Genomic DNA, 48,422 nt, shown 5'->3' with positions numbered 1-48,422 from the left:
ACTACTGGCACTACTACTGGCACTACAACGGGCACAACCACTGGAACAACTACTGGAACTACCACAACGACTTCAAATGTGTCAGGTATTATAACTACCGAAGAACTAAATAAAATTACAAGTACTAAACTAAAAATTGATCTTACTTCTACAACTTATGCGAAGCTGAAAACAGTAGGAGGGTATATGGTGGTGAGCAATATCGTTGTGGCCTTATCTAAAGCCAACACATACATAGCAGCTACGGTGACTTGTTCTCATGAACCCAAAAAACAAGTGATATACTACAATAATGAGTGGTATTGTACTGCTCACGGAGCAAGATTTTCGTTGACAGGTGCAGGACTCAATGGTAATGGGAGAGCTGGGCTTACAGTCTATAAAGTAGCAACTGATGGCAAGACCTTGGTTGTTTATTGATAGTTTTGAAAAACCGTTAAACTAAACTGAAAAATGAAATTTTTAAGCATTCTCCTCACATTCTTCTTGTTTGAAGGTGCTCCGCAATGGGGCAATGATTTCGAAAAGGCAAAATCTGATGCCATTCAGAATCATAAATATATTGTGATTAATTTTTCTGGCTCTGATTGGTGTGGACCATGTATCAAACTCAAAAGAGATATCTTGGATTCTCCTGAATTTTTAAATTACGCCACCTCAAATTTAGCTTTGGTTCGTGCCGATTTTCCAAGATTAAAGAAAAATCAATTGGATAAAAAGCAAACGGCTATGAACGAAGCACTCGCCGAAAAGTATAATCAAGAAGGAAAGTTTCCGCTCACGGTTTTGGTAGGAGCAGATGGGAAGGTTTTGAAAGAGTGGGACGGCTACCCAGCAGGTATCACAACCGAAACTTTTATTCAAGAAATTCAGTCGATTATCAATGCTCGCAAGTAAGGTTCATCATAAAACACTTCGTTTAATGGGTAATCGCTTTACTATTACGGTAGTAGATGACGATGCTCAATGGGCCGAACAACAAATTGATGGAGCCATTGCAGAAGTTAGTCGAATCGAAAAATTGCTGACTACCTTCAGCAGTGATAGCCAAACCAACCAAATCAACGAAAATGCAGGTATCAGACCAGTAAGTGTTGATAAAGAGGTATTTGATATAATTCAGCGTTCGCTCCGCATATCGGCTCTCACCGATGGGGCTTTTGATATAACCTACGGCTCAATCGACAAACGTTTTTGGAATTTTGATAAAGAAATGACTTCGCTTCCCGATGCTGAATCAGCCAAAGAGTCGGTGAGATTAATCAATTATCAGAATGTTATTTTAGATGCCCAAAACCAGACAGTTTTCTTGAAAGAAAAAGGTATGAGAATTGGTTTTGGTGGAATCGGGAAAGGATACGCTGCCGAACGAGCCAAACAATTATTGATAAAAAACGGAGTAAAGAGTGGAATAGTAAACGCCGCAGGCGACCTAAGCACTTGGGGGAACCAGCCCAACGGAAAACCTTGGACAATTGCCATTGCCGACCCCGATACTCAAAATAAAGCTTTTTCTTACCTTAATATTAGTGGAGTAGCGGTGGCAACTTCGGGAAATTACGAAAAGTATGTAGTCATTGATGGAAAAAAGTATTCACATACGATTGACCCAAAGACTGGTTTTCCAGTGTCGGGAATTAAAAGTGTAACGATTATTTGTCCCAATGCCGAATTAGCCGATGCAATGGCTACACCCATCACTGTTTTAGGAGTTGACGCAGGTCTGGGCCTTATCAACCAAATGCAGCAGATTGCTTGCATCATCATCGACGACGACAATAATATATATACATCAAACAACATTAATGTTTCATAAAAATGAAATCAATCAAAACAGCCCCTTTCCCTAAATCCCTTTCCCCGATAAAGAAAGGGATTTGCATTGCTTATTTATTGTATTCAATGACTTCGTGTGTAGCGGTGAAAGAGTACCAGAAAAATCGCATCAATGATTCCGAAATGGAACTTGCTGCACGAAAAGCCGAGAAGTTTGAAACAAGCTTTTATCTCTACCGAGAGGGTGCTTCTGGTGCCAATGGTGGGAAAAGTGGTGGTGGTTGCGGTTGTAACTAACACCGTGAAACGAAGTTTTACTTCGTTCAAATGCTTGATAATATAATAGTTGTAAGTGGTTTTTCACTACTTATAATGAGCTAAAAATTAAAATAGTCGAATTCAATTGAATCCTTCTCGGCTATAAAAAAAACTTTTCCTCTATGAAAAAAGTAACATTAGCGATTGGTTTGTACGTGGGCATTTTAAGCGGAGCCTATGGTCAGTATGATGAAACCAAATTTATATTTAAAAATAAAAAGACCGAAACAACCAACAAAAACTCTATGCCCACATCGAGCAAAGAGTATAAATTGAGCTCAAAGCCCGAAGCCGAAAGTGGTTTCCGGACATTGAAACTCGAGGAAGTAAACTTTGTTTCGGCATATTATAACCAAGATGGTAATCACTCAGCTGTAACGGGTGGAGTCGGAACCGAAAAACTAATCGATTTTGCTAATTCAATAGATTTGAAATTATCGTTTACTGATAAAAAAGGTCGCAAGCACTCAATTATTGGCGAAGCAGCCATTGATTATTATTCGTCGGCTTCTTCGGATAAGATTGACCCCCGCTCCGTATCATCAGCTTCGATGTCAGATGTTCACTTTTACCCAACACTATCTTGGAGTAGAAAAGATGATAAAAAACATAATTCGGTGGGTGCGAGTTTTTCGTATTCGACCGAATGGGATTATCAATCTTACGGTGGAAACCTAAGTTTTTCAAAATCATCGAAAGATAATAATACCGAATTGAGCGTAAAACTCGGGGCATTTTTTGATACTTGGTCGGTTATTTTACCTTATGAAGTACGTCCAGATGGCTATGGCTCGGGTGCGGAAGGCGACCAAAATATCGACTATAAACGACGAAATTCATACAATTTATCAATTGGTGTTTCGCAGATTATAGATAAGCGTTTACAAGTGATGGCAGTCGTTGAGCCGTCTTATCAAGAAGGGCTTTTGAGTACACCTTACCACCGAGTTTATTTTACAGACGGCACATTGAAGGTTGAAAAATTGCCTGGAACTCGTGCAAAATTGCCAGTTGGTTTGCGTGCCAGCTATTTCTTGGGTGATAGATTTATTATTCGCTCGTTTTATCGTTATTATCAGGATAACTGGGGCATGAAAGCCCATACCATAAGCGTTGAGGTGCCAGTAAAGATAACTTCGTTTGTGTCGGTTACACCGCACTATCGCTTTAATAGCCAAACTGCTGTTGATTATTTTGCACCAATCAATAGTCATAAACTTACTGAAACTTACTATACCTCTGACTTTGATATTTCAGATTTTAGAAGTGCGTTTTGGGGGGCAGGGGTCAGAATTGCTCCGCCAGATGGTGTTTTAGGTATCAAACACTGGAATACCGCCGAGTTACGTTATGGGCATTATAACCGAAGCAATGGCATGGTTGCTCATATAATTACGCTTAGTGCTAAGTTTAAATAACAATAATGTAAAGAGTAGTGTGTGTATGAATTTAAATAGAGGTTGTTTGCTCATAGTATTATTAATTGGAGTTCATTTTAAAACATTTTCACAGTTAGATTCACAAAAGTCTATTCGGAATTTGGTTTATCTCGAAGCCTTCGGGGCTGGTGGCTACGGTTCATTAAACTATGAGCGAATAATTTTCAAACAAAGAAATCAACTCACACCTAATCTAAAAGTTGGTGTTCGTCTGGGTATTAGCACGTTTCATCTCAAAGATTTTAACAATAAATTTAATCCAGATGTTATCATTCCTGTATCGGTCAACGCCATTTTTGGAAAAACGCATCATCTTGAACTCGGATTTGGGCAGACCTTATCGAATGTGACCCAAACTAATAACATGACGTTTGCCGTTGAACGACAAACAACTCTTGATTCTCATTTTACTGCTGGTTATCGTTATCAGAAATCGGAGCGAGGTATCATTTTTCGCTTAAACTATTCACCTATTATTTCATCTGACAAGTTATATAACTCATGGTTTGGGTTGTCAATAGGTTATGGTTTTTAACGAAATTTTATGAAAAAACTTCTTTTGTTTTCGCTAATAAGTTTGCTTTTCAGTTGTGAGCAAGAATCAGAAATTTTTGATGTTGTCAATCTCAATCGCAACTATATTACGGTTTTGGGGCATGGTGGAATGGGAATTTCGTCGGCCTATCCAATCAATACGTATGAGTCAATTATAAATTGCTTGAATATCGGTACTGATGGGAGCGAGATAGATATACAGTTGACCAAAGATAGCGTTTTGGTGGCGTTTCATGACTCGGATTTGAGCGAAAAAACTAATCTGACAGGTTCGGTCAGCCAATATACATTTGCCGAACTTCAGGAAGGTTATTATGACGAAATGCCCTATAAATCTTATGCGATTATCTCGCTCGACCAACTCTTCTCGAATATCGAAGATTTAACTTCTCATAAATTTACTTTTGATTGTAAACTTTACAATGCAAACAAAAACGATGATGCTTATTTAGGAAGGTTTGCAAATGCCATCGTAAATATTGCTCAGAAATATGGTATTCAGCGAAAACTTCTGATAGAATCGAATGATAAAAACTTTTTGAGTCTTTTGGCTTCAAAAAACGAAAAATTTAAACTTTTTATTTATCCGCAAACTTTTGAAGAAGGTTTGGCTACTGCAACCGAACTGAGTCTGTACGGAATTACGATTGCAAACGACGATATTTCGGCCGCACAACTTGCCGCCGCTCACGATAGAGGTTTTAGAGTAGCCGTTTGGAATGTTCAGACAGAAAACGAAAACATTGAGGCTATCAGAAAGAACCCTGATTTTATTCAGACAGATAAAGTGAAACATTTGGTAGAAACCATGCAAGCCACCGACGAGGCTTTTTACGCTGCAATTCAGCAATGGCAAAGGCCTGATTCGCTTTCACGGAAATGAAATTTTAAGATATAAAGCCACATCAACGCTAATTGATGTGGCTTTATGATTATTTGAAAGCTTCGGGATAGAGTCTTCTTTGTTGATTAGATAGCTTATCTAAAACATCAATTTCAGCTAAATAGCTAATTGTAATTAAAGAAAAAATAATCGGTAGTACAATTGGGTACCAATTTGCCAAATCTGAAAAAGATAAATTGAAAAAGATTTGTAACATTAGTAAGTATGACCCAACAGACGAGCTTAAAATGTAAATATTCTTGAATTGTAGAAGTGGTAACTTAATGCTTCGTTTGATTAAAATTATTTTGCTGATGAGTATTATATTAAAAATAACAATAAGTGCATAGAAAGAGTATATAACCGATGCAAAACTTGTTATTTGAAATGCTTTGTAGCTTACCAAGAAAATCATTAGCAAGAGCAGAATTTTTGGTAGTTTAAAATACTCTACAAAACTTTTTCTGAATAAATTTCTACCTTTAAGTGCTACTTCCATTTCTTTTTGTCCTACCAAGTCGCTGAAACCAAATATTCCAAATTGAGTATAAACTTGTTGCAAAGCAGTTTCAAAATTGACACTACTGGTACTCATTTTCTCTTCAATTGATGTAGCCAAGTGGTCAACCAATTCTGTCTGTACGTCATAATATTCTACATACTTTTTGCGTGTAAAAGCATATAATTCTTCGATTTGAGCTGCGGTTAGTTTCATTGAAATGCAAGTTTAGGATTTAAGATTAGATTAAGGTTTTCGGCAAAAGCACGCAGTTCGGCAATTCTATCAACTGCAATAACATTTCCTTTTGGAGTTATTTTATAGTATTTTCTTACTCGGCCTTCTACCTTTTCAGTTTCTGCTGTTAGTACTTCCTCAGCCTCAAGTTTATGTAAAATCGGATACAATGCTCCCTCAGTTATTTGTATGTCTTCATGGGTTATTTCTTTTACTTTTTGTGTAATTTCATAACCATACATTCGGCCATTGTCGTGTAGTAGTTTTAGAATTATCGTACTAAGGCTACCTTTTATATGTTGATTCATTGCTCATTATTTATTTCGATGAGCAAATATACATAATTTTCTTATACATCAAATTCTTAGGTATTAATTTTTATGCTGCTTCACTCCGTTTTATTAGCTACTGACTCCATTAATACATTCATTCACTCTATTTCGGTAGCGATAGTAGACGATTCGGACGTTATGTATCTGTAAAACTTTTTAGTCAACAACTTTACAAATATCAATCGTTATGAAAAAAATCAAAGCATTATTAGGAGTAACTTTTTTTGTGAGTGCATTATCTTTTGGCGTTATGTCGTGCGATGACAGCGACGAAACACCCGCAGCAAAAGATGTAGTAGATGTGGCCTTAGCCGATAGTCGTTTTTCAACTTTGACCAAACTTTTGACTGATAACGGACTTGTTTCGACGCTTAAAGGTACAGGGCCATTTACGGTTTTTGCTCCAACCAACGATGCGTTTGCAAAAATTGATGCCAGTAAATTAACCAATGCCGAATTGGTAAATATCCTAAAATCTCACGTTGTTAGTGGAAGAGTATTGGCAGCTGATGTGAAATCTGGGGTTGCAACTTCACTTGGTTCGTCGATTTACTTGTCAAAAAATTCTACTGGGGTTTTTATCAATGGCAATAGCCAAGTAACAACTGCCGACGTATCAGCATCAAACGGAGTTATTCACATCATTGATAATGTGATTGTACCACCAACCAAAAACTTAGTAGAAATTGCTCAAGGAAATGCAAATTTCTCTGAATTAGTTTCATTAGTTTTGGCTGCTGACCCTGCCGTGCTTACTGCTTTATCAACCGCTTCGGCAAATGGTTTGACGGTTTTTGCTCCAACAAATGCAGCTTTTACCGAACTTTACAAAACTACACCGAAAGCAACTTTGCTTGCACCAGCCAACAGAGGCTTATTGACAAGTGTATTGTTGTATCACGTAGTACCAGGAAGAGTATTTTCGTCTGATTTACCAAATGTAAGTGGCGAAGTTGGTACTGCTAATACTACTGCAAAACTTACTTTTGATTTAGCAGGTGGAGCGAAAGTAAAAGGAAAAACAAGTGGTAACTCTAACATTACAGCGGTGAATATTCTCGGTACTAACGGAATTATTCACGTAATCGATAAAGTTTTATTACCATAAGAAATAAATAAATAAAAAAGAAGGTCGGAATATTCAATTGAAATATTTCGACCTTCTTTTGCTTTTTATAAAATCAGAGCTTCTGTAAAAACAATTTATCCCGAAATCTGTTATACAACATAGAAACTACCTATTTATTTATTATTACGAAATTGATAAACTGCTTTTTTCTTGAATAAAATAAGTAATAATTAGTCTAAATCTGAGAGACAAATGAGGGGTTTACTATTTGAAGAGAAGGTATCCACAAGCGATAGAATATCGGAGCTTCTGAGAGATTTCAGTGCGGAGATTAAGATACAAAAAGTTGATTCAATCAACGAAAATATAAATTGGCTTAGCTCAATCCAGCCACAGCAAACCGCCAAATCAAATTTCAAAAATCGTTTTTTAGTAAAAACAGGTAATAATATCTTATTTAAAAACATTGATGAGATTGCCTATTTCTTTGCCGAAGATAAAATTGTGTATTTGGTTGCAGTTGATGCCAAACAATATATCATAGATTATCGTTTGGAGCAACTCGAAACGCTGCTGAATCCTCATGTTTTTTATAGAATAAACCGAAAGTTTTTTATTAAAATTGATGCTATTCAGAAAGTTAAACAGCTATCTAATAATCGTTTACAGTTATTTTTGAAGCCAAATTTTGAGCAAGAAATATTTATTAGTAAAGACAAAGCAAAAGAATTTAAGGCTTGGCTCGACCAATGATTAGCTCACTTGTTTTCGCTCAATTAATTCTTTAAAAGTCTTACGGTAAGTATCACTTATTGGAATAAAGCTTTTGCCGATTTGTACTTTTTCTTTGTCGATGGCATCAATGGCATCGAAGGCAATAATGTAAGAATTGTGAATCCTAATGAACTGATTTTGTGGAACGCCACCCGCCGATAATTGGCTTTCTAAACTTTTCATGGTTTGCAGCGTTACTATCTTTTTGAGCGTAGAGTCTTTATCTTTTGTATGAATACAAACATAGTCTTTTAGACCTTCGATATACTGGATTTCGTTGAGGCGAATCTTGACGAGTTTCGTGCCGTCCTTTACAAAGATAAATCCTTGATTATTGTCAGAGCTAACCGTTATTTCCTGCACGATTTTTTCTTGTACAACGGGCTGGCTCGCAGTCAGGCGAATCGTGGCTTTTTCTACGGCTTTCAAGAAGCGTTCTAAGCTAATAGGCTTCAATAAATAATCAAAAACTTCCAATTCATACCCTTCAAGTGCATATTCGGAGTAGGCAGTTGTTAGAATCACCAAAGGTTTTTTTTGCAGGATTTTTAGCAAAGTAATTCCCGTAATTTCAGGCATCTGAATATCCGAAAATAAAATATCTACCGGATTTTCACGCAGAAAATCCAAAGCTGCCAACGAACTCGAAAACGATTTTAGTAAGTTTAGGTGTGGCACTTTCTTTACGTATGCCTCCATGAGGTTTCGAGCCAGAGGTTCGTCTTCGATGATTATACAGGTTAGCATCTGTTGAATGTTTGATGATAAATTGTATCCAGATTTATTGCCGGACACGAGAATTAAGCCAAGTTTAGTTTCAAAACCACGATATAATCTTTGTCGTCTTCGTTTACTACTAACTCATAGTTATTCGGGTAACTAAGTTCCAGACGTCGATTGACGTTCTGTAAGCCAATTCCCGATTTTTCGTTAGTTGTTTCGAGGTTTGGCGGCAATTTACTATTTTCTACACAATATGTGCATTGTTGGCCATTTATATCAATCGAAATATTTACATAAGCATTGTTCATGCTATTGCTTACACCGTGTTTGAAGGCGTTTTCGAGAAACGTAATAAAAATCAGCGGTACAATCTGCACTTCATCGGGGTTTCCCGAAATATCAAATGTAATCGGCACTTGATTATCCAATCGAAGTTTTTCGAGGCTAATATAATTTTTCATATACTCAATTTCCTTGGTCATCGAAACCTTCGGGTGATTTGAATCATAAAGCATATAACGCATCATTTGCGAGAGTTTCTCAATAACCTCGGTCGTATTTGGCGAATTAATCATGGCCAAATAATAAAGATTATTGAGGGTATTGAACAAAAAGTGCGGATTAACCTGAGCTTTCAAGAAGCGTAATTCGGCCGTTAGTTTTTCGTTTTCTATCTCACTTTTCTTGGCTTCTAATTCAAACCAATCTTTTGCAAAACGTAGCATTCCGATAAAAATGGCAATAAAAATTGCTCCAATCGAATGCTGAACTACAAATTTAGTAGAGTACAGAAAACCCTTTGCTTCTTTAATTTCGAGGTAGATAAATCTCTTTAAAAAAATATGACAAGTAATAATTAAGGCGAAGGGAATCAGAAACTCGATTAGGTATTGGCCAAAATTTTTATGAGACAAAAACCGTGGTAAACAAAAAAAGTAATTGATATAGCTGATTAAAGCCATAAAAATTATTTGAGTAGAGGCATCAAAGAATGCTCGTTCATAATTCGGTTCTTCTCCGTGGCGACTAAAGGTGATTTGGTAGAAAAAGAATGAAAAATATAACGCCCAAAAGGATAGGTGTAGTAATAATATTCTGTTGGTCGTTGAACCCCCGATTTTCTTGATGATATGCTGCATTAGTTTCTAATTAAACGATTGCCAAATGTATGTTCGGCTTCATAAATAATATCAAAGTTTGTTTAAAAAGTATATTAAATGCAATAATCAGAGGGCAATTTGGCGTGTTTTCGACTACATTTTCTACAATTCTACTTTCTTAGTCGATGTTTCGGCTCAATTATTCTACACTTCGGCATTGTCGAGTTATCGGCCGAGTTGTCGAGTTGAACGCCGTACTTATCTATTTCTGAAAATTGATTCAAAATTATGTTGTTGATTTGTTGCATAATTCAACAAAGGCACTAAAAACCAAAAACAATTTAGCACCGAAATTCAAAATATTAAATATTACAGCAATGAAAAAGTTATCATCAATATTCACAATAATTATAGCTGCTACCACGCTGGCAACTGCTCAGTTTGGTCCTGGTGGAATGGGCGGAATGGGTGGTGGACAAAGAGGAGATGGCAATGGTCGTCCACAAAATACACAACAAGCCCCTGCTTTTAATTTAGAAGGCAATGCTCCAAAAGGAAATTCAAAAGTTTTTGGTTTTGTGGTAGATGAAAGCGTTTCTACAGCAGTCGAGTTTGCTAACGTAGCTATCTATACAAAAGATACCAAGAAAGTAATCGACGGAACAATTGCCGACGAGAAAGGTAAATTTTCAATGAACCGTGTAGCTGCTGGCGAGTATAACTTAGTGATTACATTTATTGGTTTCAAAGATAAAACCATTGAAATAAAAGTTGAGAAAGGAAAAGATATTGACTTGGGTGTAATTAAACTTGCACAGAGTGTAAAACAATTGGAGGAAGTGACCGTAACGGCCGAGAAATCAATGATTGAAGAGAAAGTTGATAGATTGGTTTATAATGCCGAAAAAGATTTGACATCGAAAGGTGGAGATGCTGCTGATATTTTGCGTAAAGTACCGATGTTATCGGTTGATTTAGATGGTAATGTTTCATTACGTGGCACCTCAAACCTCAGAGTTTTGATTAACAATAAGCCTTCTACAATCGTAGCGAGCAGCATTGCTGACGCTTTGAAGATGATTCCTGCTGATTTGATTAAAACCGTTGAGGTAATTACTTCACCATCAGCCAAATACGATGCCGAAGGCTCGGGTGGTATCATTAATATCATTTTGAAAAAATCTACTCTGCAAGGATTAACTTTGAATATTGATTCGGGTGTGGGTATTCGAGGTTCTAATTTAAGCCTAAACGGTAACTATCGCCAAGGTAAATTAGGTGTAACGTTGGGTGGTTTCGGACGCTTGTTCTACAATAAATCGTTGGTGACATTAGACCAAACTACCGTACAAAATGGTGTTTCGACACTCACCAATCAGAATGTAAATGCTTTTGATAATGGTCTTTTCGGAAGATATAACTTAGGCTTCGATTATGATTTAGCCAAAAATCAGTCGCTTACGGCTTCGGTAGCTTTCGGAACTCGTAATTTTAGTCGTGACCAAGATTTTACCATCAATCAGTTTAAAAACAATGTGGCCTTACCATCTACTTACAGAAGCGTTGATGCCCGTGATTTATCAAATTCGGTAGATATTAACCTCGATTATATCCGAACTTTCAAGCCATCGCAAGAGTTGTCGGTTTCGGGGCAATTTAGCCAAAATAAATTAACTAATAATTTCTTTACTGATTTCTTGAGCGATTCTCAACAACTCGTAAGTCGTCAGCAAAACTTAAATAATAACTTCAATAACGAGATTACGTTACAAACCGATTTCCAGACACCAATCAAACAAAATCAGCAGTTTGAGGTAGGTTTAAAAACTGTGATTCGTCAAGTAGATAGCGATTTTGAGTATTTAGTAGCCAATCCAACGGGTTCGTTTTCGTCGGATGCTCGTAATCCAGCAGGTTTGCTCAATTACAGCCAAAGCATTGCAGCAGGATATGTTTCTTACACTTACTCAACAAAGAATAAATATACATTCAAAGTAGGTACTCGTTATGAATACACTACTATCGAAGCAAACGACCAAAAAAGTGATATCGTGATTCCCGCTTACGGAAATTTAGTGCCAAGCGTAAATATCTCGAAAAGTGTAGGAAAAGCATCAACCTTAAAACTTGCCTACAACAACCGTATTCAACGCCCAGGTTTGCAACAGTTAAATCCGAACCTTAATATTGCAAATCCACAAAGTATTTCGGTTGGAAACCCAACACTGAGACCCGAAGTCTCGAATAACGTTGAGTTGAGTTTAAGTACTAATATCAAGAAAACTTATCTCAATCTATCGGTTTTTGGTCGTCAGACAAACAACTCAATCACACGTATTTCGATGCCATCTGATTCGGTTGTGGGGGCCATTATCACAACTTTTGAAAACATCGGTAAAGAACAAACTTTTGGAACCAACATTTTCGGAAATTTCTTCCTTACTCCAAAATGGACTTTGAATGGTGGTGTTGATATTTACTATAATTACTTGGAAGGTCAGCAAACAGGGTTAGATGGACTCTCATCAAAAATCAGTAATTCGGGTTTTGTAGTGAGTGGTCGTATGCAATCTTCTGTTTCACTTAAAAATGGTTGGGCGATTCAAGCCTTCGGTGGATTCAGAGGAAACCGTGTACAATTACAAGGAAATCAAGGAGGAATGGGAATGTATTCGATTGGTGCAAGAAAAGAATTTGCTAACAAGAAAGGTAGTTTAGGACTTGCCGCTGAAAACTTCTTCGGAATGAGCATGAGAAGTACCCTCACAACACCACAGTTTAATCAAGTAATGTTCAACAAACTTTATAACCAAAACGTAAAATTGACGTTTAGTTATAAAATCGGTAAAATGAAATTTACTCAGACTAAACAATCGAAGGTGAAGAATGATGATGTGAAGTCGGGTGGTGATAATAACAATAATTAATAATAGGGGTAATATAAATAGCAATGGTCTTAGGGAAATGTTCCCTAAGACATTCTCAAAACCCTAAAAGATATTTAAAATTTTTATTTTGATTAGGTTGAAAAATTAGAAGGCTTGTGATTTTCGGCAAGCCCTTTCTTTTTCTCTTATAAAAGTATAATTTAGATTCAACTTTAATGAAGTTTCCAACGTATTCAGTAAAATATTAATATAATTTTTTAAGCAATATATCTTTTGTCTGATTACTCACTTTTCAAAAATTCAACTCTATTAAAACTATGAATCAAGAAATTATCAACCTATTCGACGAGTACACGCACAAACCTCTCACGCGTAGCGATTTTATGGCCCGTTTGGCCAAACTTGCGGGTGGAACTGCCGCGGCAATAGCTATTTTACCTCTTTTGGAAGTAAACTATGCCAACGCCATGACAATAGCCGAAGATGACGAAGATATCACAACCGAGGATATAACTTACGAAGGCGATGGTACAACAATGAAAGCGTATCTGGCTAAACCAAAGAAAATTACTGGTAAAATCGGAGCAGTTTTAGTGATTCACGAAAACCGTGGACTCAACCCACACATCAAAGACGTAACTCGTCGTGTAGCCAAAGCTGGTTATTTGGCTTTGGGTGTTGATGCTCTTTCGCCGTTTGGAGGTACCCCAGCTAATGAAGACGAAGCTCGTGGCTTATTCGCCAAACTTGATGCTCAGAAGAATATCAACAATTTTGTGAAAGGCTTTGATTTCCTACGCTCACTCAAAGAATCAAATGGCAAAACTGCTTGTGTTGGTTTTTGTTGGGGTGGAGCAATGGCCAATCAGATGGCAGTAAATTCTCCGCAGCTTAATGCGGCTGTTGCCTACTATGGTCGTCAGGCCGAAGCTGCCGACGTGCCGAAAATCAAGGCATCGTTGATGCTGCACTACGGTGGACTCGACGAGCGAGTAAATGCCGGTATTCCTGCTTTCGAAGCTGCACTAAAAGCCGAAGGGAAAAAACACGAAATATATATTTACGAGGGGGCTAATCATGCTTTTAATAACGATACAGCACCCACTCGCTACAATGCCGAAGTAGCAAAATTGGCTTGGGAGCGAACACTTCGTTTGTTTAAAGAAACCATTGCCTAATTACGTTTAGTCTATTTCGTTAATAGATTGTTAATGGAGTTAAATTAGTTTGTTAACACATTGTATGTAATTACATTTGTTCTGAGTATTAGTCTAATTATTCATAAGTATTAACCAAAAAAAACACAGTAAAATGAAAAAAATCACAGTACTTGCTTTTGCTTTATTAGCATCGGTTGCATCTTTTGCACAAAAATGGTCACTTGACAAAGCTCACGCTAAAATGACTTTCACTGTTACTCACTTGATGATGTCGGAGGTTGACGGTGTATTTAAAAGTTTCGATGCCACAATCACTTCTTCAAAAGAAGATTTCTCTGATGCAGTATTTGAACTAACGGCTGATATGAAACAAGTATCAACCAACCAAGAAATGCGTGATGGTCACCTTCAAAAAGATGATATGTTTGATACAGCTAAGTTTCCAACATTGACTTTCAAAAGCACAGGAATCACGCCAGCAGGTCCAAAAAAATATAAATTGACTGGAAACCTAACAATGAAAGGAGTTACAAAACCAGTTACTTTAGACCTAACATTGGTAGGTACAGGTACATCGCGTGATGGTAAGAAATTAGTAGGTTTCAAAGCTACTGGTGCAGTAAAACGTACTGACTTCGGTGTTGGTGCAATGCCAAGTGCAGTTGTAGCTGAAGAAGTTGAACTTCGTGCTTCTGGCGAGTTCAAAGCAAACTAATTTAAGGTCTGCACCTTTAATAAAAAAGCATGCTGAGAGTGAATCTCAGTATGCTTTTTTGTTTTTATGATCCTTGTCATATTTTTTGATGAGCCGCTTTCATAGTTTTGCTTATCTAATAAATAAATATGACATCTGTAAACGACCTCATTGATAATTCTAAAATGCTTCAACTGATTACGGAGCGATTAGATACAGCACCCAAGACCAAGAGAATCAATCAATTAGAAATGAATCACGAACTGATTGAGTTAATTTTGGATTTATATAACGATGATGAAAATTTTCCGTTTGAGAAAATGCAGAAGTTTTCGGTGGAAGATATTCTGAATTACTTACAGGCTACTCACCAATATTATTTAAATAAAAAATTACCCGAAATTGAGCAATCGCTTTTGCACATTTTCAGTAAATATGGTCAAAGCCACCAGCTTTTAGCCAGTTTAGCTATTTTCTTTAACGACTATAAAAATAAATTAGTTGACCACATTCGAATGGAGGAAAAACAATTGTTTCCGTATATTCGTCGAATGATTGTAGCGGCCAAAGTGAAACCAGTTTGTGCCGAAAGCCTTGAGATTGATGAGGCATTCTCGATTGAGAAATTTATTGCATCTCACTCGCCAATCGAGGATGAATTGAAAGAAGTCAGCGAAATCATAAAAAAATATTCAGATAATGCAGCCACTCCGCTGCCTTATAAAGTATTCTTGAATCAAGTAGAGTTGTTTGAGCTTGAACTCCGCAAACATGCCATCATCGAAGACCACGTACTCGTGCCAATGGTAGTAGAACTCGAAAAGAAAACCAAACATTCGGCACAGTAAAAAACACATACTGCAAATAAATGCACAAAGCTCGATGATTATTCATCGGGCTTTTTTGTTATCTTTAAACCAGTATTTATGTTTAATCCTTATTTTTTATGAGAACTAAATTTTTTGCTCTGATTGCGTTATTATTATCGGTTTGTCAAACTTTTGCACAACAGACCCCAAAAGGCCTACTTTGGGAAATTTCGGGTAATGGACTTTCTGAACCATCGTATCTTTTCGGAACAATTCATTTGATTTGTCCAGACAAGTTTTTTCTTCCGAAAAACACACAAGAGAAACTTAAAAATACCCAACAGGTTTTTTTAGAAATAGACATGGACGACCCTCAGATGATGATGAAAACACAGAAATTGATGATGTCGAGCGATGGAAAAAAATTGAAAGATATTATGAATGAATCTGATTATAAGGCTTTTAGCGAATATTTCAAGAAGAATGTAGGCATGGATGTGGCGATGTTTGGCACTGCAAAACCGATGCTATATATGAGTCTTGGCCTAATGAAGGCCACTGGTTGCCCAATGCCGAAATCGTACGAAGAATATTTTGTAAAAGAGGCTAAAACTGAAAAAAAAGAAGTGTTAGGCCTCGAAACAATTGAAGACCAAATAGCAATACTCGATAAAGCACCGATTGAGCAACAGGTGGCTTGGTTAATGGAGATGGTTAAAGAAACCGATAATGGCCAAGCAACTTATATGCAAATGATTGATTTATATACTAAACAAGACATTGAAGCATTGACAAAAATGATTTCGGAAAAAATGATCGGAATGAAAGGTGTTGAAGGGGAATTATTGGACAAAAGAAACCAAAACTGGATTCCAGTCATTGAGCAAAATATCAAGCAGAAATCAACTTTTTTTGCAGTAGGAGCGGGACATTTGGGTGGCGAAAAAGGAGTATTGAAACTTTTGCAACAAAAAGGATATACATTGAAGAGTTTGGAGTAAATGATTTTCAAATATCTGAGCAACGAAACAATTACGGCTTATTTATTGCTAATAAGCTACTTAATGCTATATTTGTAAGTATTAAAGCTTTCACAAGTCCTATTTAATTTATAATCAATTGCAATTTAACGAACTTAATCTTCATGATGACGTACTGACGGGAGTGGACGCCATGAATTATTTACAAGTCACTCCGATACAAGAAAAAGCCATTCCGATTATTCTTTCTGGAAAAGATTTGATAGCTTCGGCACAAACAGGCACGGGCAAAACCGCCGCTTATTTGATTCCGATTTTAGATAAAATTAGTCGTGAGCCGAGCGATCACACATCGGCACTTATATTGGTGCCAACCCGTGAGTTGGCCAAACAAATTGATGAACAGATAGAAGGTTTTAGCTATTTTATTCAAGCAACCAGCATAGCAATTTATGGTGGAGGTAAGGGCGAAGACTGGGATCAACAACGCAAGGCCTTGGTAAAAGGAGCAGATATTATTATCGCTACTCCTGGGCGTTTGATGGCACACATGAATTCGGGCGAAGTAAAATTCGATAATCTTAAATGCTTGATTTTAGACGAAGCCGATAAAATGCTCGATATGGGTTTTTCGGAAGATATTCTTTTTGTGTTGAAGCATCTACCGCAAAATCGTCAGAATCTGATGTTTTCGGCTACTATGCCCAAGAAAATAAGAGATTTTGCTGATAAAATACTGAAAAACCCCGAAGAAATCCGTTTGGCAGTTTCAAAACCTGCGGTAGGAATTGACCAACAATTTTATTTAGCTTCCGACGAACAAAAACTTCCTTTATTGATTCATCTGATGAAAAATACGGTAGCCGAATCGGTAATTATATTTACTTCACAGAAAGCTATGATTGATAAGGTTGTGCGAATGTTGAATAGAAATAAATTTGAGGCAAAAGGGATTTCATCGGATAATTCGCAAGAAGACCGTGAAGAATCTTTGCGAGGTTTTAAGAATAAGCAGTTTAAGATTTTGGTTGCTACTGATGTGCTTTCGAGAGGGATTGATATTAATAACTTGAACTTGGTTATAAATATTGATGTACCTCGTGATGCCGAGGATTATATCCACAGGATTGGACGAACAGCCCGAGCCGAAACAACCGGTACAGCTTTTACTTTTATCAATGAAAAAGATCAGTACCGAATTGCTAATATTGAGAAATTGCTTGAAAGAGAGGTAGAAAAACAAAATATCACTGAAAGCTTAGGCTTAGGAAAAGCACCTGAATACAAAGCCGTCCAATCACGGAAACCTTATCGAAAACCAGCTGGGAAAAAGAAATTTTTCAATAAAAAAAATACCAACAAGCAGCCAAATCCACCACAAGGATAATTTTTGGATAGTACAGAAAAATAAAGCGAGCTAATTTTACATTAGCTCGCTTTTATTGTTTAAGGGAATATAAAAATAAAGGTAGTCGGAGACGAAGTTGTCTGCCGACCACATTATTTAATTACACCCCTGTATTTCAGCTTTGAATACAGCTCCCGATTCAAAACCAGGTGTGAGTAAAATACTCTTTCCTGCTTGATAAGTTACATTAGCTGGCGAAGTAACTTTATTACTCGCATTGATTGTGTTCACAGCTTTTCTTGTACTTGTTCCTGTCAAGTTATTAGTTGGATTAACCAGCGAATAACTTAATGGATGAACAGTAACTAAACTCATTGCTGGATTTCCTACAACGACCTGATTCGTAGAGCTTACTCTGATTAGATATTTAGAGCCTTCAACTGTATTTTGTGGAATCAGACAGCTAAGTGTTCCTACTGTATTTGTAGTACCGATCAATACTGGATTTGAGAAACTTCCAGACGAATCTGAGAGCTCGACTTGGAATTGATTCAGACCATTGAAAGTTCCTGTAGTTGTAAAGGTTACATCAACATTACTTCCTGCACAAATCTCTGTTTTTGAAAGTGTAGGTGCGTTGATAGTTGCCAAATCACCAACAACAGTAAACGTAATGATCTTTGGCCCGTAGGTTACACCTCCTCCTTTATTGTCTTGTGCATAACCAGTGACAGTTAATGTATAAACGCCAGGTTTGAAGTTCCTACCCCAAACATCGTTTCCGAAGTTATCAAACAAGGCATACGGAGCAATATTTTGAATAATGTTCCAATTAAGTTCGGGGCCTTGGATATTCATTTCAAAACTTTCGATAGTCACCGTCGGACAAACAGGATTTACAAGTATGGATACTTGATCTGTTCTTTGATTGATAGTCATTCCATTGGTGAGTGGGAACAGTGATTGATATGGATTACCTGCTTTTACATAAGAATAATCAACTATTCTGCTAGGGTCGCATGGGTCAATTCCACTGACAATTACATTAGTAGTTGCAATGGCATTACATCCATTTATTCCTGTTACCGATAAAGTATATACTCCACCATTGACCGATAAAGCATTCGAAATAGTAGGACTACTAAGTGTGCTACTGAAATTATTAGGGCCAGTCCAACTATAACTTCCCGCTCCAGTTCCGATTAAACTTACAGTTTGTCCTACTGTATAAGGCCCTGTATTTGTAGCCGTTATAATTGGTAATGCCTTGATTTCAAGACCACTTACCGTAGTCGAAGCATCGGAAGTACAACCATTTATCGTGCAAGTAGCCGAGATAGCATAAGTGCCGACTGCCGAAAGCGTTAGGCTTGTACCAGTAGAATTATTCGACCAAGTAACCGTACCTGCACAACCGCTCGCAGTAAGCGTAAGTGTAGAAGGCGAACATACCACCAGCGTTGTTGGAGGAGTGATGGTCGGAGGTAAAGTCTGATTAACTGTCACAGCCGTAGTAGCTGAAGCCGAGCATCCATTAGCATTCGTAACCGTGAGCGTATAAGTGCCATTGGCAGCCAATGAAACATTGCTAATACTTGGAGCTTGGATGGATGAACTAAACGAATTTGGTCCAGTCCAATTATAACTACTCATTCCAGCGACCGAGTTGAAAGTTAGGGTAGTACCTATACATTTCGGTGAGTCAGAAGTTGGATTAGGTACTGGCAAAGCATTAATTGTCACTGCCGTGGTAGCCGAAGCCGAACATCCATTGGCATTTGTAACCGTGAGTGTATAAGTGCCACCAGCAGCAGCAGAGACATTGCTAATGCTTGGAGCTTGGATGGATGAACTAAACGAATTAGGTCCAGTCCACATATAGCTATTCATACCAGCAACTGAATTGAAAGATAGGGTAGTACCAACACATTTCGGTGAGTCTGAACTCGGATTAGGTACCGGCAAAGCATTAATTGTTACTGCTGTGGTAGCCGAAGCCGAGCATCCATTCGCATTCGTAACTGTGAGTGTATAAGTACCATTTGCAGCAGCAGTTACATTGCTTATGCTTGGAGCTTGAATAGATGAGCTAAACGAATTTGGTCCAGTCCAATTATAACTATTCATACCAGCAACCGAATTGAAAGATAGGGTAGTACCTACACATTTCGGCGAATCAGAAGTTGGATTCGGTATCGGCAAAGCATTAATTGTCACAGCCGTGGTAGCCGAAGCCGAGCATCCGTTAGCATTCGTAACCGTGAGCGTATAAGTGCCACTAGCAGCAGCAGAGACATTGCTAATGCTTGGAGCTTGGATGGATGAACTAAACGAATTTGGTCCAGTCCAATTATAAGTACTCATTCCAGCGACCGAGTTGAAAGATAGGGTAGTACCTATACATTTCGGTGAGTCAGAGGTTGGATTAGGTACTGGCAAAGCATTAATTGTCACAGCCGTGGTAGCCGAGGCCGAGCATCCGTTAGCATTCGTAACCGTGAGCGTATAAGTGCCACCAGCTGCAGCAGAGACATTGCTAATGCTTGGAGCTTGGATGGATGAATTAAACGAATTAGGTCCAGTCCAATTATAAGTACTCATACCAGCGACTGAATTGAAAGATAGGGTAGTACCTATACATTTCGGTGAATCAGAAGTTGGATTAGGTATCGGCAAGGCATTAATCGTTACTGCCGTCGTAGCTGTAGCCGAGCATCCGTTAGCATTCGTAACTGTGAGCGTATAAGTACCATTAGCAGCAGCAGAGACATTGCTAATGCTTGGAGCTTGAATAGACGAGCTAAACGAATTAGGTCCAGTCCATACGTAACTCGTCATGCCTGCTACTGAATTGAAAATCAACGTTGTACCTACACACTTAGGTGAATCACTCGTTGGGTTTGGCACTGGTAATGGATTGATTGTTACATTCGTCGTTGCACTTGCACTACAACCGTTTGAGTTTGTTACCGTCAAGGTATATATTCCATTCGCTGCCGCTGTAATATTACTGATGCTTGGTGATTGTACTGATGAGCTAAATGAATTTGGCCCGCTCCATGCATAAGTTGTCATTCCTGCTACTGAATTGAAACTCAACGTTGTACCTACACACTTAGGCGAATTACTCGTTGGGTTTGGCACCGGTAATGGATTGATTGTTACATTCGTCGTCGCACTTGCACTACATCCATTTAAGTTTGTTACCGTCAATGTATAAACGCCATTCGCTGCCGCTGTAACATTACTGATACTTGGTGTTTGTACTGACGAACTAAACGAATTTGGTCCAGTCCATGCATAACTCGTCATTTCTGCTACCGAATTAAACGATAAGGTTGTACCCGTACATTTCGGTGAATCATTCGATGGGTTAGGTACTGGTAAGGTGTTTATCGTCACACTCGTTGTTGCACTTGCACTACAGCCGTTTGAATTCACAACCGTCAAGGTATAGACCCCATTCGCGGCTGATGTAACATTACTGATACTTGGTGTTTGTACTGACGAACTAAACGAATTTGGTCCAGTCCATGCATAACTCGTCATTCCTGCTACCGAATTAAACGATAGCGTCGTACCTACACACTTAGGCGAATCACTCGTTGGGTTTGGAACTGGTAGGGCATTTACAATTACATTTGTCGTCGCACTTGCACTACAGCCATTTGAGTTTGTAACTGTAAGGGTATATACTCCATTTGCTGCCGTCGTTACATTACTGATACTTGGATTCTGCTCGGTTGAGCTAAATGAGTTTGGACCCGTCCAAACATAACTCGTTGATTGGGCTGAACTTAAATTTAATGTACTACTTGCACAAATCGGAGTATTATTGGTAGGATTTGCCGATGGTAAAGAATTAACTGTAACTGCTGTTGTTGCTGTTGCAGTACACCCATTGCTATCAGTAATAGTAACCGAGTATGTTCCGCCAGTTGTCACATTCGTTATGATAGGATTTTGAATGGACGAACTAAATCCATTTGGTCCTGTCCATGAGTAATTTGAACCTTCTGAACAACTAAGACTAACTGAATTTCCCGAACAAATTGGTGAATTACTTGATGCTGATACTGTTGGGGTTGGATTTACAGTAATTGTAAATGTTTGTGGAGGACCAGTACAAACTAATGAAGCAGTGTATGTAATGGTTACCGAACCATCTCCAGTATTTACACCAGAAGTAGTTGAAGCAGTTGCTAGGCTACCTAAATAGCTTGAACCACCAGCACCACTCTGCCCTACAAAGTTCCCACTATATGTTCCATTGTTACCCGAAAGTCCACCACCATTAGCCCCAGTTGAAGCATTTGAATTACCAGCTTGGTTAGAAGGTAATTCCGCACCACCATTCCCACCAACTCCCAAAACTCCTAGCCCCCCAAAGTTACCAGGTGCAGCAGTTTCATATGTGGAAACCCCTCCTGCTCCTCCGCTTGTTTGAGTTCCGCCTGTTGGGAGGCTACCTGGGGTCGCTCCTGGCCACGCGGCACCACCGCCACCACCGTAGTAACCACCACCACCACCACCACCGGTTCCTCTTCCACAACCTGACAGTCTATTTCCACCAGCACCGCCACCACCGCCTGCTACAATTACTCTATCAGTCAAGGCAGTACCACCTAATCTAATATCAGATGCACCACCACCATTGCCACCAATTGCACTTGTACAAGTTGAAGATCCTGCTGTACCGCCACCATTATAGCCATTTTGTCCGCCTACATATATATATAAGGTTTGTCCTGGGGTTACAGCTAATTTGCCACTTGCCAGACCTCCTAAGCCACCTAAGATTCCTGCTTGATTTCTACCACCTTGAGCACCCTTTGCTGCAATATCTATCTCAGTTACCCCTGCAGGTACGATAAACGTTTGAAGGTTTCCTGTAAAATTAAATGTTTCTGTAATTGGTTTAGATGCGGATATTGATGTTACTGAAGGCGTTACTTCAATAGTGGAAGTTATAGGAGTATTTGTAGTGTTTGTAGCTACAAATGATGTAATATTTCCTGTACCGCTCGATGCTAAACCTATCGCATTATTTGAATTTGTCCAATTATAAACAGTATTTTGATTGTTCCCAGTAAAATTAATTGCTGCTGTTGTTGCACCGTTGCACAATATTTGGTTTCCTACTGAACTAACTGTTGGCAAGTCAAAAACAGTTATTGCGGTTGTAGCGGTAGCAGTTCCACCACCACTTGTAGTAACAACAACCGTATATACACCATTCAAACTATTTGTTGCATTGGCGAATGACGGATTTTGAGAAGAAGAACTAAATGAATTTGGTCCAGTCCAGAAATAACTTACACCTCCTGATGCACTTAAATTTAGTGAACTTCCACTACAAACCGGTGAGTTGTTGCTCGCAGAGGCCTCACTTACTTCTACCAGAGTGGTAGCCGTTGCCGAACAACCATTATTTGTAACAGTTACTGAATATACGCCCGAGGCAGCTGTCGTAACACTAATAACACTCGGATTTTGGAGTGATGATGTAAATGAATTGGGACCTACCCAAGTGTAAGTTCCGCCACCCGAACTACTGAGGTTGAGTGTGCCCCCTACATTCACCGGCGAATTACTACTCGGATTCGGCACAGGCAAGGCATTTATCGTCACATTCGTCGTTGCACTTGCACTACAACCATTTGAGTTCACAACAGTCAAGGTATATACTCCATTTTCGGCCGCTGTAACATTACTAATGCTTGGCGTTTGTATGCTTGAACTAAACGAATTTGGCCCACTCCATGCATAGGTCGCCATTCCAGATACCGAATTAAACGATACGGTCGTACCTGCACATTTCGGTGAATCATTCAACGGATTAGGTACTGGTAAGGTGTTTATCGTCACACTCGTTGTTGCACTTGCACTACAGCCGTTTGAATTCACAACCGTCAAGGTGTAAACTCCATTCTCGGTCGCTGTAACATCAATGATGCTTGGTGCTTGTATGCTTGAGCTAAACGAATTTGGCCCGCTCCATGAATAACTCGACATATCCGATGCCGCATTGAAACTCAATGTTGTTCCAACACAAATTGGTGAATTACTCGTTGGGTTTGGCACAGGTAAGGCATTTATTGTCACGTTTGTCGTCGCACTTGCACTACAACTGTTTGAGTTAACAACCGTCAAGGTATAAACTCCATTTGCAGCTGTGGTTACATTACTGATACTTGGCGATTGCATACTTGAACTAAACGAATTTGGTCCACTCCATGCGTAACTCGTCATGCCTGATACTGCATTGAAACTCAACGTTGTTCCTACGCACTTAGGAGAATTCGAACTCGGATTTGGAATGGGTAATGTATTAACAGTTACAGAAGTTGTGGCAGTTGCCGTTCCTCCTCCACTGGCCGTTATGGTTACGGTATAAACTCCATTCAGCGAGGGAGTTGCATTTGTAAATGATGGATTTTGCAAAGTTGAGGTAAACGAATTTGGACCTGTCCAAGAGTAGCTTACTCCACCAGTTCCCGTCAAATTCAATGTTGCTCCCGCACAAATCGGTGAATTACTATTGGCTGCTGCCTCATTGACCACCACTGCTGTCGTTGCTGTTGCCGAACAACCATTATTAGTAACTGTTACTACATAGGTGCCTGTGGCGGCAATCGTTATACTACCTATACTCGGATTTTGCTGGGTCGAACTGAATGCATTTGGCCCCGACCAAAGATATGTACTTCCGCCAGTACTACTTAGATTTAGAGTAGAATTTACAGATACAGGAGAATTACTACTCGCAGTTGCCGAAGGAAGTGCATTTATAGTAACAGACGTTGTTGCTGAAGCCGTACATCCAAAACTGTTTGTCTGGGTAATCGTATAAATTCCACCTGCATTGCTTGTTACATTACTAATACTTGGATTTTGAGCAGATGATGTAAAGCTATTAGGTCCTGCCCATAAATAGCTTGTATTTGCTGCCGAGGATAGATTAAGCGTTCTTCCTACACAAACAGGTGAATTACTCGATGGAGCAGGAATTGGTACCGGATTTACCGTAATCAATCCAGAATTTGTTCTGGTACTTTCACATCCACCAACCTTACAAGCTGCTTGATAAGTTGTATTTCCTGTCGGAAATTGTGTAAATGTTCCGAGCGAGGCGGAAGTTCCTAGGAGAGTACCTGTTGCAGCGGCATTGTACCATTGTACCGTACCCGATGAGCAAGTTGCTACTAAACCAATACTATTTCCATTACAAATTTGAGTGGCTGTGGTCACGCCAGTTGGTGGCGGAACAATCAGATTGGTAGTAAGTGGATTTGGTGTTGTGATTACATTTGAAAAATTACTACCGCTTACGGTTGCTACGTTCGTAATTGCACAAGTACTTGGTGTTGCCGAAACCGTAGCACTAAATGTAATCGTTGTACTTTTGCCTGCTGGTAAAGAAAAGCCAGAACCTGAGCCATTTACCGTAATGGTTTCACCTGCAAGTAATCTTGCAGAAGAATTTTCTGCTTTCGGAGTTGGTGATGTTTCGTTTTTTAAGAATTCTTCCTTAATAACTACTGGTTCTTCAATATTTTCTTCTTCTGCAATAGCATTGGTAGCTAATGAACTATCTTGTGGAACTAATGCTGGCTCGTTTCTGACATACTCTGGAGCTGCAATACGAGCAGGAGCAGCGTTGGCTGGTGTAAGACACGTACCCGCAGCTCTAAAAATTTTATTTCCTGTACCACCAAATCCTGCATCTCTTACGCGTGTTGGCCCCGCCGTCGTAACTCCCGTTGGAATATTTGAATTATTATTCCAATAATTTACTAAACTTGTTTCGGCTGTTCCATTAGTTCCATCCAACCAAATTACATTTGGTCCACCGCCTGCATTTGGGCCATTGGTGAAGAATCTTATAAGCCCCAAACCACCAGGGTCACGTGGGGTGATGCTATTGCCCGAAATTTTAACACAATTGATAATCGTTGAAAAACTAGCATCACTTGGCCCACCTGAAAGTACATCAATACCATAGTTTGATAATAATTCTTCGATTATGTTATTCGTAACAGTAGCATCTAATCTTGGGGTTTCGGTCGTTGAATTAGGTGTATTTTCTACGGCTTGTAAGCTGAGACTTCCTTTGGTAATTGTATTACCATTTACTTGAACTACCATATTACTCCTTCCTTTCACCAAAATATTTACCCCTGTACCTGTATCGCTTGAGTGTCGAGTAAGCGTATTTCCATTAAATTTACCTTCCATTCCTCGGCCCGATGCAGGTGTGAAATCTGTTCCATCAAAGGTGGTAGAAAAAAATTCGATAGGGAAGCCTCCTTTGGTAAGTATCGAAGTATTATTTAGGATATTAAAGGTAGTTTTAGCAGTTCTTAAGTTATATAAACGGAAAGCACCACCCACGAAGCCAGTACCGCCATCATAATTAACTGAACTATTTTGAATACCCACATCCGTGATGGCTGCACCAGTGGAAGTTGTATAAACTGCATAGTTGTTGAATCTATTAAAGGTAGAATTTTTGATATTCAACGTTCCAACCGTACTACTGGTAGCAGAAGTTGTAGTTTCGTATGCAAGACCATGATTGTCGTTCGGGCTGGTTGTCAGTTGTCCTGTAAATGTTGAATTATTTACATTGAGCGTCATGGCTACATTTTCGTTTAGAATATGTACACAACGACGGTCATACGAAGTAGTAGTCGGTGTAGTTGGTACACTTAATGCACCTGCTCCGAGTGTAAACGAACAATCATTGATTGCACACGTACCTGATAAATTGTTGGCATAAAAACAACTCTTACTGGTATTCGTGATGTTCATACGATTTAAACTAACATTCGCAGCGGTATTTAGATAAACACCATTACCAGTTGTATTTTGAATGGTTCCACCGCTACCAGCACTACCTGTGCCAGCAACCTGTAAACTCCCCGTATTATTATTTAATGAAATTCCGTTTGTACCACCACTTGCTGAAACGCTCGTAAATATCACATCTAATGCACCATTTGAAAAATTAATAGCCTGTCCATTGGTATTATTCAGTGAAACATCTCTTATTTTCATTGAGGTGAAACCAAAAGCCGACATCGTTACTCCTGTAGAGCCAGTAACATTTATACCATAAACTTCATTTTGAGATTGTAGATTGATGGCAGGATTTGCGGAAGAACTCCATTCTGGACGAGTTCCATTAATACTTGGTAATGCGTTTGAAAAAGTAGGCACTGTAATTCCGGCGACACTTGCCAATGAAGTACCCACTGCCCCTTGTCCAATGATTTTTTGCTGACCTAAAAGAAGCGTTGTTCCGCTTACTGAATAATTACCTGTGTAGATAAAAATATAATCACCTGGCAAGTCGAGGCTTGTGGCATTAAAGTTATTAACAGAGTTCCATGGTGAGCTTAAAGTTCCATTTCCTCCACTTGCTGCCGATGCGTTGAGGAACCAAATTGGGTTTGATACCGTAATCGTAACGGTTCCAGTACCTGTAAGGTTACTTGACGAGCCAGTAAGGGTGTAAGCAAATGTAGTTGTTCCTCTAAAACCTGCATTTGGTGTAAAAGTAAAGCTACCATCTGGGTTAAATGTTACACTGCCAGAAGTTCCAGTGGTATTCACCGCCGTAACTGTAATTGCCTCATTCGTAGGACTATTATCATTAACTAAAAGTCCACTTGCTGCAGGTACAGTAATACCTACGTTTCCTATGCTCGAATAAGCATCATCCCCTGCTATGGGAGTAGCTTTTACCGAACCAGTCACCAATGTCAAATCATTTACCAATTGGTCGGTTACTACAACACCTGTGGCATTATTGGCTGAGCCAGAAGCTGTATTGCTGACAGTGATACTATAATTCAGCACTCCACCAGGTGTAGCATTGCCGCCGCCTTGCACCGTAACTGATTTTGAAGCCGTAATTGCAGGAGCGAGAAAAGTCTCCGATAGCCAATTTTGAGAGTTAGTAGTCAGATTCAATTCTTTCGTTTCTGGTTTCAAAACCATTGGGCGATATTTTTTTTGTGGATTTACTCGCTTTATTGGCTCAACTATTTTTCTCTTCGAGTAAGTCGTAGAGTCCATCTCACTCATCTCTATTTTGGATAAACCCAAAATGGAGAGTGCGAAGCTCATACTTGCAATAAGTAGATAAATGTTTTTCATTGGATTTGTTATTTATGCGTATTAAAATTTGGGCGTTCAATCGGTCCTTTTACGAAAAAATAATTTCATATTTCATGCCCTCAGTATCAAGACCAATGGGTACTATAAAAACAGAAATATCTCCTTTCGTAGGATGTTCGATTGTATAAATAGCTTGTGGAAAATACTCGTTTTTTTGTTCGGTTCGCAGTACAAACGAAAACGGCTCAGTGTGTGATTGGGAAAAGTTTTTTAAGCTTGATACCTCAATTACTTCTGCCGATAGTCTATAGCTGTCCGAAAATCGTATCATTAATTTTTGATTTAGTAAAGGCTTAATATCATCTATTTGTAATGTCACGAAATTTTCATTATTCATGGTACTTATCTATTTTATTCTTTTAGGTTTGGTTAATCTAAAATTATCTTTTAGTTTTCTCGGGGAAGCCACTCCATCTTTAAATAAATTTCACCATTTTCGATGGCTTTAAATCCAAGTCTATCGTAAAGCCTTTTGGCAGGATTCGTGGCTTCTACGTATATTTCTACTCGCTTATCAATCTTTTTTGCATAAGCCAAAATATCATCTAACAAGCTTTTTCCGATACCATTTCCTCTGTATGTAGGAAATAGTGCAATATCAATAACACTTATGGTGTTATTTTCGTCAAAAAAGTTTATGTAAAGTCTTCCGATTGGTGTGGTATTATCTTTTACGATTACCCCAAAGAAGGATTGACCGAAATGTTCTTGGTAGTAATTATGTTGTGCGTAAAACTGTTGGCGGAGAAAAACCTTTTTTTGTTCGTCAGTCCAGAAATGAATTAATTTAAGTTCTTCTTCACGGGTACTTGCATAAATATCAAACAGCAACCCCTCGTCCGATTTTTCTATCGGACGAAGGTTTATTGTTTGATTACTCACTACGAATGGTATCATCTCTTTTTAATTTCTTGCTGGAAAAACACCTTGCATTGCAATAATGAAATTGAGTGTAAGGTAAGGTTGCATATTATTATGAGGCGATGACCCACCCGCAGGTGCAAGTGATAATGGCGACATTTGTACGGTTGGTGGCCCTGGATTGTAAGTAGAAATATTAGCAATACCGATATTACTCGACCCTGGTATGCCCGAACTCGTAGCAAGGTCAGCAACCACTTGTACGTTGTGGTTGTGGACTGGCATTTCAGATGTTAAGAGCGTAACATTTGAAATACCATCAACCTCTCCTTGCACGTAACTACTTAATCCTGGTCCTTGCCCAAAATACATTGGAGCCGAACCTTGTAGGTTAGGAAGGCCAAATGTGCTTCGACCATCTCCGCCATACGTCGTGCCTAACAAGGAGAATAGAGCCGTATTTTGAGAAATAGGTAGGAGTTGTCCGTTACAATATGCCCAGCCTCTTGGTGGAAAATTGAAACCAGCCATTCTAATTTCTGATATAAATGGAGTTGACATAATTTATATTTTTAGAGCTTTACGTTAGAGTAAAACTTTGGTTATCAAATGTTTAATAGGAGTGATTTAGTTTGGACTTGGAAAAACTCCAAATAATGCAATTACAAAATTGACTGTCAATGACGGCATACGGTTTTCATGAGGCTGATTTCCACCACTTTGTGCAATACTGTTGGGATTCATACTATCGCTTATAACATCTCGTATGTATAAATTAGCAGTGGCGTTACCAATTGTAGTATTCGCTGGGCTACTGGCATTAGCCGCTGTAGCAGCTAACAAAAGTGTATGAGTATGCTGAGGTATCTGACTATTGGTAAGTGTAACGCTCTCCGTTCCAAAGGATTGCCCAATTACCCGAGTTGATAGTCCTGGACCAGTTCCTTGATGGATAGGTAAACGCCCTCTCAGGTCTGGTACGGCAAAGGTGGTTTGTCCATCTCCGCCGTATGTTGTGCCAATCAAAGCGAAAAGTGTATCGTATTCACTTATAGGTAATAAACTGCCATCACATCGTGCCCACCCAGCTGGTGGAAAATTATTGGCCATCATTCTTATTTCGCCTATATATGGAGTTGCCATTTTGTGTTCTGTTTAAGGGTTGAAAAAATTAGTTTCGACTTGGGAAAATGCCCACCAATGCTACAATCATATTCAACACAAGGCTTGGTTGCATATTGTTATGAGGCTGACTACCACCAGTAACCGTAATGGTAGTTGGTTGGAAGGTTGCCGAAGGAGAACCCCCACTATATATTTGTGGTGGAGCCGAATTAGAAAAATAATTATTTACAGGACTCGCCACATTTCCTGCGGTAGTATTGGCTGCATTAATGTTGTGCGTGTGCGTAGGCAATTGAGTTATATTCAGTGTTGTACTTTCTTGGCCTGCTGCTTCACCTTGGGTAAAGCCATTACCAAAGTGAATAGGCACTCTTCCTTGTAGGTTAGGCAACGCAAAATTGGTTTGGCCATTACCGCCATACGTTGTACCAAATAATGAAAATAATGCTTGATTTTGATTGATAGGGAGTAATTGTCCATTACACAATGCCCAACCTTTAGGGGCATAATTGAATGACACAATCCTTATCTCTCCCATAAAAGGAGTTGACATAATGATAATAAGTTTAGAAGGTAAGAAAAAATTTATCAAATAATAATTATTCTATAACTTGATACTTTGTAAGTGTTTAGTAATCTGTGTTTTATCAGCTTAACGAATGCTCAGAATCGTGTTTCCCATTCCAAACTATCTCATTATTGATAGTGATTTCAACATTAACAACGGCTTTGTTATCGGTAATTCGGGTATCAAAATACACATGACCTTTCGGAGTTTTATATCCTTTGATTGTAAATTCTGGTGTACTCTGAGTTGGTAATATACAATTAGCTACATCTTCAACATCAGCTGAAAAGGTATTTAATGATTTTACTAATGCTTCAATATTAAATCCTGAGAGAGACTTTACGCTTTTCCATTCATTGCTTTCCTTTTTTTCAAAAACTAAAACTGCAAAATCTATTTGCCCGAGTGTAGTATGTTGCAATTCAATCGGGAAAAGAGCTAACTCTCCATCACGACACAAGAAATAGTTTTCGCCTAGTGCCTGATAACCGCTCAAAGACCACTCATCTCTGATGGCTTCGTAAGTGTTTTTTAATTTCTTATCCGTGAGAAAATATCGTTTTCTCTGTTTGGCATTTGTTACTTTCAACAATTGACTAAACCATTTACTTATGTTTGGTATAGTCGATTCTACCGGAGTTGATGCCAATAATTGATTTGCACTCAATGCTCCCAGTATCGTGGTTGAGATAAAGTTTCTTCTTTTCATTTTAGTGGTTATAGAAATAGTGAACAATGGGTAAATCATGATGATTTTACCATTGTTTTGATATAAGCAAGGGACAACTCAAATTCTTGTGTGGAAGAAAGATTTTCTAATAGAAAAATGTATTCATCTAAGTATTACTACTTAGCATTGAATAGTGAGTGCAGCAAAAGTTTTCATGGTTATAAACTCAAGCAATGAATTGGAGTAAGTCAGTGCTTGTGATGCAAAAGCGGTGAGATAAAAGTAGTAAAATTTTTTTTCTATTCTCTCAAAATTTTATTGAGTGGTAATTACCATCTGATGGATAGAAAAAACGAAGTACTCTGTTGTCCAGTTTTTTGCCTTAATTTAATGGATAAATACTATTTCTATACCTGCAAAAGCCAAAATGTCAATAAAACTTTTCTAAGAAAAAAGATTAACTCAGACTCTGCAAATATAGAAATCGACCTTGGTCAATTTACAGGTAAAAATACCTGTTTATTCATTTTCGTACCCAAAACGACATCTTCGGAAAAACGAGTTGGTCTGATTTTAAAATTGATTTTTTTTCATTCGTCATACCCAACCATTGAAGAATCGGCACACCAAAATAATGCCCTTCGTCAAAATTTTTAATGATACTTTCGGCAGTTCCCTTATAGCCTTCATTGTGTATTACTATTGCTGTTGGAATCGGAATTGCCTTGCAAGCAGCGTAAGTCCACGCAATTACTGCCATTTCTGTACCTTCGGGTTCGGGTTGGTTTTCTAACGAACCAGATAAATCATTGCGAATTTCGGGAGGCAATAAGGCAATGTGTCCAGCCTCGTGCAAAATATCGCCTACATATTTTAGCTTATTTTCATCAATTAGTAGCTCACCTTTATCAATTTTCAACCCAGGTAGAAAAGTATCTTCATTAATTGCTGTAAATCTGTATTTTATTCCAATCTCATCGAGGAAGTTAGTTATTTTTAGAAGAAGATTTTCACGACTTAAATCATTCATATTTTCGCAATTGGTTGAATATTTTAGTAAATGTATGTAAAATGAAATAAAAAAAATTACATTTGAGAAAATTTTAATTTCCACTATTTAGCCATGAAAAATGATTTTATAAAATTCGATTTAATGTTTGACCATAAAAGATTAATCGAAGATTTGGAAACTTGTAAACAGTACGAGTGGGTGCTACATTTCAATAAAAACGATTATACTGGCACTTGGAAAACAATCTCGCTTCGCTCGGTTTCGGGGCATGAAACAGATAATTTTCCAACCCCCAACGAAGCCTTTCAGGATACGCCATTATTGGCCAATTGCCCCTATTTCAACGAGGTTATTCAGTTTTTTCAATGCCCCAAAGAGGCAGTTCGCCTACTTGCTTTGTCGCCTCAAAGTTATATTAAAGAGCATACCGACCATCGTGCAGGGTACGAGAATAGGAATTTTAGGATTCATGTTCCTTTACAGAGTAATGAAAAAGTAGAATTTGTTGTGAATAATCAACAACTCCCGATGAAAATAGGAGAGTGCTGGTATGCCAATTTTAACCTACCACATAGTGTGCGAAATGACGGTGAAAACGAACGAATACATTTGGTTATTGATTGTTTGAGCAATGAGTGGTCGGATAAATTCTTTGCTGATGCTGGGTATGATTTCAACGAAAAAACAGTTTTAGTAGGCCCTACTTTTTCGGATAATTATACCTACGACCGCAGCGTGAAGCTGCAAATGATTGAGCAACTTTCGCAAATGGACACCGATGCCGCAAGAAATATCATTTCACAATTAAAAACCGAATTAGCCATCGAAGACCATGAATGAAGCAATTAAAAACTGGATTCCTGTAAAATTACAATTTGATTCAGATACAGTTTTGGTTCATTGGCAATACTTCGATGATATATTATTCGATGAGCCTTTCTTTGAATCAACGATTCAGAAAAGCCTTATTTTATCAGAAAACGCTCATGGTTTTCAGCCAGTTACATCGCTCGAAACCTTATCGGAGGCGGCTCAAAGTGTCGATTCTGTACCACCAACGGCATTTATTTTTCATGTTTCTCGCTGCGGCTCAACGCTCATGACTCAAATGTTGGCTCTTAATAAAGATAATATCGTTGTGTCGGAGGCTCCAATTTTAGATGATGCTTTGCGAGAAATGGCTTTTAAGATAAAAGAGAATTACGAAAAAAGTTTGCAATATTCGCTGAGATTTATCGGAAAAAAAATTGCTACCCATGATTCAGTCCAAAATTGGAGTTTGCAGAGAGACGAACTTGATGAAGAAGTCATAAATCAAACTATTCAGTCGGTGGTTGCATTAATGGGGCAGAAAAGAATCGGAAATGAAAAGAATTACTTTATTAAATTAGATAGTTGGCATATATTTTATTACGAAAAACTCCGAAAATTATATCCCAATACACCATTTATATTTTCGTATCGTCGCCCCGATGAGGTTATCCGCTCACAGATTCAGTTAAACGGTATGCACGCAGTACCAGGATTAATTCAGTTGGAAGTATTTGGCCTTGAATTATTCGAGGTAATGAATCTACAACAAGCAGATTTTGTGGGGAGAGTCTTAGAAAAATATTATGAGAAATTTCTGAAAATTGTTGAATCAGATACCAACGTATTATTTGTGGATTATAAAGATGGCATCATCAACAATATGTCGAAGTTAGGTGAATTCTTGGGTTTGCATTTTGATGATGATTATAAAGAAAAAATGCGGCTGCGTAGCCAATTTCACTCTAAAAATCCAAGTGCCACTTTCAGTGAAAAACCTTTGGAAGAAAATTCGCCTTTAGCTCAAGAAAAGGTTATTAGTTTATACAAAAAACTGTGCGATTCATTGAATTAAGGCTATTTTTCTACCGAATCGATGATAAATTTCAGTATTCTCTGAACCGATGCTTCAATACTTTCTTGATGTGTATGAATAGTCAAGTCTGGGTGTATGGGTACTTCGTATGTATCATTTACACCAGTTAGATTATTGATTTTATCGATATGATTTTTGGGCAAAAAAGCCCTTGCGTACAAACCTTTAGTATCTCTTTTTAAGAGTGTCTGAATTTCGCAATTAACAAAAACTGTTTTCGCCTGATACCTCTCAACCAATTCTTGCCTAACTGATTCGTAAGGGTTTATTGCTGAAATAAGCACAATAATGTTATTTTGAGCTAAAAGATTAGCCACAAAGCCCATTCTACGGATATTTTCGTTGCGGTCTTGTTTCGAGAAACCTAAATCTGGACAGAGGTTTCTCCTGAAAACATCTCCATCTAATACCTCAACTGCATAACCCTTTTCGATGAGTATTGACTTTACATTTGATGCAATTGTAGTTTTTCCAGCACCCGAAAGGCCAGTCATTTGGAAGATTCTCATGGCAATTATATTTCGGAAGCCAAGTAAACAAAAAAAGGTGAATATCTCATTGAGTTATTCACCTTTTTGGAAATATTTTCAGAAAATTATTTCTTAGGTTGTGCTGCAGGTGCTGGAGTAGGTGTTGTCCCTGTTGCTGGCGAACCAGCGGCTGGCGAACCAGTTGCAGGAGCTGCTGCAGGAGTTGCTGCTGGGGCAGTTGGGCGAGCAGTTGCTTTTTCTACGTTCAAGCCGTTGTCGTCAGCTGCGGCTGCACCTGTTTTGTCCATAAAAATTCCGGCAGTCAAAGCACCAACAATAATGAATGCAAAGAAACCCCAAGTAAGTTGTTCAAGAATATCACCAGTGCGTTGTACACCAAACATTTGTGAACCAGCACCACCAAATTCGCTTGAAAGACCACCGCCCTTTGGGTTTTGAATCATAATCACTAATACTAATAAGATGGCAACGATTACCATTAAAACTAAAATTGTAGTGTACATTTTTTCAATGAATGATTAACTTATGAATAATATTTTTATTTTTCTTTTGTGTTAAGAAATCTCAAAAAATATGCCGAAAGTCTTGATAATGAATGAGTTATTTATTTATCAGGATTTTATCTTACAACATTTTCTTTTGTAAGTCTGCTATTTTTTCCGCAAAGTAAGCACTTTTTTCGGGATTTTTAACTAAAAGTTTCTTATAAACTTCAATTGCTTGATCGAAACGGCCCTGACGAGATAAAATCTTTGCATAGCTTTCGGTCAATAATGGCCCTTTTAGGGTTGTGCTTCGCTCACTCAAGTCTTCGACTTCTTCGTTGGCATTACCTTGTCTGATTGGCTGGATACGAGGTTCTTTTTTGATAAATTGCTCTATAATTGCCAATTGTTCGTCTTGTATGTTTCTCAGGGCAGGTTTTGCGATTGATTCTATTAATTCTTCTTCCAATTTCTCACGGTTTAATTCTTCTTCAATAGTACCAGCCGAAAATTTATTTTCAATTGGCAACTCCGACACTCTTTGGGTCGGTACTGAGTTCCAATCCATATCATTTTCGATAACTTTTCTTAGGGCGTTTCTACTTAGGGCGTAGATCGCCGCTTTCCGAACTGCATCTTGTGCAATTTCGGGAGCTTTGGTATAAATTCCTTTGGCAATTAGTGTATAGCCCAATTGAAAATACGGAAATTTTTTGGTCGCATTTTCCAGCAGCATTATATCATTAAGCGATAATGCTTGGGGGCTGTTCATATAATCTATAAAATTGTTCTTATCAAGCATTTTTAGTGAAATTAAGACGGGGTCGCCCCGTGCGATTAAGAATGTAGAATGAAGAATCACAGAGCTGTAAAAATGCTAAATCTTCAATTCATAATTCTTAATTCATCATTCTTGATTGAAACTTACCACTGTGCAGCTGTATCGGTAAAGATATTTAGCACGAGTTGGTCAATGATTTTTGGAACCAAGCTGCCTTCGACTTGAGCAAGTGTCTGTTCTTGTGCAAAATCTTGATAAAACGAAAATTCTTTTTCAAAATTTTCTTCCTCATTTTTAGCATTTACAAAACGAACCTCAACTCTGATGGTTAGTCGGTTTAGTGCTGCTTGATCGCTTGATGTGGCCGATACTGGTGTCAGCTCATAGCCAACAATTGTACTTTCGATCAATAAATCAGCATCGTTAGGTTTTAACTTTAAACTGGTATTTCGCTGATAATATTCTTTCAGTTTTTCTGTAAAAGTTAGTGTCAAATTCGCCGGGCCTCCTGCTGTTCCCATCACTACATTCTGAATCGTAATGGTTTTTAAATCACTAGAAACTTTCGCCGGTGAAAACGAATAAACTTTACAGCCAGTTATTATTGTACAACTGATAATTATCAATAACAAATTGTATATTATTAACTTAGAATATCGCTTTATTGTACCTGATAATTTCGAACTCTGTACCGTGGACTGTGAAATATCGATTGGTTTATTCATCTTCAATATCATATTGTTTGATTTTTCGATAAAGTGTACGTTCTGAAATTCCCAAATCTAAAGCTGCGTATTTACGTTTGAAGTTATTTTTCTTCAAAGCTCGAACAATCATTTCTTTTTCTTGTTTTTCGAGCGAATAAGAATTTTCTTCGGTTTCGTGCGAAATATCCTCAACATTAATTCTATCACCCTGCAAATTATCAATTTTGATAATATTCTGATTATCAATAGGTTGATAGCTTGGGTAGCTTGGCTGTTGGGGTGGTGTATATACCGCTGGAGGTATCAATGCTACCGCATCTTCCTGATGTATATCATCGAATAAGGCCTGATGTTTTTGTAAAAAATCGGCATTTACCGCAGTGTTACTTGCTTGTCCGCCTTGCATGAGCGAAAGAACCAATTTTTTCAAATCAGTCATGTCTTTTCTCATATCAAACAACACTTTGTAAAGTAAATCTCGCTCCGAAAAATTACTATCATTGCCACCATTTAGGCCTTTTAATAGTGTTGGTAGGCCACTTGATTGCTCACGTGGTAGGTATTTTGCCAAAATTTCGGCCGAAACAATACGTTCAAACTCAAGAATTGTGATTTGTTCGGCAATATTTTTCAGCTGTCGAATATTACCCGGAAATCTGAAATTCATAAGTAGCTGTGAGGCACTTTCGGTGAGCTCGATAGGTCGAATATGATTTTTTTCAGCAAAATCAGTTGAGAATTTTCTGAAAAGTAATTCAATGTCGAACCCACGCTCACGCAAAGCTGGCACATGGATCGGTACGGTGTTTAAACGATAATATAAGTCTTCGCGAAAACGCCCACGTTCGATGGCATCAAGTAGATTAACGTTGGTTGCAGCAACTACCCTTACATCAGTTTTTTTTACTTTCGATGAACCCACTGGAATAAACTCGCCGTTTTCGAGTACACGAAGCAATCGAGCTTGTGTGCCGATGGGCATTTCGGCAATTTCATCTAAAAATATTGTTCCCGTGCTGGTTGTTTCAAAATAGCCCTTACGGTCGTCAATTGCACCAGTAAATGAGCCTTTTACATGGCCAAAAAGTTCTGAGTCAATCGTTCCTTCTGGAATTGCTCCACAGTTGATTGCTATGAAAGGCCCGTGTTTGCGAGAGCTAAGTGCATGAATTATCTTTGAAAACGATTCTTTTCCACTACCACTTTCTCCATTAATCAATACAGTCAGGTCAGTAGGGGCTACCTGAATGGCCACACTCAGTGCGTGGTTCAATGCAGGTGCATTCCCGATAATGCCGAAGCGATTCTTGACTGACTGTAATTCTGTGTTGTTGCTCATTTTAATTAGCTTTTAGCTGTTGGCTTTTAGCTATCAGTTTATTTCAAAAATACAATTACCATAGGTGGTAATCCTTATTATGCTACAATGTGCCCAATCAAAGTTGCTGACGAGCATTCTGTTACCAAAACGTTTACATAATCTCCTTTTTGAAAATTCTCTTTTGGGAAAATTATCATTTTGTTTTGGTCGTTTCTGCCCGATAAATGTTCTTGTGAACGCTTCGAGAAACCTTCAACCAAAACTTTGTAGGTTTTTCCGACTGACATTTGGTTGCGTTCTAAAGAGTGTTCTCTTTGTTTGGCAATGATTTCAGCTAATCGACGACCCTTTACATCATCAGGCACATCATCGGTTAATTTCTTTGCCGCTGGTGTGTTTGGTCTTTCTGAGTACGCAAACATATAACCGTAATCATATTTTACGTAGTCCATCAACGAAAGTGTATCTTGGTGGTCTTCTTCGGTTTCTGTGCAGAAACCCGCAATCATATCTTGCGAAATGCCACATTCTTCGCCTAAAATCTCACGAATACGGTCGATTTTGCCCATGTACCACTCACGGTCGTAGGTGCGATTCATCAATTCTAAAATACGACTACTGCCACTTTGAGCAGGCAGGTGAATGTATTTACAGATATTATCGTACTTTTTCATGGTGTAAAGTACTTCGTCGGTAATATCTTTCGGGTGAGAGGTAGAGAAACGCACGCGTAAATCTGGACTTACTTGTGCCACCATTTCAAGCAAATTTGCAAAAGTAACTGTCGAACCATCAGCTGATTGCCATTTGTAGCTATCAACATTTTGTCCTAAAAGTGTAACTTCTTTATAACCTTGATTGAATAAATCAGTCGCTTCTTTTACAATTGAGTGGGCATCACGGCTACGCTCACGCCCACGTGTGTAAGGCACAACGCAGAAACTACACATGTTGTCGCAGCCACGCATGATGCTAATGAAGGCAGTTACGCCATTAGAATCCAGACGAATCGGGGTGATATCGGCGTAGGTTTCTTCACGAGAAAGAAAAACGTTTACGGCCTTGTGGCCTTCTTCCACTTCGTTGATAAGGTTTGGTAAATCACGATAAGCATCGGGGCCAACCACCATGTCAACAATTTTTTCTTCTTCCAATAATTTTGTTTTCAGACGCTCGGCCATGCAGCCCAAAATTCCGATTTTAACATTCTTACGTTTGTTTTTCATCGGCACCAGGTGCTGAAGGCGATGACGCACTTTCTGTTCGGCGTTTTCACGGATGGCACAAGTATTGAGCAAAATAAGTTCAGCTTCTTCGATTTTTGAAGTGGTAGCAAAATCATTTTCTCTCAGAATCGAAGCCACAATCTCGCTATCGGCAAAGTTCATCTGACATCCATAACTTTCAATATAGAGTTTGCGAGAAGCCGTACTCTTTTCGTCTTCGCTGATGCGAGCCACATCAAGGTCTTTCTTATCTTCTTCGTTGAGAATCTTTAATGAGTTTGTAACTAATTCCATGTTATTTTTGAGTGTAAAAGTTCAATTTTGAAAATTGAATTACAAAATTACAACAATACTGACAGATTGTCAGTTTAAAATAACTTAATTTTTTAGTGGAAAGTTTGATGAATGGTATGAATTGTCATTGAAGCGAAGAAATGGATAGATAAAAGGCTAATAATCAAGTTAATAAAACGGGAGACATGATATATTGCCGAATTAAATAAATTTCATTAAAAATGTATATTTTGCACGACAATTCAACCCTTACAAAAAAACAATGCCTCTACTAATCACAATTATCGGCCTTATTGTGTTGATTTTCCTCATTTCGTATTTCAAAATCCATACTTTCTTGGCTTTTCTAATAGTTTCGTTGGGAACAGGATTGGCACTGAATATGAAGCCCGAAGCCATTCTAAAATCAATTCAACAAGGAACAGGTAGCACGCTCGGTTCGATTGTGGCCATCATTGCACTGGGAGCAATGCTCGGAAAATTGGTAGCTCAAAGTGGTGCTGCTCAACGGATCTCTACAAAAATGATGCAACTTATCGGTACGAGTCACGTGCGTTGGGCGTTTATGATTACGGGCTTTATTGTTGGTTTACCGCTGTTCTATTCGGTTGGATTTATGCTACTTGCTCCGTTGGTCATAACGGTAGCTTATCGTTTCAAATTGCCTGCGGTTTATATTGGTTTGCCGATGTTGGCTTCGCTTTCGGTTACACAAGGATATTTGCCGCCGCACCCTGCACCTTTAGCTATTGTTAAGCAATTTAATGCCGATATGGGGCTTACACTTTTCTACGGAATCATCGTGGCTATTCCTGCCATTTTAGTTTCGGGGGCTTTGTTTGGTTCAACTTTGAAGAAATATACAACTTTACCTAATAAAGCCTTCATTGCTCCCGACCTTGCTGATGCAGAAATGCCTTCAACTCTTAGCAGTATGTTTTGCGTTTTGTTACCAATTATTCTTATCAGTTTTGCCACAGTTGCTGCTTCTTATCTTCCCGAAAATTCTTTTTTGAGTGAAAGCCTCAACTTCATCGGTGACCCAGTTGTGAGTATGTTTATTTCGGTTTTGGTCGGAATTTATTTGCTCGGAATCAAGCAAAACAAATCAATGTCCGAAATTTCCAATCTTTTGGGCGATTCGATAAAAGATGTGGCAATGCTATTTCTAATTTTTGGTGGGGCGGGTGCTTTAAAGCAAGTGCTTACCGACGGAGGCGTAAGCCAGTCAATTGCCGATATGATGGCTCATTCATCGCTTCATCCTTTGATTTTAGGATGGGGAATGGCTGCCATCATTCGAGTAGCGGTTGGTTCTTCAACTGTTTCGGGTATTACGACCGCTGGTTTTATGTTGCCATTGCTCGCACCTACACAAACCGAACCGCATTTGATGGTATTGAGTATTGGTGCTGGAAGCATGATGTTTTCTCACGTAAACGATGCTGGTTTTTGGCTTTTTCGAGAGTATTTCCAACTTTCCATGACCGACACCCTCAAAACTTGGTCAGTTATGGAAACACTCGTTTCGGTAATGGGGCTATTGGGTGTTTTAGTCCTTAAATTTTTAATTCTTTAATGTTTTATTTCAGTGTAAAACTATTCAGAAAAGGCTCAATAAATGACTGGTAAGCAGGGTATTTGGAGGTTTCGGCTGAGAATGTAACGATATAAACCTTGCTCGATTTTACGTAGTAATATTGTCGCCAAGTTTGTTTGTGCGTATCTTTTTCACCTGAGTATGTTACTCTGATTACATTCGATTTTAACTTTTTTCTCTCAATTACTTTAAAGTTTTTGACAACTTTTGGCAAATAACCAATCGAGTAAGTGGCATATTGGTCGGCAGTATAGCTTGCTGAGGGTAGGGGATTGAAAGTTAGATTGATACTCTCTGTATAACCATCTGGCCACGAAAGCGTGTCGGCTGGAGACAAAATCGAACATTCATTTACTGCACAGCCAGCTTTTAATCGCCATGAACTGGGGTAGTCGATTTTGTAAGGTTTAAAGTCCAAAACTTTTATACTATCAGTCAGTGATGAAGCATTGGCCGTGTAACCAATAAAAATAAAGAGTGAAAAGAAAAGTTTTTTCATGATTTAGAAAATAGTAAAATTAAACTTCAAGTGTCTTTCTTTTTTGAGCCACTGATTTTATAAATCAAATAACCAAAGCCTACCAAGAAATGCAAAATAATCACCGCTCCGACTATGTAATAGGTTGTCATTTTTGAAAATTTATTTTTTCAAAAATAGCTACTCTTTTCGCTTAGAAATATGATTTATATCACCCAATGAATTTAGAAAATCTTTAAGGAAGTCTTCGCTCAAAGCGAAGACTTCCTTCTATTAAAACGGATATCCAATAGCAAAATGAAACACAGGGAAATATTCATTATTTCTTCCCAGTTTTAGATTATCGAGTACAAATCTTTCGCCATTTGGTTTTGCCGGATCAAAAACTTTTACTCCCCAGTCGAAACGAGCAACAAAATAATCTAAGTCAAGGCGAATCCCCGCACCAGTACCAACCGCAATTTCTTTATAAAATCTTGTCCAATCAAAATTTGCTTGATTATATTTCGTGTCAATCTGATACCATTTCCAGACATTTCCCGCATCAAGAAAAAAACCTGCATTCCAGTTGCCAATAAATCTAAACATAAATTTGCGGTATTCGATGCTCGTTTCAAGCAGAATATCGCCAGGTTGTTGCGAGAAACGGTTGTTGATTGTTGTACCCAAAGCCGAACCAGGCCCAAGCGTTCGTGGTCGCCAAGCTCGAATACTGTTTGGCCCACCAATAAAGAAATTTTTCTCAAACGGCATTGCTTGATTTTGTCCATAAGGATGTGCAACGCCTAAGTTTAGTCGATAAGCCCACGAATCACGTTTATTGATAGGAATGTATTTTCTAAAATCTACATTTAGTTTGACAAACCTAAAATACGCACGTTTTATGGTATCTAAAGGAAAAATTTGGTCGATAAATTTAATTTTATCTCTGTCTGGAAAAAAGTTTAAAGCCGTACCACCCGACTCAACAAAAACACGTAGGTATCTGGCTCGAATGTTTCTGGCTTGTTCTTGATTATTGAACACATAAGTAGCATTGATACTCGATACAAACTGAGGGTCGTAAAGGACTTTTAGGTTGGGGTTATCCAACAAAACTTGTTCAAAACTTTCACTTTTATAAGGAGTATTTATTAAGTTAATATCGAACGGAGAAATCAAAAACGTTTCATATTTTGAGCGTTGCCATGAATAATTACCCGTCAGACGAAACACTTGACGTCTGAATAATCGTTGACTGGAATAATTATAGCTGGCGGCTACCTGGGTTCTTGGGCTTTTGAGGCTTAGTATATTGGAGAATCTTTTAAGAAAAATTATTTTCGGGAAGTTGATAGCTACATTTCCTCCTAATTCCGTACTATATTGTGTTGTAGAATCTAGGCCGGGTTGCCCTTCAAGATTTGCTCTTAATCCTAATTCGGTTGTTTCTAAGTTGCTGAGTAAATTCCTCGCCCTTAACGAACCACTTAAACCACCTCCAAAAATATTATTAATGTTATTTAAATCGCCATTTCCCGAAAGTGTATATTTCGGATTTGTCGGAGCAATAACATCTGCTCTTAGTTTATTATCAGGCAATTGCGTGAATTTTACATTAGCAAAAGCAAATTGGTCGAGGCCATAAAGTTGACGATTGGTTTCGTTGACCAACGAGGCTTTAAACAACTGATTGGGACGAATTAGAATTTTCTTATCAAGAATTTTTGCTGGAAATTTCTTGCCAATAAAAGTGTATCGAATACTGTTGAGCTCGACATTGGTCGTATCAATCTTTTGAGAATTATCAGTCGAAGCATCGGCCGAAACAAAGTTGATTGATTCCAGCGTAAATTGATCGTGTTGGTCTTTTTGAGCTGGATTACGAATATTTACCGCCAAGTTTACTTTAAAATCACGTTTGATATAGTCGGTCGTATCAATTTGAATACTGATGTAGTTTTTTGAAACAAAATTAAAGTAACCGTTATCTTTCAATAAGCTTTCGATTCGTAATTTTTCAGCATCAATATTATAAAAATCTACTTTGTCATTTCGCTGTAAAAGGCTTTTTCGAGTATGAATTTTCAAGAGTGAATCAACCTTCCTATCTTCAACGATAAAGCTAATCGTATCGAGCAGATATGGCCTTTTTTCATCAACTAAATATGTGATTTTGATGCGTTTATTGGTGTTTACTGAATCGATTTGATATTTTACTTTGCTATCAAAGTAGCCTTTTCTGTGTAAATATTCATTGATCGTATTGTTTGTGCGTTTAATTGCACTTTCGGTAATAATCGCTGGAGCTTCGCCAATATTCTTCATCCACCAGTTTTCTTTGGTATCGAGTCTATCACGGTAAACATTTACTTTACTCTGATATTTCTTTCTTTTTCTCTCAATCTTTGCATCATAGTTTACCGGGTTTGGCAAGTTATTGAGCTTTGTTTGCCATTTTTCGAGCCTTTCTGTTATTTTAGTCTGATTATACACCGATTTTCCGAGGTTATAAGAAGCAACATAAGGCGTGATGGGAAGGTACAAGATTCGCCGATTAGGCTTTTGAGTAGGTGGAATGAGTAATTCGAGTTCTTCGGTTGAAATTTCTTTATTACCTTTGAATTCAAAATTATTTAAGCGGTATTCGTCCCTTTCTAACTGAACGGTGCGAGTACACGAACTGATGATAGAAATCAACAAGCAAGCGTAAGTAATCTTATAAGACAAGTTTTTATTAAATATCAGTCTGAGACGTGATACTATATTTCGAATCATAATTGATTGATTATCAGTTTTTCTATCTAAAAATTTTAATTATAAATCGTAAATCTTTGAATAGATGTTTTCAAAACAACAACAAAAGTACGTTCAATCCTTACAAATAAAAAAATATCGTCAAGAACATCAACGATTTTTGGTTGAGGGAGCAAAAAGCGTTCAAGAATTATTGAAGTCAGATTTAGAAACAGAGTTGTTGTTGTGTACGCCCAAATTCTATACAGAAAACGAAAAAAACTTAAAAAAAATATCTGTTGAACAGATTTCGCAGACAGAACTCGAAAAACTCGGAACACTTCAAAGCAATGATGCAGCTTTGGCAGTAGTAAAAATGAGAGAAAATGCCCCTTTGATTGCCGATGCCTATGAGTTTGCTTTAGTTCTAGACGACATCCGTGACCCTGGAAACCTCGGTACGATTCTACGTATTGCCGATTGGTACGGCATCAAAAAGGTAATTTGCTCGGAAACAACCGTCGATTTTTATAACCCCAAAGTAGTTTCAGCCTCAATGGGTTCGTTTACAAGAATACGAGTTTATTATTCTGAAATTTCAAAATATTTTGAAAATATTGTAAAAAATAATAAAATTGAAATTATTGGAACTTTTTTAAACTCTGAAAATGTCCATCGTTTTGATTTTCCGAGCAGTGGGTATATAGTTTTAGGAAATGAATCGAATGGAATAGGAGCGGAGGTTGAAAAATTGATTACTAAAAAAATAACAATTCCAAGATTTGGAGAGGCCGAGTCTCTGAATGTGGGAATTGCCACGGCGGTGGTTTTGGATAATTTGCGGAGGCGAGAATAAGGGCATTCTATCATAAATTTGTAAATTGTTAACTCTTTATTCAACCTATATAATCTAATGAAAAAACTCATTATTACAGCCTTTGTTGGTTTGTTTTTGTTCACAGCCAAAGCCCAAACCCAGCTTACTTCTTCTGTTTCATCAAAACCTCTCACGGTTGCATCCAGTCCCGAATCAGTTGGAATTTCTTCAGAAAGACTTAAACGTATCGACAATGTTTTAAACCAACTGGTTGAACAAAATAAACTGCCCGGAATGGTAGCTTTATTTACAAAAAATGGCCAGATTGTTTATCAAAAAGCTTTTGGCTACTCTGATTTTCAGACCAAAAAGCCGATGAAAACAGATGACATTTTTAGAATTGCTTCCATGACAAAAGCCATTACTTCAACGGCCGTCATGATGCTCTATGAGGAAGGGAAGTTTTCGCTCGATGACCCAATCTCAAAGTTTATTCCCGAGTTCAAGAATCCTCGTGTGATGAAATCATTCAGATTTGCCGACACTACTTATACGAGCGAGCCAGCAAAGTCAGAAATTACAATTCGTCATTTACTTACCCATACTTCGGGGCTTGGTTATGGTGTAATTGATGGCGATGAAAGTTTTAAAGCTATGTATAAAAAAGCAGGAATTGTTGATTTATTTACGACAAACCCTGTGAAGATTGGTGATAATATCAAAAAACTGGCAAAGCTTCCACTGCATCATAACCCAGGTGAGAAGTTTACTTATAGTGAAGGATTGGACGTTTTGGGATATTTCATTGAAATTGTTTCGGGAAAGCCTTTTGATGAGTATTTGAAACAACATCTTTTCGAGCCACTCGGAATGCAAGATACTTATTTTTACTTACCCGATTCCAAGAAAGACCGCTTGGTGTATATTCACAAACCTGACAGTGCCAAAACTTGGGTGCGTTATCCTGTTACTTTCTACGACCCGAACTACCCAATTTCGGGAGCAAAAACATTCTTTTCGGGCGGAGCAGGACTATCATCAACCGCAAAAGATTATGCTACTTTCCTGCAAATGTTACTCAATGGAGGCACCATGAATGGCAAACGTTTCCTAAGTCGAACCACCGTAGATTTATTGACAGCTACTAATCAGACTGGCGAACTTTATGGCTCAAAAGGTGAAAGTTTCTTCAGTTTGGGTTTTAGTGTCATTAGTCAAATCGGACAAATGAAAGGAAATGGTAGTGCAGGAAGATTTAATTGGGGTGGATATTTTAATACTAATTATTGGGCCGACCCTAAAGAAAAAATCATTATGGTATTGATGAAACAAACCCAAGCTGCACCCGATGGTGGCTCAGAAGCACTTTTTACTCGAATGATTTATCAATCAATTGATGATTAATGCTTATATTTATCTACACAACTCCCTTTTTGGTCGTTTATAGGCAGATTTGAACTAAACTTTTCTTAGTTTAATTCTGTCTAAATATCGTAACAAGATAAAAACTTAAAATTACAAATCTACGATATAGTATAAATTACCAAAACTTACATGAAAAAGCTGCTACTTCAAATCTTCTTTTACACGTTTATTTCCCTGACCGTCTTTGCCCAAACTACCGAAGTGATAGGAACTGTGCAAGACGCACAAGCCACTGTTGGGGTTTCGGGTGCGAGTATTCTATTAATAAATTCACGAGATTCAACTCAGCGAAAAGGAATCTTGGCCGATGCCGATGGAAACTTCAAACTAACGAATGTTAAGTCAGGAAGTTACCGTTTGCGTGTTTCTTCAATTGGCTATACAAACCTCGAAATGCGTGTTTCGGTGGGCAATTCTCCAAAAAATTTAGGAATTTTAAAATTGACTGAAAATGCCAGCCAACTTGCAGAGGTGACGGTGCGTGAAAAACAAGTTCGTGTTGAGCAGAAAGGCGATACGATTCAGTATAATGCCGCAGCTTTCAAAACCAATCCTGATGCTACGGTTGAAGATTTGGTAAAGAAAATGCCGGGTGTAACCATCGAAAACGGTGTTGTAAAAGCACAAGGCGAAGAGGTAAGAAAAGTAACGGTCGATGGGCAAGAGTTTTTTGGCGATGATGCTGCTCTGGCACTCAAAAATCTTCCTGCCGAAGTAGTAGATAAAGTACAGGTTTTCGACCGTCTCAGCGAACAGTCTCAGTTTACTGGCTTTGATGATGGAAATACCGTAAAGACTATCAATATCACTACTCGCCAAAATAAAAATAATGGTCAGTTCGGAAAAGTCTATGCAGGTGTGGGCGATGACGAGCGTTATCAGTCAGGAGCGAGTGTAAACTTCTTCAAGAAAGACCAACGACTCACCATCATTGGATTATCTAATAATATCAATCAACAAAATTTTTCTAATCAAGATATTCTCGGAGTACTCGGTGGCTCGGGTGGTGGTGGCGGTGGAATGCAGTTTGGTGGCGGCGGCGGCGGTGGTGGTCGTCAAGGTGGCGGCGGTGGCGGTCCACGTGGCGGCGGTGGTGGCGGCGGCGGTTTTGGTGGTGGTGGAGATGCCAGCAATTTTATGGTTGGCCAACAACCAGGTATAGCCAAAACTACTTCTATCGGTTTGAATTACAGCGATAACTTAGGAAAAAAAGTAAAGTTAAGTACCAGCTATTTCTTCAATGCCTCAAACAACGGTAATGAGAGTATTACTTCTCGTGAATATTTGGGAACTGTACCTCAAATGTATGATGATACAAGTGCAACTCGCAATAAAAATCAAAATCATAGAGCCAATATTCGTTTGGAATATACGATTGATAAAAATAATTCTATTGTTTTTACACCTCGTATCAGTTGGCAAAACAACGATGCCTTATCGACAATGATAAGTGAAACTTATTTGCAAGAACAAACCATTAATACTGCCCAAACCAGAAGAAACTCAGAAAATAATGGGTTTAATTTGTCGGGGGAATTATTATTCAGACACCGTTTTGCTAAAAATGGACGTACTTTTTCGGTGAATCTTGGAAACAACACCAGCGACCAAACGGGCTTTTCTTCGCAATATTCGATTAGTAGATTCTTTACTGGCCGAGATACCACTCAGATTGTGAACCAACAAACGCAGTCTCAGACTAATTCCAATCGAATGTCGTTGGGGGTGACTTACACCGAACCAGTCGGCAAAACAGGACAATTACAATTTGACCACAATGTAGGTTATACGCTGAGTTCGTCAGACCGTGAAGTCAATGCTTTTGATGAAAAGTTACTAACGTATTCGATTCTGAATAAATCTTTGAGCAACCTCTTTGACAATTCGTATCTCACTAATCGTACGGGCGTAAGTTATCGTTTACGAGGAAAACAAGGATTTTTTACTTTGGGTACAACCTACCAAAATGCCCAATTGGCCAGCGACCAAACCTATCCGATTTTGCAGGATGTAAAATACGTTTTCAACAGTATTTTACCAAATGCCATGTTTAATTACAGATTTGAAAACAAAGCAAACCTTAGAATTTTTTATCGTACAAGTACCAATGCTCCTTCGGTTAATCAGTTACAGGGCGTAATCAATAATAGTAATCCAACGCAACTTTCAAC

General features: G+C 38.3%; 41 protein-coding genes. 21 read left to right on the top strand and 20 right to left on the bottom strand.

Going from position 1 to position 48,422, the window contains the following annotated elements; translation table 11 throughout:
• From ACOVO2_RS05005 to ACOVO2_RS04975, 7 genes are all read left to right on the top strand, one after another.
• Positions 1 to 420: (2Fe-2S)-binding protein (locus ACOVO2_RS05005; protein ID WP_421768906.1), on the top strand; the 420-nt coding region annotated here is incomplete at its 5' end.
• Between the two features lie 33 nt (positions 421 to 453).
• Complete coding sequence (locus tag ACOVO2_RS05000) at positions 454 to 897, top strand: thioredoxin family protein (protein ID WP_421768905.1); 444 nt, start codon at positions 454 to 456, stop codon at positions 895 to 897.
• Positions 884 to 1,816: an FAD:protein FMN transferase gene (locus tag ACOVO2_RS04995; protein WP_421768904.1), complete on the top strand. Its 933-nt coding sequence runs from the start codon at positions 884 to 886 to the stop codon at positions 1,814 to 1,816. The genes ACOVO2_RS05000 and ACOVO2_RS04995 overlap by 14 nt, the downstream gene beginning before the upstream one ends.
• A gap of 86 nt (positions 1,817 to 1,902) precedes the next feature.
• Positions 1,903 to 2,073 (top strand): DUF4266 domain-containing protein, encoded by a 171-nt coding sequence (locus ACOVO2_RS04990; protein ID WP_421768914.1) that lies wholly within the window; start codon positions 1,903 to 1,905, stop codon positions 2,071 to 2,073.
• 143 nt (positions 2,074 to 2,216) lie between these two features.
• Complete coding sequence (locus ACOVO2_RS04985) at positions 2,217 to 3,512, top strand: DUF3570 domain-containing protein (RefSeq protein ID WP_421768903.1); 1,296 nt, start codon at positions 2,217 to 2,219, stop codon at positions 3,510 to 3,512.
• 25 nt (positions 3,513 to 3,537) lie between these two features.
• A complete protein-coding gene (locus ACOVO2_RS04980; protein ID WP_421768902.1) occupies positions 3,538 to 4,068 on the top strand; it encodes a hypothetical protein in 531 nt (176 codons plus the stop codon).
• Between the two features lie 9 nt (positions 4,069 to 4,077).
• A complete protein-coding gene (locus ACOVO2_RS04975; RefSeq protein WP_421768901.1) occupies positions 4,078 to 4,971 on the top strand; it encodes a glycerophosphodiester phosphodiesterase in 894 nt (297 codons plus the stop codon).
• 49 nt (positions 4,972 to 5,020) lie between these two features.
• Here ACOVO2_RS04975 and ACOVO2_RS04970 read toward each other — a convergent pair whose 3' ends face one another.
• The gene (locus ACOVO2_RS04970) at positions 5,021 to 5,686 is read right to left on the bottom strand and encodes a hypothetical protein (protein ID WP_421768900.1); all 666 of its coding nucleotides are present in this window, start codon (positions 5,684 to 5,686) and stop codon (positions 5,021 to 5,023) included.
• Positions 5,683 to 6,015 (bottom strand): PadR family transcriptional regulator, encoded by a 333-nt coding sequence (locus ACOVO2_RS04965; RefSeq protein WP_421768899.1) that lies wholly within the window; start codon positions 6,013 to 6,015, stop codon positions 5,683 to 5,685. Before ACOVO2_RS04965 ends, ACOVO2_RS04970 begins: the two co-directional genes overlap by 4 nt.
• A gap of 211 nt (positions 6,016 to 6,226) precedes the next feature.
• Between ACOVO2_RS04965 and ACOVO2_RS04960 the strand changes: the two genes are divergently transcribed.
• A complete protein-coding gene (locus tag ACOVO2_RS04960) occupies positions 6,227 to 7,147 on the top strand; it encodes a fasciclin domain-containing protein (RefSeq protein WP_421768898.1) in 921 nt (306 codons plus the stop codon).
• Between the two features lie 213 nt (positions 7,148 to 7,360).
• On the top strand, positions 7,361 to 7,861 hold the full coding sequence (locus tag ACOVO2_RS04955; protein WP_421768897.1) for a LytR/AlgR family response regulator transcription factor: 501 nt from the start codon (positions 7,361 to 7,363) through the stop codon (positions 7,859 to 7,861).
• Here ACOVO2_RS04955 and ACOVO2_RS04950 read toward each other — a convergent pair whose 3' ends face one another.
• Together ACOVO2_RS04950 and ACOVO2_RS04945 are read right to left on the bottom strand one after the other, a co-directional pair.
• Complete coding sequence (locus ACOVO2_RS04950; protein WP_421768896.1) at positions 7,862 to 8,629, bottom strand: LytR/AlgR family response regulator transcription factor; 768 nt, start codon at positions 8,627 to 8,629, stop codon at positions 7,862 to 7,864.
• A gap of 53 nt (positions 8,630 to 8,682) precedes the next feature.
• The gene (locus ACOVO2_RS04945) at positions 8,683 to 9,744 is read right to left on the bottom strand and encodes a sensor histidine kinase (RefSeq protein ID WP_421768895.1); all 1,062 of its coding nucleotides are present in this window, start codon (positions 9,742 to 9,744) and stop codon (positions 8,683 to 8,685) included.
• Between the two features lie 338 nt (positions 9,745 to 10,082).
• Here ACOVO2_RS04945 and ACOVO2_RS04940 point away from each other — a divergent pair, with 338 nt between their 5' ends.
• From ACOVO2_RS04940 to ACOVO2_RS04915, 6 genes are all read left to right on the top strand, one after another.
• Positions 10,083 to 12,632 carry a TonB-dependent receptor domain-containing protein gene (locus ACOVO2_RS04940; RefSeq protein ID WP_421768894.1) on the top strand — a complete coding sequence of 850 codons (2,550 nt, stop codon included), beginning with the start codon at positions 10,083 to 10,085 and terminating at the stop codon, positions 12,630 to 12,632.
• Positions 12,633 to 12,910: 278 nt separating this feature from the next.
• A complete protein-coding gene (locus ACOVO2_RS04935; RefSeq protein WP_421768893.1) occupies positions 12,911 to 13,771 on the top strand; it encodes a dienelactone hydrolase family protein in 861 nt (286 codons plus the stop codon).
• A gap of 133 nt (positions 13,772 to 13,904) precedes the next feature.
• Positions 13,905 to 14,468, top strand: a complete 564-nt coding sequence (locus ACOVO2_RS04930; RefSeq protein WP_421768892.1) for a YceI family protein — start codon at positions 13,905 to 13,907, stop codon at positions 14,466 to 14,468.
• Between the two features lie 128 nt (positions 14,469 to 14,596).
• A complete protein-coding gene (locus ACOVO2_RS04925) occupies positions 14,597 to 15,295 on the top strand; it encodes a hemerythrin (RefSeq protein ID WP_421768891.1) in 699 nt (232 codons plus the stop codon).
• Between the two features lie 98 nt (positions 15,296 to 15,393).
• Positions 15,394 to 16,257, top strand: a complete 864-nt coding sequence (locus ACOVO2_RS04920) for a TraB/GumN family protein (protein WP_421768890.1) — start codon at positions 15,394 to 15,396, stop codon at positions 16,255 to 16,257.
• Positions 16,258 to 16,375: 118 nt separating this feature from the next.
• Positions 16,376 to 17,623, top strand: a complete 1,248-nt coding sequence (locus tag ACOVO2_RS04915; protein WP_421768889.1) for a DEAD/DEAH box helicase — start codon at positions 16,376 to 16,378, stop codon at positions 17,621 to 17,623.
• Positions 17,624 to 17,740: 117 nt separating this feature from the next.
• On the opposite strand, the gene ACOVO2_RS04910 is transcribed toward ACOVO2_RS04915, so the two are convergent.
• The 8 genes from ACOVO2_RS04910 to ACOVO2_RS04875 all read right to left on the bottom strand — a co-directional run bounded on the left by ACOVO2_RS04910 (position 17,741) and on the right by ACOVO2_RS04875 (position 32,023).
• The gene (locus ACOVO2_RS04910; RefSeq protein WP_421768888.1) at positions 17,741 to 27,748 is read right to left on the bottom strand and encodes a 3-coathanger stack domain-containing protein; all 10,008 of its coding nucleotides are present in this window, start codon (positions 27,746 to 27,748) and stop codon (positions 17,741 to 17,743) included.
• Positions 27,749 to 27,797: 49 nt separating this feature from the next.
• On the bottom strand, positions 27,798 to 28,106 hold the full coding sequence (locus ACOVO2_RS04905) for a DUF6916 family protein (RefSeq protein WP_421768887.1): 309 nt from the start codon (positions 28,104 to 28,106) through the stop codon (positions 27,798 to 27,800).
• Positions 28,107 to 28,156: 50 nt separating this feature from the next.
• On the bottom strand, positions 28,157 to 28,666 hold the full coding sequence (locus tag ACOVO2_RS04900; protein WP_421768886.1) for a GNAT family N-acetyltransferase: 510 nt from the start codon (positions 28,664 to 28,666) through the stop codon (positions 28,157 to 28,159).
• A 6-nt stretch (positions 28,667 to 28,672) separates the two neighbouring features.
• Positions 28,673 to 29,191 (bottom strand): phage tail protein, encoded by a 519-nt coding sequence (locus tag ACOVO2_RS04895; RefSeq protein ID WP_421768885.1) that lies wholly within the window; start codon positions 29,189 to 29,191, stop codon positions 28,673 to 28,675.
• Positions 29,192 to 29,257: 66 nt separating this feature from the next.
• A complete protein-coding gene (locus ACOVO2_RS04890; protein WP_421768884.1) occupies positions 29,258 to 29,773 on the bottom strand; it encodes a phage tail protein in 516 nt (171 codons plus the stop codon).
• A gap of 28 nt (positions 29,774 to 29,801) precedes the next feature.
• Positions 29,802 to 30,308: a phage tail protein gene (locus tag ACOVO2_RS04885; protein WP_421768883.1), complete on the bottom strand. Its 507-nt coding sequence runs from the start codon at positions 30,306 to 30,308 to the stop codon at positions 29,802 to 29,804.
• A gap of 94 nt (positions 30,309 to 30,402) precedes the next feature.
• On the bottom strand, positions 30,403 to 31,032 hold the full coding sequence (locus ACOVO2_RS04880; RefSeq protein WP_421768882.1) for a hypothetical protein: 630 nt from the start codon (positions 31,030 to 31,032) through the stop codon (positions 30,403 to 30,405).
• A gap of 484 nt (positions 31,033 to 31,516) precedes the next feature.
• A complete protein-coding gene (locus ACOVO2_RS04875; protein WP_421768881.1) occupies positions 31,517 to 32,023 on the bottom strand; it encodes a hypothetical protein in 507 nt (168 codons plus the stop codon).
• A 123-nt stretch (positions 32,024 to 32,146) separates the two neighbouring features.
• Here ACOVO2_RS04875 and ACOVO2_RS04870 point away from each other — a divergent pair, with 123 nt between their 5' ends.
• Together ACOVO2_RS04870 and ACOVO2_RS04865 are read left to right on the top strand one after the other, a co-directional pair.
• Complete coding sequence (locus ACOVO2_RS04870) at positions 32,147 to 32,845, top strand: aspartyl/asparaginyl beta-hydroxylase domain-containing protein (protein WP_421768880.1); 699 nt, start codon at positions 32,147 to 32,149, stop codon at positions 32,843 to 32,845.
• Positions 32,838 to 33,890 carry a sulfotransferase gene (locus ACOVO2_RS04865; protein ID WP_421768879.1) on the top strand — a complete coding sequence of 351 codons (1,053 nt, stop codon included), beginning with the start codon at positions 32,838 to 32,840 and terminating at the stop codon, positions 33,888 to 33,890. Before ACOVO2_RS04870 ends, ACOVO2_RS04865 begins: the two co-directional genes overlap by 8 nt.
• Before the next feature lie 2 nt (positions 33,891 to 33,892).
• Here ACOVO2_RS04865 and cysC read toward each other — a convergent pair whose 3' ends face one another.
• The 6 genes from cysC to miaB form a co-directional block, all read right to left on the bottom strand.
• A complete protein-coding gene (gene cysC / locus ACOVO2_RS04860) occupies positions 33,893 to 34,420 on the bottom strand; it encodes an adenylyl-sulfate kinase (protein ID WP_421768878.1) in 528 nt (175 codons plus the stop codon).
• A gap of 86 nt (positions 34,421 to 34,506) precedes the next feature.
• Entirely contained in the window at positions 34,507 to 34,905 is a 399-nt protein-coding gene (secG, locus tag ACOVO2_RS04855) for a preprotein translocase subunit SecG (RefSeq protein WP_421768877.1), read from the bottom strand.
• A 121-nt stretch (positions 34,906 to 35,026) separates the two neighbouring features.
• Positions 35,027 to 35,689, bottom strand: coding sequence for a hypothetical protein (locus tag ACOVO2_RS04850; RefSeq protein WP_421768876.1), 663 nt, complete (start codon positions 35,687 to 35,689; stop codon positions 35,027 to 35,029).
• A 122-nt stretch (positions 35,690 to 35,811) separates the two neighbouring features.
• On the bottom strand, positions 35,812 to 36,393 hold the full coding sequence (locus ACOVO2_RS04845; RefSeq protein WP_421768875.1) for an LptE family protein: 582 nt from the start codon (positions 36,391 to 36,393) through the stop codon (positions 35,812 to 35,814).
• A complete protein-coding gene (locus tag ACOVO2_RS04840) occupies positions 36,386 to 37,714 on the bottom strand; it encodes a sigma 54-interacting transcriptional regulator (RefSeq protein WP_421768874.1) in 1,329 nt (442 codons plus the stop codon). Before ACOVO2_RS04840 ends, ACOVO2_RS04845 begins: the two co-directional genes overlap by 8 nt.
• Before the next feature lie 77 nt (positions 37,715 to 37,791).
• Positions 37,792 to 39,216 carry a tRNA (N6-isopentenyl adenosine(37)-C2)-methylthiotransferase MiaB gene (gene miaB / locus ACOVO2_RS04835; RefSeq protein WP_421768873.1) on the bottom strand — a complete coding sequence of 475 codons (1,425 nt, stop codon included), beginning with the start codon at positions 39,214 to 39,216 and terminating at the stop codon, positions 37,792 to 37,794.
• Between the two features lie 262 nt (positions 39,217 to 39,478).
• On the opposite strand from miaB, the gene ACOVO2_RS04830 reads away from it, so the two are divergent.
• A complete protein-coding gene (locus ACOVO2_RS04830) occupies positions 39,479 to 40,795 on the top strand; it encodes a gluconate:H+ symporter (protein WP_421768872.1) in 1,317 nt (438 codons plus the stop codon).
• A gap of 4 nt (positions 40,796 to 40,799) precedes the next feature.
• On the opposite strand, the gene ACOVO2_RS04825 is transcribed toward ACOVO2_RS04830, so the two are convergent.
• A complete protein-coding gene (locus ACOVO2_RS04825) occupies positions 40,800 to 41,315 on the bottom strand; it encodes a hypothetical protein (RefSeq protein ID WP_421768871.1) in 516 nt (171 codons plus the stop codon).
• A 252-nt stretch (positions 41,316 to 41,567) separates the two neighbouring features.
• Positions 41,568 to 44,003 carry a BamA/TamA family outer membrane protein gene (locus tag ACOVO2_RS04820; protein ID WP_421768870.1) on the bottom strand — a complete coding sequence of 812 codons (2,436 nt, stop codon included), beginning with the start codon at positions 44,001 to 44,003 and terminating at the stop codon, positions 41,568 to 41,570.
• 112 nt (positions 44,004 to 44,115) lie between these two features.
• Between ACOVO2_RS04820 and ACOVO2_RS04815 the strand changes: the two genes are divergently transcribed.
• The 3 genes from ACOVO2_RS04815 to ACOVO2_RS04805 form a co-directional block, all read left to right on the top strand.
• Complete coding sequence (locus tag ACOVO2_RS04815; protein WP_421768869.1) at positions 44,116 to 44,865, top strand: TrmH family RNA methyltransferase; 750 nt, start codon at positions 44,116 to 44,118, stop codon at positions 44,863 to 44,865.
• Between the two features lie 57 nt (positions 44,866 to 44,922).
• Positions 44,923 to 46,230: a serine hydrolase domain-containing protein gene (locus ACOVO2_RS04810; RefSeq protein ID WP_421768868.1), complete on the top strand. Its 1,308-nt coding sequence runs from the start codon at positions 44,923 to 44,925 to the stop codon at positions 46,228 to 46,230.
• Positions 46,231 to 46,380: 150 nt separating this feature from the next.
• A partial coding sequence (locus ACOVO2_RS04805) for a beta-sandwich domain-containing protein (RefSeq protein ID WP_421768867.1) occupies positions 46,381 to 48,422 on the top strand: 2,042 nt, incomplete at its 3' end.

The sequence above is a fragment of the Emticicia sp. genome, from assembly GCF_049241225.1.
GTDB lineage: Bacteria > Bacteroidota > Bacteroidia > Cytophagales > Spirosomataceae > Emticicia.
Note: the sequence above shows the minus strand (reverse complement) of the source record. Positions and strands in the feature narration are given on the sequence as shown.

Bases quoted from the DNA above. Each gene is read 5' to 3' on its own strand.
- ACOVO2_RS05000 (WP_421768905.1), top strand. From the start codon at position 454: ATGAAATTTTTAAGCATTCTCCTCACATTCTTCTTGTTTGAAGGTGCT.
- ACOVO2_RS04995 (WP_421768904.1), top strand. From the start codon at position 884: ATGCTCGCAAGTAAGGTTCATCATAAAACACTTCGTTTAATGGGTAAT.
- ACOVO2_RS04990 (WP_421768914.1), top strand. From the start codon at position 1,903: ATGACTTCGTGTGTAGCGGTGAAAGAGTACCAGAAAAATCGCATCAAT.
- ACOVO2_RS04985 (WP_421768903.1), top strand. From the start codon at position 2,217: ATGAAAAAAGTAACATTAGCGATTGGTTTGTACGTGGGCATTTTAAGC.
- ACOVO2_RS04980 (WP_421768902.1), top strand. From the start codon at position 3,538: ATGAATTTAAATAGAGGTTGTTTGCTCATAGTATTATTAATTGGAGTT.
- ACOVO2_RS04975 (WP_421768901.1), top strand. From the start codon at position 4,078: ATGAAAAAACTTCTTTTGTTTTCGCTAATAAGTTTGCTTTTCAGTTGT.
- ACOVO2_RS04970 (WP_421768900.1), bottom strand. From the start codon at position 5,686: ATGAAACTAACCGCAGCTCAAATCGAAGAATTATATGCTTTTACACGC.
- ACOVO2_RS04965 (WP_421768899.1), bottom strand. From the start codon at position 6,015: ATGAATCAACATATAAAAGGTAGCCTTAGTACGATAATTCTAAAACTA.
- ACOVO2_RS04960 (WP_421768898.1), top strand. From the start codon at position 6,227: ATGAAAAAAATCAAAGCATTATTAGGAGTAACTTTTTTTGTGAGTGCA.
- ACOVO2_RS04955 (WP_421768897.1), top strand. From the start codon at position 7,361: ATGAGGGGTTTACTATTTGAAGAGAAGGTATCCACAAGCGATAGAATA.
- ACOVO2_RS04950 (WP_421768896.1), bottom strand. From the start codon at position 8,629: ATGCTAACCTGTATAATCATCGAAGACGAACCTCTGGCTCGAAACCTC.
- ACOVO2_RS04945 (WP_421768895.1), bottom strand. From the start codon at position 9,744: ATGCAGCATATCATCAAGAAAATCGGGGGTTCAACGACCAACAGAATA.
- ACOVO2_RS04940 (WP_421768894.1), top strand. From the start codon at position 10,083: ATGAAAAAGTTATCATCAATATTCACAATAATTATAGCTGCTACCACG.
- ACOVO2_RS04935 (WP_421768893.1), top strand. From the start codon at position 12,911: ATGAATCAAGAAATTATCAACCTATTCGACGAGTACACGCACAAACCT.
- ACOVO2_RS04930 (WP_421768892.1), top strand. From the start codon at position 13,905: ATGAAAAAAATCACAGTACTTGCTTTTGCTTTATTAGCATCGGTTGCA.
- ACOVO2_RS04925 (WP_421768891.1), top strand. From the start codon at position 14,597: ATGACATCTGTAAACGACCTCATTGATAATTCTAAAATGCTTCAACTG.
- ACOVO2_RS04920 (WP_421768890.1), top strand. From the start codon at position 15,394: ATGAGAACTAAATTTTTTGCTCTGATTGCGTTATTATTATCGGTTTGT.
- ACOVO2_RS04910 (WP_421768888.1), bottom strand. From the start codon at position 27,748: ATGAAAAACATTTATCTACTTATTGCAAGTATGAGCTTCGCACTCTCC.
- ACOVO2_RS04905 (WP_421768887.1), bottom strand. From the start codon at position 28,106: ATGAATAATGAAAATTTCGTGACATTACAAATAGATGATATTAAGCCT.
- ACOVO2_RS04900 (WP_421768886.1), bottom strand. From the start codon at position 28,666: ATGATACCATTCGTAGTGAGTAATCAAACAATAAACCTTCGTCCGATA.
- ACOVO2_RS04895 (WP_421768885.1), bottom strand. From the start codon at position 29,191: ATGTCAACTCCATTTATATCAGAAATTAGAATGGCTGGTTTCAATTTT.
- ACOVO2_RS04890 (WP_421768884.1), bottom strand. From the start codon at position 29,773: ATGGCAACTCCATATATAGGCGAAATAAGAATGATGGCCAATAATTTT.
- ACOVO2_RS04885 (WP_421768883.1), bottom strand. From the start codon at position 30,308: ATGTCAACTCCTTTTATGGGAGAGATAAGGATTGTGTCATTCAATTAT.
- ACOVO2_RS04880 (WP_421768882.1), bottom strand. From the start codon at position 31,032: ATGAAAAGAAGAAACTTTATCTCAACCACGATACTGGGAGCATTGAGT.
- ACOVO2_RS04875 (WP_421768881.1), bottom strand. From the start codon at position 32,023: ATGAATGATTTAAGTCGTGAAAATCTTCTTCTAAAAATAACTAACTTC.
- ACOVO2_RS04870 (WP_421768880.1), top strand. From the start codon at position 32,147: ATGTTTGACCATAAAAGATTAATCGAAGATTTGGAAACTTGTAAACAG.
- ACOVO2_RS04865 (WP_421768879.1), top strand. From the start codon at position 32,838: ATGAATGAAGCAATTAAAAACTGGATTCCTGTAAAATTACAATTTGAT.
- cysC (WP_421768878.1), bottom strand. From the start codon at position 34,420: ATGAGAATCTTCCAAATGACTGGCCTTTCGGGTGCTGGAAAAACTACA.
- secG (WP_421768877.1), bottom strand. From the start codon at position 34,905: ATGTACACTACAATTTTAGTTTTAATGGTAATCGTTGCCATCTTATTA.
- ACOVO2_RS04850 (WP_421768876.1), bottom strand. From the start codon at position 35,689: ATGCTTGATAAGAACAATTTTATAGATTATATGAACAGCCCCCAAGCA.
- ACOVO2_RS04845 (WP_421768875.1), bottom strand. From the start codon at position 36,393: ATGAATAAACCAATCGATATTTCACAGTCCACGGTACAGAGTTCGAAA.
- ACOVO2_RS04840 (WP_421768874.1), bottom strand. From the start codon at position 37,714: ATGAGCAACAACACAGAATTACAGTCAGTCAAGAATCGCTTCGGCATT.
- miaB (WP_421768873.1), bottom strand. From the start codon at position 39,216: ATGGAATTAGTTACAAACTCATTAAAGATTCTCAACGAAGAAGATAAG.
- ACOVO2_RS04830 (WP_421768872.1), top strand. From the start codon at position 39,479: ATGCCTCTACTAATCACAATTATCGGCCTTATTGTGTTGATTTTCCTC.
- ACOVO2_RS04825 (WP_421768871.1), bottom strand. From the start codon at position 41,315: ATGAAAAAACTTTTCTTTTCACTCTTTATTTTTATTGGTTACACGGCC.
- ACOVO2_RS04815 (WP_421768869.1), top strand. From the start codon at position 44,116: ATGTTTTCAAAACAACAACAAAAGTACGTTCAATCCTTACAAATAAAA.
- ACOVO2_RS04810 (WP_421768868.1), top strand. From the start codon at position 44,923: ATGAAAAAACTCATTATTACAGCCTTTGTTGGTTTGTTTTTGTTCACA.